This window comes from Cellulosimicrobium sp. BMG9.23 (assembly GCF_059159985.1).
Genome location: NZ_JBZGBZ010000008.1, coordinates 1 through 55,228, shown reverse-complemented (window position 1 = coordinate 55,228; position 55,228 = coordinate 1). Strand labels below are relative to the sequence as shown.

Annotated in this window: 56 protein-coding genes (1 of these 56 cut by a window edge); 31 read left to right on the top strand and 25 right to left on the bottom strand. The window is 72.0% G+C overall.

The window, feature by feature from the left end; translation table 11 throughout:
• Window positions 1-1,236, bottom strand: partial view of a pyridoxal phosphate-dependent decarboxylase family protein gene (locus tag AC4H2G_RS14925; RefSeq protein ID WP_494366523.1) — the 5' portion only. It extends 378 nt beyond the left edge of the window; the window shows 1,236 of its 1,614 coding nt (coding positions 1-1,236); the start codon lies at window positions 1,234-1,236; its stop codon lies off the left edge, out of view.
• Between the two features lie 437 nt (window positions 1,237-1,673).
• On the opposite strand from AC4H2G_RS14925, the gene AC4H2G_RS14920 reads away from it, so the two are divergent.
• A complete protein-coding gene (locus AC4H2G_RS14920; RefSeq protein ID WP_251151026.1) occupies window positions 1,674-2,147 on the top strand; it encodes an HNH endonuclease in 474 nt (157 codons plus the stop codon).
• Window positions 2,148-2,346: 199 nt separating this feature from the next.
• The gene (locus AC4H2G_RS14915) at window positions 2,347-3,486 is read left to right on the top strand and encodes an endonuclease/exonuclease/phosphatase family protein (protein WP_494366522.1); all 1,140 of its coding nucleotides are present in this window, start codon (window positions 2,347-2,349) and stop codon (window positions 3,484-3,486) included.
• 73 nt (window positions 3,487-3,559) lie between these two features.
• On the opposite strand, the gene AC4H2G_RS14910 is transcribed toward AC4H2G_RS14915, so the two are convergent.
• Together AC4H2G_RS14910 and AC4H2G_RS14905 are read right to left on the bottom strand one after the other, a co-directional pair.
• On the bottom strand, window positions 3,560-4,618 hold the full coding sequence (locus AC4H2G_RS14910; RefSeq protein WP_494366521.1) for a TIGR00341 family protein: 1,059 nt from the start codon (window positions 4,616-4,618) through the stop codon (window positions 3,560-3,562).
• Between the two features lie 92 nt (window positions 4,619-4,710).
• Entirely contained in the window at window positions 4,711-5,469 is a 759-nt protein-coding gene (locus AC4H2G_RS14905) for a helix-turn-helix domain-containing protein (RefSeq protein ID WP_494366520.1), read from the bottom strand.
• Window positions 5,470-5,675: 206 nt separating this feature from the next.
• Here AC4H2G_RS14905 and AC4H2G_RS14900 point away from each other — a divergent pair, with 206 nt between their 5' ends.
• From AC4H2G_RS14900 to AC4H2G_RS14890, 3 genes are read left to right on the top strand one after another with little or no spacing between them, the layout of a single operon-like run.
• Window positions 5,676-6,707, top strand: coding sequence for an ABC transporter substrate-binding protein (locus AC4H2G_RS14900; protein ID WP_494366519.1), 1,032 nt, complete (start codon window positions 5,676-5,678; stop codon window positions 6,705-6,707).
• Window positions 6,707-8,593 carry an SIP domain-containing protein gene (locus AC4H2G_RS14895; RefSeq protein ID WP_494366518.1) on the top strand — a complete coding sequence of 629 codons (1,887 nt, stop codon included), beginning with the start codon at window positions 6,707-6,709 and terminating at the stop codon, window positions 8,591-8,593. The genes AC4H2G_RS14900 and AC4H2G_RS14895 overlap by 1 nt, the downstream gene beginning before the upstream one ends.
• A 4-nt stretch (window positions 8,594-8,597) precedes the next feature.
• The gene (locus AC4H2G_RS14890) at window positions 8,598-8,927 is read left to right on the top strand and encodes a DUF6221 family protein (RefSeq protein ID WP_494366517.1); all 330 of its coding nucleotides are present in this window, start codon (window positions 8,598-8,600) and stop codon (window positions 8,925-8,927) included.
• 48 nt (window positions 8,928-8,975) lie between these two features.
• On the opposite strand, the gene AC4H2G_RS14885 is transcribed toward AC4H2G_RS14890, so the two are convergent.
• Window positions 8,976-10,085, bottom strand: a complete 1,110-nt coding sequence (locus tag AC4H2G_RS14885; RefSeq protein WP_494366516.1) for an alpha/beta hydrolase — start codon at window positions 10,083-10,085, stop codon at window positions 8,976-8,978.
• Window positions 10,086-10,247: 162 nt separating this feature from the next.
• Here AC4H2G_RS14885 and AC4H2G_RS14880 point away from each other — a divergent pair, with 162 nt between their 5' ends.
• The gene (locus AC4H2G_RS14880) at window positions 10,248-11,045 is read left to right on the top strand and encodes a hypothetical protein (protein WP_494366515.1); all 798 of its coding nucleotides are present in this window, start codon (window positions 10,248-10,250) and stop codon (window positions 11,043-11,045) included.
• A 27-nt stretch (window positions 11,046-11,072) separates the two neighbouring features.
• On the opposite strand, the gene AC4H2G_RS14875 is transcribed toward AC4H2G_RS14880, so the two are convergent.
• Both AC4H2G_RS14875 and AC4H2G_RS14870 read right to left on the bottom strand, forming a co-directional pair.
• Entirely contained in the window at window positions 11,073-11,444 is a 372-nt protein-coding gene (locus AC4H2G_RS14875) for a DUF5655 domain-containing protein (protein ID WP_494366514.1), read from the bottom strand.
• A 74-nt stretch (window positions 11,445-11,518) separates the two neighbouring features.
• Window positions 11,519-12,094, bottom strand: coding sequence for a cytochrome b (locus AC4H2G_RS14870; RefSeq protein WP_494366513.1), 576 nt, complete (start codon window positions 12,092-12,094; stop codon window positions 11,519-11,521).
• Window positions 12,095-12,244: 150 nt separating this feature from the next.
• Between AC4H2G_RS14870 and AC4H2G_RS14865 the strand changes: the two genes are divergently transcribed.
• From AC4H2G_RS14865 to AC4H2G_RS14825, 9 genes are all read left to right on the top strand, one after another.
• Window positions 12,245-12,535, top strand: a complete 291-nt coding sequence (locus AC4H2G_RS14865; protein ID WP_494366512.1) for a DUF1905 domain-containing protein — start codon at window positions 12,245-12,247, stop codon at window positions 12,533-12,535.
• A 115-nt stretch (window positions 12,536-12,650) separates the two neighbouring features.
• Window positions 12,651-13,079: a ScoMcrA-related endonuclease gene (locus tag AC4H2G_RS14860; protein ID WP_494366511.1), complete on the top strand. Its 429-nt coding sequence runs from the start codon at window positions 12,651-12,653 to the stop codon at window positions 13,077-13,079.
• A 548-nt stretch (window positions 13,080-13,627) separates the two neighbouring features.
• Window positions 13,628-13,831, top strand: coding sequence for a cold-shock protein (locus AC4H2G_RS14855; protein ID WP_251151039.1), 204 nt, complete (start codon window positions 13,628-13,630; stop codon window positions 13,829-13,831).
• 217 nt (window positions 13,832-14,048) lie between these two features.
• Window positions 14,049-15,404, top strand: coding sequence for a M12 family metallopeptidase (locus AC4H2G_RS14850; RefSeq protein ID WP_494366510.1), 1,356 nt, complete (start codon window positions 14,049-14,051; stop codon window positions 15,402-15,404).
• Between the two features lie 12 nt (window positions 15,405-15,416).
• A complete protein-coding gene (locus tag AC4H2G_RS14845) occupies window positions 15,417-16,391 on the top strand; it encodes an MvdC/MvdD family ATP grasp protein (protein WP_494366509.1) in 975 nt (324 codons plus the stop codon).
• Complete coding sequence (locus tag AC4H2G_RS14840) at window positions 16,388-16,726, top strand: hypothetical protein (protein WP_494366508.1); 339 nt, start codon at window positions 16,388-16,390, stop codon at window positions 16,724-16,726. Before AC4H2G_RS14845 ends, AC4H2G_RS14840 begins: the two co-directional genes overlap by 4 nt.
• 4 nt (window positions 16,727-16,730) lie before the next feature.
• The gene (locus AC4H2G_RS14835) at window positions 16,731-17,315 is read left to right on the top strand and encodes a DUF2238 domain-containing protein (protein ID WP_494366507.1); all 585 of its coding nucleotides are present in this window, start codon (window positions 16,731-16,733) and stop codon (window positions 17,313-17,315) included.
• Window positions 17,312-18,094 carry a glycosyltransferase family A protein gene (locus AC4H2G_RS14830; protein ID WP_494366506.1) on the top strand — a complete coding sequence of 261 codons (783 nt, stop codon included), beginning with the start codon at window positions 17,312-17,314 and terminating at the stop codon, window positions 18,092-18,094. Before AC4H2G_RS14835 ends, AC4H2G_RS14830 begins: the two co-directional genes overlap by 4 nt.
• A 39-nt stretch (window positions 18,095-18,133) precedes the next feature.
• Window positions 18,134-19,327: an NAD(P)/FAD-dependent oxidoreductase gene (locus AC4H2G_RS14825; RefSeq protein ID WP_494366505.1), complete on the top strand. Its 1,194-nt coding sequence runs from the start codon at window positions 18,134-18,136 to the stop codon at window positions 19,325-19,327.
• On the opposite strand, the gene AC4H2G_RS14820 is transcribed toward AC4H2G_RS14825, so the two are convergent.
• Window positions 19,291-20,001, bottom strand: coding sequence for a hypothetical protein (locus tag AC4H2G_RS14820; protein WP_494366504.1), 711 nt, complete (start codon window positions 19,999-20,001; stop codon window positions 19,291-19,293). The genes AC4H2G_RS14825 and AC4H2G_RS14820 overlap by 37 nt on opposite strands.
• Window positions 19,998-20,690 carry a DUF4334 domain-containing protein gene (locus AC4H2G_RS14815; protein WP_494366503.1) on the bottom strand — a complete coding sequence of 231 codons (693 nt, stop codon included), beginning with the start codon at window positions 20,688-20,690 and terminating at the stop codon, window positions 19,998-20,000. The genes AC4H2G_RS14820 and AC4H2G_RS14815 overlap by 4 nt, the downstream gene beginning before the upstream one ends.
• 115 nt (window positions 20,691-20,805) lie before the next feature.
• Between AC4H2G_RS14815 and AC4H2G_RS14810 the strand changes: the two genes are divergently transcribed.
• Both AC4H2G_RS14810 and AC4H2G_RS14805 read left to right on the top strand, forming a co-directional pair.
• On the top strand, window positions 20,806-21,315 hold the full coding sequence (locus tag AC4H2G_RS14810; protein WP_494366502.1) for an alpha/beta fold hydrolase: 510 nt from the start codon (window positions 20,806-20,808) through the stop codon (window positions 21,313-21,315).
• A gap of 45 nt (window positions 21,316-21,360) precedes the next feature.
• On the top strand, window positions 21,361-21,654 hold the full coding sequence (locus tag AC4H2G_RS14805) for an alpha/beta fold hydrolase (RefSeq protein ID WP_494366501.1): 294 nt from the start codon (window positions 21,361-21,363) through the stop codon (window positions 21,652-21,654).
• Here the strand turns inward: AC4H2G_RS14805 and AC4H2G_RS14800 are convergent.
• Window positions 21,621-23,102, bottom strand: coding sequence for an MFS transporter (locus AC4H2G_RS14800; protein ID WP_494366500.1), 1,482 nt, complete (start codon window positions 23,100-23,102; stop codon window positions 21,621-21,623). The genes AC4H2G_RS14805 and AC4H2G_RS14800 overlap by 34 nt on opposite strands.
• Before the next feature lie 82 nt (window positions 23,103-23,184).
• On the opposite strand from AC4H2G_RS14800, the gene AC4H2G_RS14795 reads away from it, so the two are divergent.
• The 5 genes from AC4H2G_RS14795 (at window position 23,185) to AC4H2G_RS14775 (ending at window position 28,041) form a co-directional block, all read left to right on the top strand.
• A complete protein-coding gene (locus tag AC4H2G_RS14795; RefSeq protein ID WP_435735975.1) occupies window positions 23,185-23,649 on the top strand; it encodes a winged helix-turn-helix transcriptional regulator in 465 nt (154 codons plus the stop codon).
• A 443-nt stretch (window positions 23,650-24,092) separates the two neighbouring features.
• A complete protein-coding gene (locus AC4H2G_RS14790; RefSeq protein ID WP_494366499.1) occupies window positions 24,093-24,362 on the top strand; it encodes a hypothetical protein in 270 nt (89 codons plus the stop codon).
• A 328-nt stretch (window positions 24,363-24,690) separates the two neighbouring features.
• The gene (locus AC4H2G_RS14785) at window positions 24,691-24,933 is read left to right on the top strand and encodes a hypothetical protein (protein WP_494366498.1); all 243 of its coding nucleotides are present in this window, start codon (window positions 24,691-24,693) and stop codon (window positions 24,931-24,933) included.
• A gap of 86 nt (window positions 24,934-25,019) precedes the next feature.
• Complete coding sequence (locus AC4H2G_RS14780) at window positions 25,020-26,108, top strand: tyrosine-type recombinase/integrase (RefSeq protein ID WP_494366497.1); 1,089 nt, start codon at window positions 25,020-25,022, stop codon at window positions 26,106-26,108.
• The gene (locus AC4H2G_RS14775) at window positions 26,071-28,041 is read left to right on the top strand and encodes a tyrosine-type recombinase/integrase (protein ID WP_494366496.1); all 1,971 of its coding nucleotides are present in this window, start codon (window positions 26,071-26,073) and stop codon (window positions 28,039-28,041) included. Before AC4H2G_RS14780 ends, AC4H2G_RS14775 begins: the two co-directional genes overlap by 38 nt.
• Before the next feature lie 130 nt (window positions 28,042-28,171).
• On the opposite strand, the gene AC4H2G_RS14770 is transcribed toward AC4H2G_RS14775, so the two are convergent.
• Genes AC4H2G_RS14770 through AC4H2G_RS14750 form a run of 5 tightly spaced genes read right to left on the bottom strand, consistent with a single transcriptional unit; the run spans window position 28,172 to window position 32,048 of the window.
• Window positions 28,172-29,266, bottom strand: a complete 1,095-nt coding sequence (locus AC4H2G_RS14770; protein ID WP_494366495.1) for an FtsX-like permease family protein — start codon at window positions 29,264-29,266, stop codon at window positions 28,172-28,174.
• Complete coding sequence (locus AC4H2G_RS14765) at window positions 29,263-29,952, bottom strand: ABC transporter ATP-binding protein (protein ID WP_494366763.1); 690 nt, start codon at window positions 29,950-29,952, stop codon at window positions 29,263-29,265. The genes AC4H2G_RS14770 and AC4H2G_RS14765 overlap by 4 nt, the downstream gene beginning before the upstream one ends.
• Window positions 29,945-31,030, bottom strand: a complete 1,086-nt coding sequence (locus AC4H2G_RS14760) for a peptidoglycan-binding protein (protein ID WP_494366494.1) — start codon at window positions 31,028-31,030, stop codon at window positions 29,945-29,947. The genes AC4H2G_RS14765 and AC4H2G_RS14760 overlap by 8 nt, the downstream gene beginning before the upstream one ends.
• Window positions 31,031-31,072: 42 nt before the next feature.
• Window positions 31,073-31,876, bottom strand: coding sequence for a hypothetical protein (locus AC4H2G_RS14755; protein ID WP_494366493.1), 804 nt, complete (start codon window positions 31,874-31,876; stop codon window positions 31,073-31,075).
• A 7-nt stretch (window positions 31,877-31,883) separates the two neighbouring features.
• Window positions 31,884-32,048 carry a hypothetical protein gene (locus AC4H2G_RS14750; protein ID WP_494366492.1) on the bottom strand — a complete coding sequence of 55 codons (165 nt, stop codon included), beginning with the start codon at window positions 32,046-32,048 and terminating at the stop codon, window positions 31,884-31,886.
• Between the two features lie 537 nt (window positions 32,049-32,585).
• Between AC4H2G_RS14750 and AC4H2G_RS14745 the strand changes: the two genes are divergently transcribed.
• The gene (locus tag AC4H2G_RS14745; protein ID WP_494366491.1) at window positions 32,586-34,034 is read left to right on the top strand and encodes a DUF1254 domain-containing protein; all 1,449 of its coding nucleotides are present in this window, start codon (window positions 32,586-32,588) and stop codon (window positions 34,032-34,034) included.
• 12 nt (window positions 34,035-34,046) lie between these two features.
• Here AC4H2G_RS14745 and AC4H2G_RS14740 read toward each other — a convergent pair whose 3' ends face one another.
• Window positions 34,047-35,264: an AI-2E family transporter gene (locus AC4H2G_RS14740; protein ID WP_494366490.1), complete on the bottom strand. Its 1,218-nt coding sequence runs from the start codon at window positions 35,262-35,264 to the stop codon at window positions 34,047-34,049.
• Window positions 35,265-35,319: 55 nt separating this feature from the next.
• Window positions 35,320-35,799 (bottom strand): NUDIX hydrolase, encoded by a 480-nt coding sequence (locus tag AC4H2G_RS14735; protein WP_494366489.1) that lies wholly within the window; start codon window positions 35,797-35,799, stop codon window positions 35,320-35,322.
• Window positions 35,800-35,870: 71 nt separating this feature from the next.
• Here AC4H2G_RS14735 and AC4H2G_RS14730 point away from each other — a divergent pair, with 71 nt between their 5' ends.
• On the top strand, window positions 35,871-36,248 hold the full coding sequence (locus tag AC4H2G_RS14730; RefSeq protein WP_494366488.1) for a VOC family protein: 378 nt from the start codon (window positions 35,871-35,873) through the stop codon (window positions 36,246-36,248).
• Between the two features lie 45 nt (window positions 36,249-36,293).
• Here AC4H2G_RS14730 and AC4H2G_RS14725 read toward each other — a convergent pair whose 3' ends face one another.
• The 3 genes from AC4H2G_RS14725 to AC4H2G_RS14715 all read right to left on the bottom strand — a co-directional run bounded on the left by AC4H2G_RS14725 (window position 36,294) and on the right by AC4H2G_RS14715 (window position 38,540).
• A complete protein-coding gene (locus AC4H2G_RS14725; RefSeq protein WP_494366487.1) occupies window positions 36,294-36,962 on the bottom strand; it encodes a hypothetical protein in 669 nt (222 codons plus the stop codon).
• A gap of 74 nt (window positions 36,963-37,036) precedes the next feature.
• Complete coding sequence (locus AC4H2G_RS14720; protein WP_494366486.1) at window positions 37,037-37,603, bottom strand: dihydrofolate reductase family protein; 567 nt, start codon at window positions 37,601-37,603, stop codon at window positions 37,037-37,039.
• A gap of 64 nt (window positions 37,604-37,667) precedes the next feature.
• Window positions 37,668-38,540, bottom strand: a complete 873-nt coding sequence (locus AC4H2G_RS14715; RefSeq protein ID WP_494366485.1) for a helix-turn-helix transcriptional regulator — start codon at window positions 38,538-38,540, stop codon at window positions 37,668-37,670.
• Window positions 38,541-38,641: 101 nt separating this feature from the next.
• On the opposite strand from AC4H2G_RS14715, the gene AC4H2G_RS14710 reads away from it, so the two are divergent.
• The 4 genes from AC4H2G_RS14710 to AC4H2G_RS14695 all read left to right on the top strand — a co-directional run bounded on the left by AC4H2G_RS14710 (window position 38,642) and on the right by AC4H2G_RS14695 (window position 42,006).
• Window positions 38,642-39,406 carry an SDR family oxidoreductase gene (locus AC4H2G_RS14710; protein WP_494366484.1) on the top strand — a complete coding sequence of 255 codons (765 nt, stop codon included), beginning with the start codon at window positions 38,642-38,644 and terminating at the stop codon, window positions 39,404-39,406.
• Window positions 39,407-39,491: 85 nt separating this feature from the next.
• Window positions 39,492-40,214 carry a DUF2306 domain-containing protein gene (locus AC4H2G_RS14705; protein ID WP_494366483.1) on the top strand — a complete coding sequence of 241 codons (723 nt, stop codon included), beginning with the start codon at window positions 39,492-39,494 and terminating at the stop codon, window positions 40,212-40,214.
• A gap of 23 nt (window positions 40,215-40,237) precedes the next feature.
• Window positions 40,238-41,359, top strand: a complete 1,122-nt coding sequence (locus tag AC4H2G_RS14700; RefSeq protein ID WP_494366482.1) for a sensor histidine kinase — start codon at window positions 40,238-40,240, stop codon at window positions 41,357-41,359.
• Window positions 41,356-42,006, top strand: a complete 651-nt coding sequence (locus AC4H2G_RS14695; protein ID WP_494366481.1) for a response regulator — start codon at window positions 41,356-41,358, stop codon at window positions 42,004-42,006. The genes AC4H2G_RS14700 and AC4H2G_RS14695 overlap by 4 nt, the downstream gene beginning before the upstream one ends.
• Window positions 42,007-42,081: 75 nt before the next feature.
• Here AC4H2G_RS14695 and AC4H2G_RS14690 read toward each other — a convergent pair whose 3' ends face one another.
• From AC4H2G_RS14690 to AC4H2G_RS14675, 4 genes are all read right to left on the bottom strand, one after another.
• Window positions 42,082-48,291 (bottom strand): GH92 family glycosyl hydrolase, encoded by a 6,210-nt coding sequence (locus AC4H2G_RS14690; protein WP_494366480.1) that lies wholly within the window; start codon window positions 48,289-48,291, stop codon window positions 42,082-42,084.
• Between the two features lie 138 nt (window positions 48,292-48,429).
• The gene (locus AC4H2G_RS14685; protein ID WP_494366479.1) at window positions 48,430-49,215 is read right to left on the bottom strand and encodes an SCO1664 family protein; all 786 of its coding nucleotides are present in this window, start codon (window positions 49,213-49,215) and stop codon (window positions 48,430-48,432) included.
• Window positions 49,212-49,757, bottom strand: a complete 546-nt coding sequence (locus AC4H2G_RS14680) for a DUF3090 domain-containing protein (protein WP_494366478.1) — start codon at window positions 49,755-49,757, stop codon at window positions 49,212-49,214. The genes AC4H2G_RS14685 and AC4H2G_RS14680 overlap by 4 nt, the downstream gene beginning before the upstream one ends.
• A 77-nt stretch (window positions 49,758-49,834) precedes the next feature.
• The gene (locus AC4H2G_RS14675; protein ID WP_494366477.1) at window positions 49,835-50,572 is read right to left on the bottom strand and encodes a histidine phosphatase family protein; all 738 of its coding nucleotides are present in this window, start codon (window positions 50,570-50,572) and stop codon (window positions 49,835-49,837) included.
• Between the two features lie 388 nt (window positions 50,573-50,960).
• Between AC4H2G_RS14675 and AC4H2G_RS14670 the strand changes: the two genes are divergently transcribed.
• Window positions 50,961-51,185: an IS3 family transposase gene (locus AC4H2G_RS14670; protein WP_494366476.1), complete on the top strand. Its 225-nt coding sequence runs from the start codon at window positions 50,961-50,963 to the stop codon at window positions 51,183-51,185.
• Window positions 51,186-51,274: 89 nt separating this feature from the next.
• Entirely contained in the window at window positions 51,275-52,285 is a 1,011-nt protein-coding gene (locus AC4H2G_RS14665; RefSeq protein WP_494366475.1) for a helix-hairpin-helix domain-containing protein, read from the top strand.
• Here AC4H2G_RS14665 and AC4H2G_RS14660 read toward each other — a convergent pair.
• Together AC4H2G_RS14660 and AC4H2G_RS14655 are read right to left on the bottom strand one after the other, a co-directional pair.
• Window positions 52,253-53,251, bottom strand: a complete 999-nt coding sequence (locus AC4H2G_RS14660; RefSeq protein ID WP_494366474.1) for a BsuBI/PstI family type II restriction endonuclease — start codon at window positions 53,249-53,251, stop codon at window positions 52,253-52,255. The genes AC4H2G_RS14665 and AC4H2G_RS14660 overlap by 33 nt on opposite strands.
• 12 nt (window positions 53,252-53,263) lie before the next feature.
• Entirely contained in the window at window positions 53,264-54,718 is a 1,455-nt protein-coding gene (locus AC4H2G_RS14655; protein WP_494366473.1) for an Eco57I restriction-modification methylase domain-containing protein, read from the bottom strand.
• Between the two features lie 127 nt (window positions 54,719-54,845).
• On the opposite strand from AC4H2G_RS14655, the gene AC4H2G_RS14650 reads away from it, so the two are divergent.
• A complete protein-coding gene (locus AC4H2G_RS14650; protein WP_494366472.1) occupies window positions 54,846-55,067 on the top strand; it encodes a hypothetical protein in 222 nt (73 codons plus the stop codon).
• The last annotated feature ends 161 nt before the right edge of the window (window positions 55,068-55,228 follow it).

Below are 55,228 nucleotides of genomic sequence, written 5' to 3'. Positions count from 1 at the left end.
CTCGGCGCCGAGCGCCCGCAGCGTGGCCCAGAGCTTGAGCGCGTCGAACCGCCGGGTCGTCTGCAGCGACTTGTCGACCTGGTTCGGCTCGGCGTTCTCGAGCGGGTTGAGGTAGTCGGCGTGGTGCGCGACGCGCGCGAGGTCGGCCGGGTCGCGGACGAGCAGCGCGCTCGCGGACACCGGCTGGAAGAACGCCTTGTGGTAGTCGACCGTCACCGACCGCGACCGCTCGATCCCGTCGAGGAGGTGGCGTCGCGTCGGGGAGACGAGCAGCCCGCACCCGTACGCGGCGTCGACGTGCAGCCACGCACCCGCGGCGTCGCACGCGTCGGCGACCGCGGCGAGCGGGTCGACGCAGCCGCGGTCGGTCGTGCCGGCCGTCGCGACGACGGCCATGACGACGTCGCCCGCGGCCAGCACCCGGGCGAGGGCGCCCGCGAGCGCCGCGGGGTCGAGGCGGCCGTGCGCGTCGGCGGCCACCGTGACGACGGCGTCCTCGGCGAGGCCCAGCAGGAACGCGGAGCGCACGACGCTGAAGTGGCTGGACGCGCTCGTGAGGACGCGCAGACGTCCGAGGACGTCGGAGCGGGTCGGGCGCCCGGGCGTGCGGCCGGGCCCGCGGCCGGACGCGCCACCGCGGGTCTCGCGCTCGACGGCGTGCTCGCGGGCGAGGAACAGCGCCTGCAGGTTGGACTGGGTGCCCCCGGAGGTGAAGACGCCGTCGCCCGCGACGTATCCGACGCGCTCGGCGGTCCAGGCGACGAGGCGGCGCTCCATGAGCGTCGCGACGGTCGACTGGTCGTAGGTGTCGACCGACGTGTTGATCGCGGCGAGCATCGCCTCCGCCCCGACGGCGGGCAGCGCGACCGGGCAGTTGAGGTGCGCGGCGTACGCGGGGTCGTGGAACCACACGGCGTGCGTCGCGTAGAGGTCGGCGGTCTCGCGCAGCGCGGCGTCGGTGCCGAGGCCCGGCGCGTCCAGGTCGACGGCGTCGACAAGGGCGGCGAGCTGCGAGCGAGACGCGCCGGACCACGGCTGGGTCACGGCGGCCACGCGGGCGGCGACGTCGTCGACGACGGCGTGCAGCGTGCTCGCGTAGGCGCCGGCGCTCGCCGAGGTGAGCAGCGCCGTGCCGGCGCGCTCCGGCGACGGCGCGGCGTCGGGAGCGCTCGCGGTCCGCGACGACGTCAGCGAGGCGGTCGCGACCGGCGCGACGAGAGGTCGTGCTGAGGGCATGACAAAGCTCCTCGAGGCGGGGAGGGAGGACCGGACGCACCACACACATCCATAGGTCCTGAGGTTTGGCTTGCCTAACTTAGCGCAGGACGTCACGCCGTGAAGTGTGGCGTGCGCCACTCTTGCTACGCGACGAGGAGGACGAGGCGGCGTCGCCCCACCATCACAGGACCGGGCGACGGGCCCGCGTAAACCGTGGACGTGAGGCCCCGACGGGCATAGCCTGCTTTTCGTCCGGTCGAACCCGCCCGGACGCTCGACCGTGACGACCGACGAGAGGCAGGTGGACCGCATGACGTACCCGTGGACCACCGGCCTGTCCCGAAGGGCGCTCCTCAGGTAGACGACGTCCGTCGTCCACCTGCTGAGCCGTCCCGGGGCACCGTTCTGGGGCGGCTCTCGTCGTCCCGGCAAGGATCGACGAAGGAGACGCGACCATGAGCGAGGTGGTCATCTACAACCTCGGCGGCAGCCAGGTGCTCGGCCGCGTCTCGCTGCGGCACGCGATCCGCATGCTGCACCGCCGCGTCGCCGAGGTCCTCGAGGTGGTCGAGGGCGAGACGTTCGGGCCGTACCAGCGGCCACGTTCGGTCGAGCTCGTCCGCTACGTCCACGCACGGTGGGTCTACGACCGCCAGGGGCGCGTCCCGTACTCGCGCGCGGCGCTGCTGCGGCGCGACCGGTACCGCTGCGCCTACTGCGGCGGGACGGCGACGACCATGGACCACGTCGTGCCCCGCTGCCAGGGCGGGACGACGACGTGGCTCAACGCGGTCGCGGCGTGCGAGCCGTGCAACGCCGTCAAGGGCGGGCGCACGCCCGACGAGGCGGGGATGAGACTCCTCAGACCCGCGTTCGAGCCCACGTTCCGCGACATCTACCCGACGGCACCGGCGCCGCGCCCGCGCTGACGGCGTCGTCGGGTCCCAGCGGCTCGGTCGGTGGCGGTGACACCGGCCGGGCCTTCGCCCTGCGCGCGGTCGCGGCCCTCGGGACCGGGCGTTGCGTCCCGACCGCGCCCGTGCGCCCTCTCCCCAGGTAGGGCGCCGACCGCACCGACGCCCGGACGGGTCCCCGACGTCACGTCGGGGCGACGTGAGGGAGGCCGCCATGCCGTTCCGGGTCGGGGCGTACAACGTGGAGAACCTGTTCGAGCGGCCGCGCGCGATGCACGGCCCGATGAGCGGGGGCGGGAACGAGGTCCTCGCGGCGCACGCCCGGGTCAACGCGCTGCTCGGCGAGGAGGTGTACACCGACGCCGTGCGCACCGAGGTCCTGGAGCACCTGGAGACGCTGGGCCTGCTCCGGTCCGACGGCGCGGAGCTCGCCGTCCTGCGCCAGGTCCGCGGACGCCTCCTGCGCCGCACCGGCTCGCTCGCCGCGGGCACGGCACGGACCGAGGTCGTCGCGACGGGCCGCGGCGACTGGATCGGGTGGGTCGACCTCGTCAAGGAACGGGTCGACGAGCTCGCCACGGCGCACGCGGCGCGCGTGATCGCCGACGTCGACGCGGACGTCCTCGCCGTCGTCGAGGCCGAGAGCCGCATCGCGCTCAAGCACTTCACGGACGCGGGCGTCGTCACCCGCACCGGCAAGCCGCTGTACCCGCACGTCATGCTCATCGACGGCAACGACGACCGCGGGATCGACGTCGGGCTCCTCACGACGCGCCGCCTGGGCATCGGTGGCATCCGGTCCCACGTCGACGACCGCGACTCGAGCGGGCGCGTCGTGTTCGGGCGCGACTGCCCCGAGTACCTCGTCCAGCTCCCGTCGGGCGCGACGATCACGGTCCTGGTCAACCACTTCAAGTCCAAGGGGTACGGCGTCCAGGCGGACAGCGACGCCACCCGGCGCCGGCAGGCCCGGCACGTGGCGGAGATCTACCGGCGGCTGCGCGCGAGCGGCCAGGAGAACGTCGTCGTGGCGGGCGACCTCAACGACACGCCCGACAGCGCCCCGCTGCGACCGCTGCTCGAGGGGACCGACCTGCGCGACGTCAGCGAGCACCCGACGTTCGCCGGGGACGACCGGCCCGGGACCTACGGCAACGGCACCGCGAGCCAGAAGATCGACTACGTGCTGCTCTCCCCCGCGCTGTTCGAGCGGACGGTCGGGGGGTCGGTGTTCCGCCAGGGCGTGTGGGGCGGGCGCAACGGCACCCTCTTCCCCCACTACGACACGATGACGTCGCCGGTGCACGCGGCGTCCGACCACGCCGCGCTCTACGCGGACCTCGACGTCGCCTGACCGCATCCCGTCGGCTGGCCCCGCTGCGACGGTGGCCGGGCCGGCAGGCTCGCGACCGCGGCGGACGGTGCCCTCAGCGGTCGTCCTCGACCCGCTCCCCGACGGTGTGGACGACGACCACCTCGGGCTGCCACGGCACCAGGGTGTCGACGTCGGCCTGGAGCGTGTCGACCGGCGGGAGGTCGTTCGGCGTCCGCACGGCCACGACGAGGTCCTGACCCTGCCACGAGACACCCTCCACGACCGCGGCGGGGTCGTCGGCGAGCCAGTCCTCCGCGGCAGCGCGGGTCTGACCCGCCCACAGCTCCGCGAGCGCCGCCTGCACGGTGTTCGCGACCATCGGCACGGCGACGACGACGAGCGCGACGCCCGCCACGACGTACGCGCGCCGCACACGCCGCGGGCCGTGGACCGCGGCCCGCGCGTCCGACGCCTCGGCCGCGTACCCGGCACCGGTGAAGACGACGGTCGCGGCGATGACGAGCGCGACCGCGTTCGACGTGAACAGCAGCAGCGCCCCCGCGGCGAGCGACGGCGCCCCGGCGCCGAGGCACACGCCGACGACGCCGAGCGGCGGGACGAGGGAGATGGCGATCGCGATGCCGGGCAGCACGTCGCCGAGGTCGCGGCGGGCCAGGGCGATGGCGCCCGCGAAGCCGGTCGCGAACGCCGCGACGAGCTCGGGGAGGCCGGGCGACGTCCGGCCGGTCACCTGGGAGTTCGCGAGGACGTGCGCGGTGTCCGGGAGCACGAGCGCCACGAGCCAGCCGAGCACGACCACGGTCGCGAGCCCGAGGACGACCGTGAGCGCGGACCGTGCGACGAGCCGGCCCTTCGCCGTGACGATCCCGAGGCCGACGCCGAGGATCGGGGTCGACAGCGGCGCGATGATCATCGCGCCGATGACCGTCGCGGTGGAGTCGGTGATGACGCCGGCGACCGCGATGACGCCGGACAGGACGAGCATCACCCAGAACGCCGACGTCTTGGCCCGCGAGTCGCCCGCGTCGAGGTCGAGCCGGTCGGCGAGCTCGTCGAGCGGGCGGCGCTGCGCGGGCGGCACGAGCGCGCCGAGGAACGACGCGCGCCGCGCGGGAGCGGGGGCCTGCTCGGGGGTGGCCTTCGACGTCATGCTGCCTCCGTGGTGCGGGCCCGTTCCGTCGGGCGCCCCGGCGGGCCTGTGCCCGTCGCGACGTCAGTATGGACCGGCCTCGACCGCGGAGCTCAGACCGGCACGCCCGACCCGGCCGCGAGCGCCGCGACGGGGTCGTGGGACAGCTCTGGCACGGCGATCCCCGTCTCACGGCTCAGCGCGCGCAGGAGCCCGGCACGCGTCGCGTAGCCGGCGGCGTGCGCGGCGGCGTCGAGCTGCGACCCGCCGCGCAGGCGCGCGATGGCGACGTTGAGGCGCGACCGCGTGCGCCAGCGCCCGAACGCGAGGCCCGTCTCCTCGACGAAGAGCCGCTGCACGTGGCGCGTGCTCGTGCGCCGACGACCGGCGAGCTCGTCGAGTGTCGCCCCGGTGCCGGCCGCCTCGGCCGCGACGGCGCGCGCCACGGGGTGCTGGGGCGGCGTGAGCGCGAAGTAGTCCGTGCCGAGCCCGCGCAGGACGTCCTCGAGGGCGGCGCGGAAGGGCGCGACCTGCTCGGGCGTGCTCGGGCCGGCGCACAGCGCGGCCGTCAGGAGGGACGTGACGGCGGGCACGACACCGAGCCGACGCACGCGCTGTGCGGGCTCGACGCCCGGCGACAGGAGCGGCCCGAGCGCCATCGCGCCGTCGGGCAGGCGCATCGAGTGCGGCACGCCCGGCGCGAGCCAGAGGCTCTCGTGGGTGTGCAGGGTGAGAGGGTCGCCGTCGACGACGAGCTCGGCCGTGCCGGTCACGACGTGGACGAGGTGCGGCTCGTCGTGCGTGTGGGTGCCGTGGCCGAGGAACCGGATCGCGTTCTCGGGCACGACGGCGCTCAGGGCGGTCGGTGTCATGGTGCTCCTCTCCCCCGGCGCTCCCGGGAGCTGCCCGGTGCCGCGTCTCGTCTCTCGGCGTGCGGTGTCGCATCCCGTGTCGTGTCCGGTACCGCCGATGTCGCCTCCGGGGACGGACCCGTCCCCAGGTGTGGTTAGCCTAACCTCGTGAGGCGTGCCGTCGGACGCGGCCCTCGCACCCCGACTCCTGACTGTGAGGTCTCTCCATGCTGCCCCTGCGTCGTGCCACCCTCCGCGCCGCCGCGCTGACCACCGCCGCCGTGCTCGCGCTCGGCGCGTGCTCCGCGAGCACCGACCCCGGCGACGCCGACGCCACGGCGACCGACGACGCGGCCGACACCTCGACCTCCGAGCCCGCGGACCGCGTCGTGGTGACCGACCAGGGCGAGGTGACCGTCCCCGCGGACCCGCAGCGCGTCGTCGTGCTCAACCACGCCCTCGCCGGGTACCTGTACGCCCTCGACGTCCCCGTGCTCGCGACCGTCCCCGAGGTCACGGACGACCCCGACCCGGCGTTCTCCCCTTTCTGGGCCGAGGAGGCCGAGGCGGACGGCACCGAGCTCATGGACTGGAGCGCGGACGGGTACAACCTCGAGGCGATCCTCGCGCTCGAGCCCGACCTCATCGTGGGCGGTGGGTGGGGCTTCCCCCTCAAGCAGGCGACCGACGTGTACGACGGCCTGAGCCAGATCGCTCCGACCGTCCTCGTCTCGGGGTCCTTCACGACGTGGCAGGAACAGCTCGAGTTCCTGGCCGACGACGTGTTCGACCAGGCCGCGACGGCCGACGAGCTCGTGACCGGGTACGACGAGCGCCTCGCCGAGGTGCGCGACGCGATCACCGTGCCCGACGGCGCGACGGCGTTCCTCGCCGGCACGTCGGACGGCAAGACCTTCGCCCTCATCGAGGGCGAGGCGCTCCCGAGCACGTTCGAGGAGCTCGGCTTCGAGATCGACACGGTCCAGGAGCGCACGGACGCCGAGCCGTACACGGCGGGCGGCGACATGTTCGAGGTCTCCGCGGAGCAGGTCGGCTCGGTGTTCACCGCCCCGACGGTCTTCGTCATCGGGTTCAACGGCGCGACGACCGACGTCGCGACGCTCGCCGAGGACCCGGTCTACGCCGGGCTGCCGTCGTTCGAGGCCGGGCAGGCGTACGACCTGCCGACGTGGACGATCCGCGGCGACTACCACGAGGCGATGGGCCTCCTCGACGTCGTCGAGGAGCAGCTCTCCTGATGGCCCAGCACCGCCTGCGCACCCACCCGCTCGTCCTGCGGCACGTCGAGGTCGCGCGCGTCGTCGACGTGACGCCCCGCATGCGACGCCTCACCCTCGTCGGCCCCGAGCTCGGCGCGTTCGAGCGAGACGGCCTGCCGATGCCCGCGTTCGCCGCGCCCGGGTTCGACGACCACGTGAAGCTGATCTTCGCCGCGGACGGCGACGTCGAGGCCGCGCTGCCCGTCCAGCGCGCGCACGGCATCGACTGGCTGCCCTCGTCGCAGCGCCAGGGGCGCGACTACACGCCTCGCCGGGTGGACCCGGTCGCGGGCGAGCTCGACCTCGACGTCGTGCTGCACGGCGACGGCCCGGCGGCTGCGTGGGCCGCCGCGGCCGTGCCGGGCTCGGACGTGTGGTTCGTGGGACCCAAGGCGTCGACGGTCTGGCCCGACGACGTCGCGTGGGCCCTGCTCGTGGGTGACGAGACGGCGCTGCCGGCGATCGGTCGCTTCCTCGACGAGCGTCCCGTCGACGTGCCCGTGCAGGTCGTGGTCCACGTCGCGGACGAGAGCGCCCGCCAGGACCTCGCGCTGAGCTCCGGCGACACGGTCCGCTGGGTCGTCGCACCCGAGGGCGACCGGGCGGTGCTCGACGACGCCGTGCGCGCGCTCGACTGGTGGCCCGGGCAGGCGTACGCATGGGCCGCGGCGGAGAGCCGTGCGCTGCTGCCCGTGCGCCGGTACCTCGTGCGCGAGCGCGGGCTCGAACGCTCGCACGTCGACGTCACCGGGTACTGGCACCTCGAGCCGGTCGCCGCCGACGGCTCGGCCACCGCGACGGCCGGTGCGGCGGCCGGTGCGGCAGCGGATGCGGCGGCCACGGTGGTCACCGCGTCGGCCGCCCCGTCGGATGCCGCCGCACGCTCCGGCGGCGCGCCTCCGGCCGCGCCGGCCGGCGTCCCCTCGCCCGTGCCGTGGCTCGCGACGCGCGCGGCCCTGCAGCTCGGGCTGCTCGACGCGCTCGGCACGGGCCCCCGCGACGTCGACGACCTCGCCGGCGCACTCTCCGTGCCGCCGGGCACGGTCGCGGCGCTCGCGGGCGTCCTGGCCGGCGTCGGGATCGTCGAGGTCGACGGGGCAACACTGCGGCTCGGCGACGCCGGCGAGGAGATCCTCGACGACGAGCACGAGCGCGAGGAGTACGAGGGCCACGAGGCCGACCTCGTGCTCGCGCTCGCGGTGCTCGCCACGGCGCAGCGTTCCGGGGCGCCCGCGTGGCAGCACGCGCGCGGACGCACCCTGCGGGCCGAGGTGGAGCACGACGCCGAGCGGGCCGCCGAGCTCGTCGAGCACGCCGACGTCCTCGCGTACGTCCTCACCGGCCTCGCGTCGTGGCCCGCGTGGGAGGGTGCGACGAAGGTCGCCGTCGGCGGCCCGGGCGCGCTGGTCGTCTCCGAGCGGCTCGGCGACGTCGCGGGTGTCGAGTCGGTGACCGTCGTCGAGGAGACCGTCCCGCTCGCCGTCCTACGCGGCGCCGCGGGCGACGACCTGGACGCGTCGTCCTCGTGGGACTTCGCCACGTCGTGGCCGGCCTCCGACGTGGCCGTCAGCGCGCTCGGCGCGGCGCACCGCACCGACGCCGAGCTGGTCGAGCTGCTGACCACGCTGCGGGCCGCCGCTCCCCGGGTCCTCCTCGTCGAGAACTTCGCACCCGATGGCCTCAGCCCGCACGCCGCCGAGCACGCGCTGCTCGCGCTCGCCGCCACCGGCGCGCCGCCGCGCACCCCGGCCGACGTCGCCCGCATCGCCGGGCTCGCGGGGTGGCACGTCGCGCGCCACGAGCCGCTCGGGTGGGGCGTGGAGCTGGTCGAGCTCGTCACCATCGGAGCGCACGCGGGACACTAGGCGGATGACGCCGACCGAGTTCTTGCTCTCCAGGATCGCCGAGGACGAGGCTGCGGCCCGCGCCGTCGGCCAGGAGCACGACGGGCACGGCGAGGCGGCCGACCGCCGCGGCGCGCGATGGACCCTGGCCCGGGTGCTGGCCGAGTGCGGCGCGAAGCAGCGCATCGTCGAGCTCGCGCACGAGGCCACCGGGTACGACATGACCGTCGACCTGGAACGTGCCAGCAGTGCCCGCGCCCAGAGCGGGGTCTCGTTCGTCGGCGACCGCATCCTCAAGGAGCTTGCCACCGTCTACGCCGACCACCCGGACTACGACGAGGCCTGGCGGCCCTGACCCGCAGGACCGACCCGGGGCCGCCACCTCGTCCCGGGAGCGCCCGGCCTACGGCGCCGTCGCGACCGCGTCGAGGGCCGCGATGCTCGCCGCGACGATCTGCGCCTGGGCGTCCGCACGACTCGTCCCCGGGACGCCGTCGCCCGGCTGTTCCCCGTAGTCGCCGAAGAACGCGTGCACGCCGCCGGGCACCTCGACGAAGCGCGTGCTGGGCGGCAGGTCGGCGCGCGACGCCTCGATCTTGTCCGGTGTGGAGAGCCCGTCCCGGGATCCCCACACCGAGGTGACGAGCAGGTCCGCCGCGCTGATGTCCGTGCTCGGGTACGAGCCGTGCAGCAGCAGCCCGTCGACCTCGGCGTCGCGGTCCGCCGCGAACGACGACGCCACCACGCCACCGAGCGAGTGCCCGCCGACGGCCCACCGGTCGACGTCGCCGAACGCGTCCATCGCCGCGGCGGACTGCGCGGGCGACGTGAACGCGATGCCGAGAGGCTCCTTGAGCGAGACCACCAGGTACCCGGCCTCGGCGAGCGGCCGCAGGACCGCCGCGGTGGCACGCGCGTCGACGCGAGCGCCGGGCGAGTAGACGATGCCCGTCGTCGGGGCGCCGTCGCGCGGGACGAACGCGTACCAGCCCGCCTCCTCCCGGACCTCGACGGCGTCGTCGCTCTCGAGCGCCGCGAGTGCCGGATCCGTCGCGACGAAGGGCCGCAGCCACACCAAGGCTGCCGCGAGGACGACCAGGACCGCGAAGCCGAGGCCGGCGGCGGTCGCGAGCAAGGCTCGGCCCCACCGCCCGTCGTCGCGGTGCCGGTCGTCGCGGTGCCGTTCGCTCGTGCGCCCGTCGCCCGTGCGACGCCGCACGGCCAGGACCGTCGTCACGCCGAGCGTCAGGCCGGCGACCGCGCTCAACGCGAGCAGCGCGGCGAGCGACCAGTGCTGGTGCGGGACGGCGTCGCCGGTCGTCGCCAGGACCCAGGCGGGTGCTGCAAGCAGAGCGATCGCGAGCACGAGTCGCAGTGCCGTGCGCACCCACGCGGCGCCACGAGAGCGCGGGTCCCTCGCCGGGCCGGCGGGCCCGGACGGGCATGCGGTCGCGGCAGGGCCGGCCGGGCCGGCAGGGCCGTCGCCGTCGTCGCGCTGCCGTGCCAGGTCCATCTCGCTCCTCCGGTCGAGCCCGACGACGGCTGACCGAGGGGCCTGGTCACGCTAGCAGCCGCCCGGCGCGCCGTCGCCGAGCCCTGCCGCGGCACCGGTCGGCGACGATGCGGTCGCCGTGCCCCGCAGCACGCCCGACGATGGTGTCGGAGCGGGAGGGACATGGGCTGGTACACCGAACACGTGGTCGACGCCGGGCGCGCGCCCGCGCTGTTCGCGCTCGTCGGGTTCGTCGTGACCTTCGTCGTCGTCCGGTCCGTCACGCGGCGGATCCGGGCGCAGAGGAGCGACGGCGACCGTCCGAGGGGCCGAGGTCGGGTGATTGGTGACGTCTCGATCGGCGGCGTGCACGTGCACCACCAGGTCTGGGGCATCCTGCTCGTCCTGCTCACGGGGATGCTCGAGTTCCGCTACTCCCCCGGCCACCCATGGTCCGAGGTCCTCGCGCTGCTCTTCGGAGCCGGCGCGGCGCTCGCTCTCGACGAGTTCGCGCTCTGGCTGTACCTCGACGACGTGTACTGGGCCGAGCAGGGTCAGCGGTCGATCGAGGCGATCCTCGTCGGTGGCGCGATCGGTGGCGCCCTGCTGTTCTCCGCGTCCCCGATCGGGGTCACGTCGGACGGCTCGGGGAGCGGCCGGGTCGTGTACGTCGTCACGGTCGTCGTGCACCTGTGCCTCGCGCTCGTGTGCATCCTCAAGGGCAAGCTCGCGACGGGCCTGATCGGGATCGTCGTGCCGCTCGTCGCGTTCGTCGGGGCCGTCCGGCTCGCCAAGCCGTCGTCGTACTGGGCCCGACGCCGGTACGCCGGCCGGCCACGGCGGCTCGCCCGCTCTGAAGCCCGGTTCGGGACCGCGTACCGGGCGCGCCAGGAGCGCCTGCGGTCGGTTCTCGGCGGCGCACCGACCGCTCCGTCGACCGCGCGCGGCGACGTCGACGACGAATCACCGCCGGACCGCTGACACCGGAGGGCGCGCGGCGCCCGTCGGTCAGCCAGCGTGGGCGTAGGCCTCCGCGAGCCAGCCGCGCACCTCGTCGTCCACGTCCGCCGCGTCGCGCAGCTCGAGGTGGTGCATCCACACCGTCGGCGACGGGTGCGCCACCTCCTTGAGCCGGTCGGAGTCGATCCGCCGCGGCAGCGGGATGGACAGCACCGCCGCGACGTCCGACCTCAGGTACCGGCCCGGGCGCCACACGTAGGCGAAGCCGCGACGGCGGCGGAACGCCACCTGGCTCGTCGAGACCTGCACCCCGGACGGCCCGATCTCGTCGACGGCGTCCGCGACGACCTCGAACAGGGCGAACCCGTCGGGCGCACCGTCGAAGAAGGTGCCGACCTCGTGCGCGCCCCCGTGCCCCATGCCTCCACGCTAGGTCGGCGCCCGGGCCCCTGCCGCTCGGGATCACCGGCGTCGCGCGCGGGTCCCGCAGACGGTCAGAGCATCCGGCGCAGCAGCCGGTCGCGATCGACGAGCTGGTGCTTCAGCACGAGGCCCACGTGCAGGGCGAGCGCGACGAAGAACACGACGTGGCTCGCGACGTGCAGCCACAGCAGGTCGTCGTCGACGAGCAGCAGCGTGATCCCCGTGACGGGCATGACGAGCAGCGTCGCGTACAGCGCCACCTCGGTACCGTGCGCGAGCCGGCGCTCCGCCGCGCTCAGGCCCGCCGCCCACGGCGGCAGCGGCGTCAGACGCCGCCACACCAGGCGGACCACGGTGACGCCGAGGATCGTCAGACCGAGCGCGACGTGCACGGCGAGCAGCCCGTCGAGGTCGCCCTGGAGCAGCTCCGCGAGCCCGTCGCCGCCGTCGTCACGGTCCTCGTCGCCACCGCGACCACGACCGCGGCCCGGCTCCTCGCCGCGGCCACGCCCGCGACCCTGTCCCCCGTCGCCCTCGTCGTCGAGCCGGTACCCGACGACGAGCTGCGCGGCGAGCGCCGCGACGGTGACCCAGTGCAGGGTCTTCGTCACGGTGCCGTAGCCGTCCGCGTCGTTGCGCAGCCTCACCACGGCATCATCGCGCGTCGGGAGGACAGGTGCGGGCACGACGCGTCGCGGCGCGATGCCGATGCGTTCCACGCGCTGCCGATGAGTTCCGACGCCGGACCGGGTCGTGAGGTCGACAGATCCCTGCCACCACCGTCTCCGGAGGCCTTCATGCCGTTCGATCCCGTCGCCCTCGACCACACGTTCACCGCGCCGATCGGCGTGGACGTCAAGGGCGACACCTGGCCCTGCGTGGAGGTGCCGGGCGCGCGCGAGCTGCTGGGCACCGGACGGTCCGTGCGCGTCGACGCGACCGTCGACGGCGTCGCGCTGCCGAACGTCGGTCTCATGCCGACGGGCAGCGGCGGTCTCATGCTGTCGCTGAGCGCGAAGGTCCGCACCAAGCTCGGCAAGGACGTCGGGGACACGGTCACCGTGCACCTCGAGCGTCGGCTCAGCTGACCATGCTCGCCCGCAGCCGCCGCGGCGTGTCGGGGACCACACGGGGGACCGCACCTCCCCGGTCCGGGGCGACCGGACGGCGGACTAGGCTCGTCGAGTGGCTACCTTCTCCGCCGTGACCCGCCAGCACATCCTCTCCGCGATCGCCGAGTACGACGACCGCGGAGCCGAGAACTTCCTCGGTGTCTACGGGTTCACGCCGTCGGTGCGCGAGACCTTCGACCACGAGGACCGGACGTACGACTCGAAGGCGATCCTCGGCGTCGCGCACAAGAACGCGACCGGCCGGGCGGCCACGGCGGAGGAGCTCGACGGCGGCAGGATCGACGCGACGACGATCCTGCGCAAGCACGGGTTCGAGGCCTACGGCCCCGCTGCCCCGACCCCGCCTCCCGTGCAGCGGGCCCGCCGCACGCCGTCGACCACCCCGCGGGCCCGCACGACGACGCCCCGGCGCAGCGCGGAGCCCGAGAGGCCCGCCCCCATCTGCCCCACCTGCTTCGTGACGCTCCCGGCGACGGGCATCTGCGACAGCTGCGGCTGAGCCGTCACCGCGCACGACTGCGCGTGCTGCCGGGTGTGGTGTAGCCTGAAGCTCGCGCTCGGGTCGCGGGTCCGCCATGGAGACATGGATGCCCGCGACGTCCTTCGATCCTCAGCTCCGACGCGAGGACGTGCGCGCAGGGCAGCAGAGGCTGCCTCCGACGATCTCCGCCCACCACTGCGCGCGGAGCGAGAGCAGAGAACATCACCACCTCCACCCTTGAACATCCCGCGACCGCCGCTGCGGCCGTGGGGTCCTCCCGACCGCCCGTGCTGCGCCGCGTCGACGACGACCTGTGGGTCGCGACGTCCGACGGCGAGTACGCCGGCATGGTCACGCGGCTCGCCCGCGGGTTCCAGGTCCACGACCGCTACACGCGGCCGACGACCGTGGTCACCGCGCTCGAGCAGGCCACCACACATCTCGCGGCGCCGCCCGCGAGACCGGCCGGATCGCCCCGATCCCGCCTCCACACCCGTCTGCGCCCCGCCGGGCGTGACAAGCGGACCCACGTTCGTGGGACGCACGTTTCAACGAGAGAAGACATCATGGCTACTGGCACCGTGAAGTGGTTCAACGCCGAGAAGGGCTTCGGCTTCATCGCCCCCTCGGACGGCACCGCCGACGTGTTCGCCCACTACAGCGAGATCGCGGCCACCGGCTTCCGCTCGCTCGAGGAGAACCAGAGCGTCTCCTTCGACGTCACCCAGGGCCCCAAGGGCCCCCAGGCGACGAACATCCAGCCTCTCTGACGTCAGAGCCCTCGTCGCGCACCGCGGCGAACGTCTGACCGGGAAGGGCCGCGCAGCTGCGCGGCCCTTTCTGCGTTCCCCCGGACCCGTCGGTACGGCGGCTCCCGGGTCCGGCGTGCGCATCAGCGGTACGCCCCAGGCACTCCCTCCTGCCAGGAGCACACAGCCCCGCCCGCGCCGAGGACGACCTCCCCGCGGTTCTCCGGAGGGAGATGTCATGGCCGAGAAGAAGACTTCGGCAGGCGGAGGGTCGGGGGCCGCGAAGACGCGGCGCACGACGCCACGCACGACAGGACCGGGCGAGCACCTGTCCTGCGAGCAGGCCGCCGGTCCCGTCGGCGGCACGGCACTGATCGACGGCTACGGCTTCGCGTCGATGCCCGTCGTGTGGGCGGAGGTCGACGGTCTCGCGATCGTCGAGGGCGACATCGTCATCGGCACGGTCGAGGAGGCACAGGCGCACGACGTCTCGACGCTCACCTCCGACGAGGACACCGACGTCGCGCACGCCGTCGGGATCAGCGGGGCGCAGTTCCGCTGGCAGAACGGCGTCGTCCCGTTCGAGATCGACCCCGGTCTCACCAACCCGTCGCGAGTGCACAACGCGATCGCGCACTGGCACGCCAAGACCCCGCTGCGCCTCGTGCCGCGCAACGGCGAGGACGCCTTCGTCCGGTTCGTCGGCGGCGGCGGGTGCAGCTCGGCGGTCGGGCGCCGCGGCGTGCGCCAGGACATCACGCTCGGCCCGGGCTGCACGGTCGGCAACACGATCCACGAGATCGGGCATGCCGTGGGCCTGTGGCACGAGCAGTCCCGCGAAGACCGCGACGCGTTCGTGCAGATCAACTTCGCGAACATCGAGGACGGCAAGGCGCACAACTTCAACCAGCACATCAGCGACGGCGACGACCTCGGCGGCTACGACTTCGGCTCGATCATGCACTACCCGACGACGGCCTTCTCCAAGAACGGCCAGCCGACCATCGTGCCCCTCGTCCCCGTCCCGGCGGGAACCGTCATCGGGCAGCGCGACGGCCTCTCCGCGGGCGACCTCGCCGGGCTCAAGATCATGTATCCGGGACTCTCCTGGCCCAAGCCCGTCTTCAAGGACGTCATCAAGGAGCCGGTGGGCGACGTCGGCGAGATCGCGACGATCAAGGAGCCGTTCAGGGACGTCAAGCAGGCGTTCAAGGACGTCAAGGAGCCGTTCAAGGAGATCATCAAGGAACCCCGCGACGACCTGGTCAAGCCGGTGCGCGACGTCGGCAAGCCCGTGCGCGACCCCGGACCGACGATCCGCGAGGTCGTCGAGCCGATCCGCCCGGAGCTCCCGGTGGTCAACCCGGCGATCGGTCGGTCCCTCCCGTTCGTGCTCGGCCGTGACAGCGACTTCGTGAGCCGCTACCAGGCGGCGGTCGCGCAGCAGTCGGGCGTGGCGCAGGACAGGGATGCGGGCACGACGTCGGCCGCCGACCTCGCGGTCGTGCTCGCCGAGGTCGCCACGGCCCTCGACGCCGTCCGCGCCTCGGTCGCGGCCCTGGCCGAGCAGGCCGCGGCCGAGGCCGGGCTCTGAGGGGCCCGGACGATGATCCTCGTCGTCAGCTTCCCGGACGACGACCACACGGCCGTCGTGGTCGAGCGCCTGCGCGCGCTCGGCCACGAGGTCGTCGTGCTCGACACGTCGACCCTGGGAACCACGGACTCGCTCGAGCTCGCGTACGAGACCGGCACACCCGCCGCGATGCGGCTCGTCGCCGGGGACGGCGAGGGCGACCGGCCCGAGCACGACCTGCGGGACGCGACCACGGGATGGTGGCGGCGCCTGCGCGGGACACCGCCCGACCCGTCCATCACGGACCCCGCCGCGGTGGGCTTCGCGAGCAGCGAGCTCGCCGAGGTCTTCGAGGGCGTCGTCGCGTCGCTGCCGCTGCGCTGGGTCAACGACCCCCGTTCCGACGCCGACGCGCACCACAAGCCGTGGCAGTGGGCCGTCGCCGCCGACCTCGGGATCGCGCTCCCGCGCACGGTCGTCACGCGCGACCCCGCGCGGGCGCACGAGTTCGTGGCGGCCATGAGACCGGGTCGCGTCGTGACCAAGGCGTTCATCGCGCGGCTCGACGCGTGGCGCGAGACGCACGTGCTCGACGCCGAGGACGTCGAGCGACTCGACCAGGTGCGGTTCGCCCCGACGATCCTCCAGGAGTACGTCCCCGGCGTGGACCTGCGCGTGACCATGGTCGACGGCGTCGCGTTCACCACCGAGATCGACGCGACGGCGACGAGCCTGCCGAGCGACATGCGGATGGTCCTCGACGAGGCGACGGTCCGGGCGGTCACGCTGCCCGACCCGGTGCTCGCGCAGGTCCGGTCGCTCATGGACCGGCTCGGCCTCGTCTACGGGGCGGTCGACCTGCGTCGGACGCCCGCCGGCGAGCACGTGTTCTTCGAGGTCAACCCTGCCGGGCTCTGGTTGTTCTGCGAGCACCTGACCGGACTGCCGATCACGGACGCCGTCGTGGAGGCGCTCGCGTCCCGAGACCGTGTCAGAGTGGTCGCATGACCACGCTGTACGGCACCGTCACGCTGCCCGACGACGTACCCGCCTCCGCCGCGACCGTGCGCGTCTCCGTCGAGGACACGACGCTGCAGGACGTCGCGTCGGTGCGCCTCGCCGAGACGGTGCTGCCCGGCGTCGAGCTCTCGCCGGGCGGCCGGGTGCCGTTCGCGATCGACGTCGACGACGCGCCGCCCGACGCGACGGTCCGCGTGCACGTCGACCTCGCCGGCGACGGCGACGTCGCGAGCGGCGACCTGCTCACCGTCCAGGCGGTCTCCACGGACGCGCTGGGAGCCTCGCCGGACTCGGCGGGCGAGGTCCCGGTCCGCAGGATCTAGCCGCATGTCCAGCACCGCCACCGCCCGCCGGGTCTTCGCCCCGGCGGACGTCGTGCGTGTCGCGGCCCTCGTCAGCCTCGTCGTGGCCACCGTCACGCTCGGCGGGATCGCGGGCGCGCTGTTCCTCCTCGTGCTCGGCGGCGTCTCGGTGCCGCGCGCGCTCGCCCTCCCCGCACCCCTCGACGTCGCGTACGGGACGTCGTTGATCTTCGCGGCCTGGGCGTCCCAGCTGAAGTGGTACGACGCCGTGGACTGGCTAGACCTGGCAGTGCACCTGGTCTGCACGGGACTCATCGCTGCCGTCGCGTACCTCGCGCTGGTGCGCTGGGAGCTGCTGCCGGGCAACGCGGCGACGGACCCGGCCCCCGCGCGCGCCTCGGCGGGCGTCGTCGTGGTGACGGCAGGGCTCGGGGCGATCGCGGCGATCCTGTGGGAGGTCGGCGAGTGGGCCGGGCACACCTACCTCGACGAGGGGATCGGCGTCGGGTACGACGACACGGTGACCGACCTCGCGGCCGGGCTCGTCGGCGCGCTGGTCGCCGGGGCGGTGCTGGCCCGTCGGCGAACGGACGAGGAGGCGCGGTCGTGACCGGCGCCGCCGGAACGCCCGGCGTGCCGACGGTGTCCGTGGTGGTCCCGGTGCGCGACGACGCCGCCGCGCTCGACCACCTGCTGTCCCTCCTCGCGCGCCAGACGGTCCCGCCGCTCGAGGTCGTGGTCGTCGACAACGCGTCGTCGGACGACTCGGCGGCCGTCGCGCTCCGGTGGGGTGCCGTCGTCGTGCACGAGCCGCGCGTCGGCATCCCTGCCGCCGCAGCAGCCGGCTACGACACCGCCAAGGGCGACGTCATCGGCCGTCTCGACGCGGACTCCCGCCCCGACGCGCGCTGGGTGCAGACCGTCGTCGAGCGCATGGCGGCCGACCCGACGCTCGACGCGATGACCGGGACGGGTCGCTTCCACGACCTTCCCTTCGGCGTGCGGACCGTCGCGTCGGTCGGTTATCTCGGCGCCTACTACGCGTTCACGCACCTCGCGCTCGGCCACACCACGCTCTGGGGCTCCTGCATGGCCGTGCGCACCGGCACGTGGGAGGAGGTCCGCGAACGCGTCGTGCGGGACGACGCCGAGGTCCACGACGACCTCGACCTCGCGTTCCGGCTCGGCCCCCGGCGCCGGACGCGCCTCGTGCGGTCGTGGCGGGTCGGGGTCTCGGCCCGGTCGCTGCGCGGCAGGAGCCAACGCCGCCGCCGGATGGACCGGGCGTGGAGAACGCTGCGCGTCAACTGGGACGTCTCCCCGCCGTGGGAGCGCTGGCGCGACCGGTGGGCACCGCGCCCAGCGGCGAGCGGGCGCGACCGCTCCTAGCGTGGATCCTCCTGCCCGACCCACCGGAACGGTCCCACCATGAGCTCACCCAGGGCGCACGACGTGCTGATCCTCGGCGGCGGCAACGCCGGCCTGTCCCTCGCCGGGCGCGTGCGGCGCGACGGCTGCCGCGACGTCGCGGTCGTCGAGCCGAAGGACGTGCACCAGTACCGTCCCCTGCTCTCGTACGTCGCGTCCGGCATGGCGACGCTCGACGACCTCAGCCGGCCGCAGGACGAGGTCGTGCCCGACGGTGTGCGGCGCTACCCGAGCCCGGTCGTGTCCGTGGATGCCGGGCGCTCGGTCGTGCGTCTCGCCGACGGCACCGAGCTCGGCTACGGCGACCTCGCGGTCTGCCCGGGGTCCGAGGTCGACTGGGACGCCATCCCCGGTGCCGAGGAAGCGGTCGGGACCGCGTCGGCGTCGACGAGCTACCTGCCGGAGCTCGCGGCGAAGACGTGGGACATGCTCTCCGCGCTCACGTCCGGGCGCGCGGTCTTCGCGATCGCGTCGCGACACGTGCCGTGCTTCCCGGTGGGGCTCAAGCCGCTCTTCGTCGCCACCGACTACTGGCGTCGTACCGGAGTGCTCGGCGCGATCGACGTCGAGCTCGTCGTCGAGTCGCCGCGCCTCGTGGACGACCCGCGGGCCGAGCGGGAGCTGCTCGCCGCCGCCCAGGAGTACGGCGTGCGGGTCCGGACGAGCACGACCGTCGAGTCCGTCGACGCGACCGACCGCACGGCGCGCCTGCGAACGCCCCACGGCGTGGACACGACCCACTACGACGCCCTGTACCTCGCGCCGCCGCACCGCGCGCCGGGGTGGATCGCGCAGAGCGGGCTCGCGACCGCGGAGAGCGACGGCTTCGTCGCCGTCGACCCCCGCACGCTGCAGCACCGCACGTTCCCGCGCGTCTGGGGGCTCGGCGACGCGGCCGCCGTCGACGCGATGCCGTCGGGCGGCGCGTTGCGCCGTCAGGTCCCGGTCGTGGCGCGCAACATCCAGGCCCGCCGCAAGGACACGGCCATGCAGGAGTACGACGGCTACTCCGTCGCGCCCGTGACGACCTCGCGCAGCGAGCTGTTGCTGGCCGAGTTCGACCGCGATCGCCGCCCGACGCCGACGACCCGGCTCGTCGACCTCGCCCGGCCGCGCCGCAGCCTCCTGCTCTTCGACCGGTACCTGCAGCCGCCGATCTACTGGCGCCGGCTGCTCCAGGGCAAGGTGTCCTGAGCCGCCGACTGCGCGGAGCTCCGAGGCTCGGCGAGATGACGCACCGTGGCCACGACCGACACCAGGAGCACGAGCTCGAAGAGGTTGGTCACGGCTCCGCTGTCGACGGCGATCGGCACGGCGCTGCCGACCAGCATGAGGGCCGAGCCGACGAGGAGCCACACCCAGCCGTCACCTCGCCACACCCCGAACCCCGCGACCACGAGCGCGAGGCCGACGACGATCACCATCACCGGCGGTCCGGTCTCGGTCACGTTCTCGTACGCGAGCACGCCGTACTCGCTGCGCGGCTCGAGACGCAGGTCGGAGAGCACCGTGACGACCTCGAGCACGACGAGCCCGCCGGCCAGCGCGGCCGCGCCGACCGCGGCAGCGGTCGTCCTCGCCCATCCCGCGCCCGCTCGGGCGAGGAACCAGCGTGCGCTGACCACGAGCAGCGGGGTGGCGAAGGCGTGGATCCAGTACCGGGCGGCGTTGAGCGTCTCGAGCGTCGGCCCCTCGCCGACGAAGCGGCCGAGCCCGAGCACGGCGTTGTCGTAAACGAGGCCCAGCACGACGAGAAGAGGCAGCACGCCGGGAACACCTGCGCGGCGACCCCGGACGACGTGGATCCCCCACACCAGCAGGACCGCGTACGCGAGGGCGAAACCGAGGAAGAGCACGGTGTCCGTCATGACGCGCCACGCTCCGGGGTCGCGTCGGCCACGGTGACGGGAGGGCTCGGCAGCGGGTCCATCTGCACGAGTGTCGGACCTGCGCCGGGACGTCGCAATCCGGGCTCGACCGCGCGGCGCAGGACGAAGAAGAACGGACGCGCCATCCCGCGCGCGTCCATGAGACCGACGATGGTGTCGCGGTCGACGGCGCGCAGGACGTCGTGGACCGGCAGGGCGTCGTAGACCATCGTCGCGGTGACGACGCCGCGGTGCTCCGCGCGCCGCACGCGCGCCCGGGGCCGACGGGTCCGCACCAGCGGCAACGCCGTCCGTGCGGCACGCGCGACGGCCGGGCGACGCAGCAGGCCGGCGCACCGCAGGACGAGCGGGAGCGGCGCGAACGCGGGGTCGACGTCGACCACTCCCCCGTGGCGGTGCTCGAACAGCAGCGGGTGCGCGGCGTCCGGGCCGTCGAACCGCTTGCCGTACCACCCGAGCGCCTCCAGGAGGCCGTCGAGCGGGTGGCCGGTGGGCAGGCCGGAGCCGCGCCACGTGCCGAGCACGTCGTCGACGTCGACCGCGGGCAGCGTGTCGTGGAACGTGAGCGCCGCGGCGGTCGTCGTTCCGCGCTCGAGTCCCGCGAGCGCCGCCCGGCGCTCCGCCGGCCCCGGCGTGCCCGTGGTCCCTTCCCGCGCGGATACACCCACCTGTCCATCCTCACCGACGGCCGCCCGCCCAGCGCGGCGGCGATCCCGGACGCCCCGCCCGGGCGCGCCGTCGGGAGCGATTGCCGGTGACCCCGGCCGGACGCACGCTGGAGCGATGGCCTCGCCCCGACTCACCGCGCTGCGCCGCGGACGGCTCACGTTCCACGTCCACGACACGGGCCCGGAGGACGGTGAGTGCATCGTCCTCCTGCACGGGTTCCCGGAGGACTCGTCGAGCTGGGACCGCGCCGTGCCGCTCCTGCACGACACCGGCCTGCGGACCGTGGCGCTCGACCAGCGCGGCTACTCCCCCGGCGCGCGACCGCGCGAGCGCGCGGCCTACCGCCTGGACTTCCTCGTCGCCGACGTGCTCGCGGTGCTCGACGCGACGGGCCCGGCCCACGTCGTCGGGCACGACTGGGGCGGGAACGTGGCCTGGGCGCTCGCGGCGTGGGCGTCGGAGCGGGTACGCAGCCTGACGGTCCTGTCCACGCCGCACCCGGCCGCCCTGTCGCGCTCGCTCGTCCGCTCCGACCAGGCGCTGCGCTCGCTGTACGTCGGCTTCTTCCAGCTGCCGGGCCTGCCGGAGGCGGCCCTGACCCGCCCCATGCCGTCACTCCTGTAGCGGTCCGGCCTGTCGGCCGAGGACGCCGCCCGGTACGCGGAGCGGATGCGTGAGCCGGGTGCGCTGCGGGCGGCGCTGAACTGGTACCGGGCGCTGCCGCTCGGGCGCCGGAGCGTCGGAGCGGTACGCGTCCCGACGACGTACGTGTGGGGCACGCGGGACGTCGCACTCGGCCGGTGGGCCGCCGAGGACACCGAGCGCCACGTGCACGCGCCGTACCGCTTCGTCGAGCTCGACGCCGGCCACTGGCTGCCCGAGACCGCGCCGGCCGAGGTCGCGGACGCGGTGACGGGACCCGCGGGCGCTCACCGCGCGACGGGCTCTGGCTCCGGGAGGTGACCCGCGTCGTCAGGCACGGCGACCGCTCCGCGGCGCCCCCGACGTGGTGCCCCCATGACGACCGCGGCGAGGGTGAACGCCGCGACGGAGACCCACAGGGCGGCGTGGAAGGCGTCGAGACCCGCCTGTGCGCCGGTGCGGTCGCCGAGCGCGAGGACGCTCACCGCCGTCGCCGCGGAGATCCCGACGGCCGCGCCGAGCTGGTACCCCGTGTTGAGCACGCCGCCCGCGACGCCCTGCTCCCCGTCGCCGACCCCCGTCGTCGCCGCGATCGCGAGCGGGCCGTAGACGAGGGCGAACGCGATGCCCAGGAGGACCATCGACGGCACCATGACGGCGTACGTCCAGTCGAGGCCGGACCCGAGGAACCACGCCGCGGCGGCGGCCCCGGCGACGAGGCCCACGACGATCACGCGCGGCACGCCGAACCGGGCGACGAGTCGCGGCGTGAGCGCGGGCGCCAGCACCACGTCGAGCGCCATGAGGAGCATCGCGAGACCCGTCTGCAGCGGCGTCCAGCCGCGCAGCTCCTGCAGGTAGAGCGTGAGGAGCACCTGGAAGCCGTAGAACCCGCTCGCGAAGAGCACGGCCGCGATGTTCGCCCGGACGAGCTCGGTCGAGCGGAAGAGCCGCAGCGGCAGGAGCGGGTGCTCGACCCGGCGCTGGCGCGCGACGAACGCGACGAGCAGACCGGCACCCCCGGCGAGGGCGGCCACCGTCCACGGCACGCCCTCGCCCGGGTGCTCGAGGCGCACGATGCCGACGGCGAGCAGCACCATCGCCCCCGTCGCGAGGAACGCCCCGAGGACGTCGAGGGTGCCGCGCCCCGGCGTCGCGGAGTCCCGGCGGATGGTGACCACCGCCAGCGCGAGCAGCACGACGGCGAGGGTCACCGGGGCGAAGAAGACCCAGCGCCAGTGGATCGCCGCGAGCAGCCCGCCCAGGACGAGGCCGAGCGAGAACCCGGCCGCACCGGCGGCCCCGTAGATCACCAGCGCGCGGTTGCGGCGTGGGCCCTCGGCGAACGACGTCGTGATGAGCGACATGCCGGCGGGCGTGAGGAACCCGGCCGCGATGCCCGTGACGAAGCGGGAGACGAGAAGCATCCAGCCGTCGGTCGCGAGACCGCCCAGCCCGGAGAAGAGCAGGAACACGACGAGCCACAGGACGAACATCCGACGACGGCCGAAGAGGTCCGCCGCGCGCCCGCCGAGCAGCATGAAGCCCCCGTACCCGACGACGTAGGCGGTGACGACGCCGCCGAGCTCTCCCGTGGCCAGGCCCAGGTCGGCGCGGATGCCGGGCAGCGCGACGGAGAGCATCGCGATGTCGCTGCCCTCGAGGAAGATCGCGCCGCACAGCACGAGGAGCAGCCCCCAGTCGCGCAGCGTGAACCGCGCCTCGGTTCGCGTGTCCTCGTGGGCTCGGTCGGTCCGCGGGTCGGTCATGGCGTCCCCTCTCTGATGGAGTACCGATCAGTACTCGGTTACCTCTTGATACCGACTTCATCGTCGGGCAGGATCGGGAGGCATGGAAGACGGCACATCCGCCACACCTGGTATCACCGCGGATACCGCGGCCGCGCGACGCACGGCGTCCAAGTGGGAGTCCGACGTCGAGGTCTGGCAGTGGGACGCCCGGGAGGACTGCGAGGTCCGCCAGATCCTCGACCGCATCGCCGACAAGTGGTCCCTGCTCGCCATCGCGATGCTCGACCGCCGGGTCATGCGCTTCACCGAGCTCAAGCGCGAGATCGACGGCATCAGCCAGCGCATGCTGTCCCGCACGCTGCGCCAGCTCGAGCGCGACGGCATCGTCGAGCGCACGGTGTACCCGACCGTCCCGCCGCGCGTCGACTACGCGCTCACCGAGATGGGCCGCTCGCTCCACGCGACGACCAAGGCCCTCGTGGTGTGGACCGAGGCGCACCAGGAGCGCATCGCCGCGGCGCGCAGCTCCTACGACGAGCGGGAGGCGGAGCTCCGCGACCTGTGACCGCGACCCCGGAAGACGTGCTCGAACGTGCGCTCGGCGTTCGTCCGGTACGCCGCCCGGGCCCGCGGGTCCTCGAGCGCGTACTACGACCGGACGACGTCGGACGACGTCGGACGACGTCGGACGACCGGACGGCGTCACGGTGCCACTCCTCGGCCGGCTGATGGTCGACGGGCAGCTCCAGGCGTGGTGCGACGCGCCGCAGCGCCGACAGCACCTCGACCAGCGCGGCCTCGACGGCACCGGTCTGCCGGAGCGGCCGCAGCAGGAGGGGCTCCCCGGGCAGCCGCCGGTACCGGCCGGTCGCGGCGAGCACGCTGAACCCCGTGCAGGACCGCCAGCGCCACATCTCGAACTCGCGGTCGACCTGGGCGAGGTACTCGGGCGGGTGCACCGCGAGTCCCTCGACGAACATGATCCCGTTGCGCGCCAGAAGGTAGAGGATGGACGCGACGCCCTCGCCGACGGCCATCGCGAGGCTCAGCAGCAGCCACCACCGCGCGTCCCGCTGGCGCCAGCACAGCAGCAGCGCCGCGACGACCAGGGCCCACGAGAGGAACCCCAGCGGCGGGAAGACGTCGGACGGGCCGCTCACCGCGAGGAACTCCATCGCCCGCTCGAACGACTCGGGCGGGTTGCTGAAGATGTTCGGATGGATCATGAACGTCTCGAGCACGACGGCGCCCAGCAGGATCATGGCGACCCAGGCGTAGGCCAGCGTGACGACAGGGCGGCCGTCCCCCAGCGGCCGTGGAGCCACCCGGTTCGCGTCGGTCCGCCAGCCGGAGCCGTCGTCGGCGCGGGCAGGTCCTCCGTCGTGGTGTGCCGCCCCTCCGTCCTTCGGCTCTCGGTCCGTCGGTTCTCCGTCTGTCGGCTCTCTGTGCGTCGGTTCTCTGTCATGGCAGCGACGTGAGGAAGCCGCCCTCACCGCCGCGTCGGAGCTCGCGCAGGCGATCGCGCCGCTCGGCGAGCGCTACGCTCGCGCCGCGGCGGCGCCGTAGCCGCGCATCGGTTCGAACGCCTGTTCGATACGATGGGTCGATGGGAACCCGCCGACGTCCGCCCGGCGGCAGGCCGTCGGGCTTCGAGTCGGTGCCGATGCGCGACAGCGCCGACGAGGCACCCGCGCTCGCGCGCCGCGACACCGTGATCGTCCGGCCGGACGAAGCCATCCCGGTCCGCGCCTGGATCACGCAGCGCCAGTCGGGCGAGGCGCACGTCGACGGCGAGGCGATCGCGTGGGCGGGGCGCCAGGTGAACGTCCGGTACCTGTTACCCGGCTAATGATCGCGTTCTCCCAGGTCAAGGGGACAAGCCTGCTGCTCGAACCTCTATCGCGGTAGGCGTGGGTTGTGCTAAACCTGTGGCGCATGGACGCCAGGACCGCGTTGCGGCTTGAGAGGCGCGATGGATCCTGGGGCCTCGCGGGCGAGAGCGCGGCTCGGTTCAGGCTCGTCGACGAGTACCTGAGCCATCTGCTAGATCGGAACTACTCGCCCGCCACGCTGCGGTCCTACGGATATGACCTGCTGGCGTTCTGCCGATGGCTCACTGACCGGGATCTCGATCTGGCCGCGGTGACGACGGCCGACATGCTGGACTTCCTAAGGGCATGTCGAGAGGCGACCCTCCCCGGTCGGCCCAGACCGAACACCGGCACGATGATCGGACAACGCCCGGACCGGTACGCCGCGACAACGATCAACCGTCGGCTCGCCGCGATCTCCAGCCTGTTCGCCTTCGCCTGCCTGCGCTCGCCTGGAGCGACGAATCCTGTCCCCCGCGGTCGCGCCGCCCGCTGGACGGCACCAGGCGAACGTACGGGGATGCTGGCACACACCAGACGTCGCAGGGCCCCTCGCTCGGTGCTGCGCCTGCGTGAGCCGAACCGGCTCCCCGTCGCGCTGTCACAGCAGGACGCGAAGATGCTGATCGAAAGTCTGCGCACCTGGCGCGACCGAGCAATCGCTGGCCTGATGCTCTGGTGCGGACTGCGGTCGGGCGAGGTCCTTGCCTTGAACGTCAAGGACGTCGACATCGGCGGCCGCTGGGTCACCGTCACCGGGAAGGGCTCACGCCAGCGTCGCGTCCCGCTGGACGGCGACGTCGCATCGGTGATCGACGTCTACCTCCTCGCGGAGCGCCCCGAATCCGACAGCGACCCCCTCTTCCTCGTCGCCAAGGGAGCAAACCGCGGCCAGGGACTGACACCGGCCGGGTTGCGAACGATCTTCCGCTACCACCGACAGCTCACGGGCGTGGCCGGTGGGCACCCGCACGCCCTACGGCACACCTTCGGCACAACCATGGCCGAGGCCGGTGTCGACCTCGCCATCATCCAAGCGCTGCTCGGCCACGCGCACGTCGAGACCACCGCACGCTACGTCCACCTCGCCCCGGCCCACGTGAAAGCAGAGTTCGATGCCGCCCACGAACGCCTCCACGCCTCCGACCCATGACCGCACGATCAGGGAGCTGTGCGGCGATGACCTCCTGGACGCCTACCTCGCCCATCTTGAGGTGACGGGACGCACGAGCGCGCACTTCAAGTCCGCGGCGCGCAAGTTCTTCCGCACCTGGCCCGAGCCGCAAGCGTGGTCCCGCCTGCCGCTGACCGACCGCCTCGCCGCCGACAAGGACACCCGCCCGGCCTTGACCTTCCTCATGTTGCACAACCGGCTCCACCCGGGTTACGACTACCTCCTGGAACGCACTCTCACCCCCTTCTGGCGTGAGATCAACACGAGCCCGCTGCGCGTCGAGATCGACCGCTTCCTCGACGCCGCCGGAACGCTCGGGTTCGCGGTCCGCACCCGGATTGCCACCGGGTCCCAGGTTCCAGCCCGGCTCCTGATCCAAACCGGCCGCCGACTCGAGCAACTGACCACCGACGACCTCGACGAGTTCACCGCCGCCTGCTACGAACGCCGCCGCCGCACCGGCATCGTGCACGAGCACTACCTGTCCGCGATCAGCAACACCCACCGCGTCCTTTACCACCTCGGCGTCATCGACTCCCTCCCGACACGCCCCGGGCGACCCGCCCAGGCCCTCGACGACCGGCTCGCCGGCGTCGCCGAGCCCATCCGCATCGAGATGATCGCCTACCTCGAACGCAAACGGGCCACCTGCAGCCCGCACACCGTCACCTCGATCGCCACGAAGCTCAACCAGTTCGGCACCTTCCTGACCGAACACGACCCGAATCTCGCGACCATCAGAGACCTGGAACGGCGCGGACACATCGAACCGTGGCTGAACTCACTGAAGGAAACAGCCCGGATGCGTGACGGCGCACCTATCACCGTTGGTGATCGCAACCGGCGCGGAGTCGTCGTGGCAGCGTTCCTGACCGACATCTCCGCATGGGATTGGGACGCGGCACCCGCCCGCAAGGTCTTATTCCGCGACGACATCCCGCGACTCCCCAACGTGCTGCCGCGCTACCTGCCCGTCGACATCGACCGTCGCCTAACTGCCGCACTGACCGAGCACCCAGAGAACGAGCTCGCTGCCCTCGCAATCCGGCTCCAGCGCTCGTGCGGCCTTCGGATCGGCGAGCTCCTCGATCTCGAGCTCGACTGCGTCCACGAGATCGACGGCAACGGAGCCTGGCTAAAAGTTCCGCTCGGCAAGCTCGACACCGAACGCATGGTCCCGCTCGACCCCGAGACCCTGGACCTCGTCGATCAGATCGTCCAGGTCCGCTCGCACGGTCGCCCGATGCGCCACCCGCGTTACCGCCGCCCAGCGCATTTCCTCTTCACCCACCACGGCCGCCGCCTCAGCACCCAGGGCATCCGCAACGAGCTCAACCGGGCCACCGAGTCCGTGGGTTTGAACCACATCACCCCTCACCAGCTGCGGCACACCTACGCCACTGCCCTCGTCAACGCCGGAGTCTCCCTGCAGTCACTCATGGCCCTGCTCGGACACGCCAGCGCCGCGATGAGCCTGCGCTACGGCCGGCTCTTCGACACCACCGTCCGCAAGGAGTACGACCGCGCGCTCGAACTCGCCAAGACACAGGTCTCCGGGACCGGCGGTCCGGCGTCGACGGGCGGACGGCGAACACAGCTGCCGCTGGCCGACATCACCGGTGGCAAGGACTGGCGCACCACGCCACTCCTCAAGTCCCGCATGGCCGGCGGCTTCTGCCTCAGGGCACCCGCCCAAGGCGCTTGTAGCTACGCCAACATCTGCGAGCACTGCCCCAGCTACCGAACCGAACCCTCATCGCTACCCATCCTCGCCGCGCAACGCATCGACGCCCAAGCCCTCGCCCACGACGCCGAACAACGAGGCTGGATCAACGAAGCCCAACGCCACCACCAGCTCATTGAACGTCTCGACGCTCTCCTCCTCGACGCCCAATCGGCCGGTCGACAATAGTCGACCCGCCCACGCCGACACGGGAGACCGACACCGGCACCGCACCGGCATCGGAACGAATATCCGTCGCCGGTGCGCACGTTTGGAACCCGTCTTCTCCCGGTGATCGCCCTGATCGTCCTCGCCACTCTCAGGCAGTGCGCATGACGGCGACCGGGTCGCGCGTCGCGGCGTAGATCGCGGGCGGCAGGCACGCGACACCTGCGGTCATCGCCGCGAGGCAGCCGACAGCGATCGTGAAGTCGAGCGGCACGGAACTGCCCTGGCTTGCCGCTACGGCGTATCCGGCCGCCGAGCCCACCACCGCGCCGATGGCGGCGGCGGCACCGGTGCGGCCGCCGACGAGCAGCACGAGGTCGGCGCGTGTGATGCCGAGGGTGCGACGTCGGCCGAGGTCACGGCGGCGGACGAGTACATCGGCGAGCACGACGACCGCCACGAAGAATGCTCCGACGCCGAGGATCAGCACGAGCATGGATCTCCCGAGTCCGGCGAGCTGTCCGGCGACGGTCTGGTTGCTCGACGCAAGGACGGTGGGGAGGTCGACCCGCACCTCGTCTGCCGCTGGGTCGATGACCGCCAGCGCGGCATCGCGCATCGACGCAGTGTGCGACGCGCTGTCGGCGACGACCACCACCTGCTGCAGCGCCGTCGTCGGCCCGGTCGCGGGCCTCGTCACCGCGGTGGTCGCGAGGTCCTCGAAGGGCTCTCGCGCCACGAACTGACCGACGATCGCCCACGACGTACCGTCGGGTGCCTCGAGGTAGCCCGACGCATCGACCAAGCGGAGCGTCTCCAGCATCTCGCTGGGGACGACGACCTCTCCCGGTCCGGGGAGCCGACCTTGCGTGATCGAGATCGCGGCATCGATGGTGCCGTGCAGCCCGACCACGGCGACCCGCTGGGAACCCGCACCGAGCACCCCGTTGAACGCGTCGACCGGGATCTCTCGACCAATGACGGCCTGGGTGCCGCTCAGCCCGGTCAGCACGTTCAGCGTGGCACCGTCGAGCTGGGCACTACCGCTGGTGTCCGTCACGACGAGCGTCCGTGCTTGCGGTCCAGCCAGCTCGTCGGCGACGACGCTCTCCACTGCTGCCTGCCGCCCGACGGTCGCGACGGCAGCGAAACACATGGCCGCGACGACAAGGAGGACCAGTGCCGAGGGCACGGGCGAGCTCCGTGCCGCGGCGAACGACTCGCGCACGAGCGATTTCAGCCTCATAGCCGCACGACCTCGTCCGTACGGGCGACCACCTCGGGGTCGTGGGTTGCCACGACAACGGTCCGTCCGTCGGTGGCGGCTTCAATCAGCGCGTCGATGACAAGGGCGGAGTTGTCCGGATCGAGGTTCCCCGTGGGTTCGTCAGCAAGGATGACGTCGGGTGTGTTGACCAGCGCCCGGCAGACCGCGACGCGCTGCGCTTGCCCTCCGGAGACCTGGCCCGGGCGGTGGTCGGCGCGGCCGCCGAGACCGAACCTCTCCAGGAGTTCACGGGCACGCACCAGCAGCTCCTCCCGATCCGCACCCGCGTAGAGCCCGGGCTCGACGACGGAGTCGATGACGGGTCGTGTGGGATCGAGCTCGGAGTCCTGGAAGACGAAGCCGAGCCGGGTGGCACGCAACTCAGACCGCCGACGGTCCGACAGCCGAGACGCCTCCACGTCACCGAGGTACACGCCCCCGGCCGTCGGAGTGAGCATCATGCCCAGGACATACAACAACGTGGACTTCCCTCGACCGGACGGACCGGTCAGCGCCGTGACCGCGCCGGGTGTGAACACGTGCGACAAGCCGTCGAACAGCTCTTGGTCACCGCGCCGGTACCGGAACCGCAGATCACGCACGGACAGCACCCCCGAGCTAGCTTGCTCCGTGCCGACCGCGGGCAACGTCTGTGGCTCAGCCATCAGCACCGGCTGGGTCAGGCGTCGTCGTCGGGTCGTCACCGTCGGGAGGTCCGCTCGTCGTATCCGTCCCGAAGACCCTGACGCGCTCACCGACCTCCACGCCGTCGACGACGGCAAGCCCTTCGGCGAGGGTCACGATCTCGACCTCACGCACCTCGAGCACACCCCCCTCGACGACGTTCACCGTGACCTTTCCTCCCGGATCGGTGACGAGCGCCGAGACAGGAACCACCGGTCCGGACTCCGGTGGCACCAGGGCAACCTCGGTGAGCAGGGTGGTCGAGTCGGGCGGCAGCGACGCGCACTCCGTCACGCAGACCGGACCGCCGCCCGGCGCGGCAAGGCTGAGCGAGATGAGCCCGTCTTCCGACACCTTGGAATCGGTCACGACCCCCGGCCAACCAGCCCCACCCTGAACCGTCACCGCCGTTCCTGTGGGTAGCAGCTCCGCTTGCGCCTGCGTGACCTCCATCGCGAAGGAAGGTTCGCCGTCGGGCACCGAGACCACGTCCTCTCCCCCGGAAAGGACCGCACCGAGGCGCACCGCCTCGTCGTCGATCGCCACCACGGTCGGAAGCCCCGGTGCAGCGACGAGCGACCCGAGCTCGAACGAACCCGTCACAGCGACCTCGTTGTCTGCCTGCCACTCGCGGACGGCCCGCGTCGTCGAAGCGCCCCAGATCCCGTCGACCTGCACGTCCGCACCCGCGTCCGCGAGCATCTGCTGCAACTGTCGGACATCCTCGCCCCGACTCTGCGCCGAGAGCGAGCGCCAGAACGGAGCCTTGCCCTCCACCAGGACAACGGGCGTTTCCCCCACCACGTATAGGATCGCCCCCTGGTCGTGCTCGCCACTCTCCGACGCACGGGTGACGACACCGGCCAGCGTGTTCCTCGCCAGCGGTGCACTGGGACGGGTCACCGTGCTCGTCAAGGTGATCACTCGACCGACCTCTTGCTCGACCACGTCGACCTCCGCAGTCTCAGGTGCCGCCTGCGCCATAACCTCTGGTGGCCGGAGCGTCACCCGGCCGGCCCAGAACCCGACGCCCAGCACGACGACGGCAAGCACCACCATGACGATCCATCGACGACCATGCCGTTGCCCAGCGGCCATCCCTCAGCGCCCGTACATCGCAGAAGCGGGCGGAAGAGACGGGCAGACGTCTTCGAGCTCCGCCCGCTGATCGTCGGGCAGGCTCTCCGAGACGCTGTTCGGCGACCAGCTGATCCGATCCGGGGTGTGGAAGGCGGAGACCCACGCCTCGCGACTCGGCTGGTCGGCGGTGCTGACAGGGTGGCCGTGCGCGTTCATGCACGGAATGTAGTACTCCACCCAGTAGTCGTATACCAGACCGGTCTGTTCTTCCGTCCAGTCCGTGGAGAGCCACGGTTCGACGGGGTACTTCGCTTCGCACACGTAGAACGCCAGGTCCAAAGCCTCAGACTGAGACTCCGGCACGCCCTGGTCGTACGAGATGCCACCGGTCACGTGAGGCGTGGCCGGAAACCCTGCCTCGGTCATGCAGCTCGCCAGAGCCTCGCTGTTCTCTCTCGCGCTCTTGCTCCACGCCACGACCGATACCTCCGGTGCGTCCGTCAGGCCGAGTGCTTCAGCGTGACTCTCCAGCAGGTCCGCGAGGTGTTGGTCACGCTCAGCGGCGCTGTACTGCACCGGCTCGATCTCGACCGTCGGCTCCCACAGCGATGGATCCCAGACCTCGTCCGTCCCGTCCGACGTCCCCGTACCCGCACTCGGAGCCCCGACCTCTGCATCCTCCGACGGTGTGCACGCACCCACCAGAAGGACAACCGCGACCAGACTTCCCACAAGTCCGCCGTGCCGCATCAACACTCCCCTTATCCCGGGCGCAGGGGCTCCGCGGCCGAAGACCGAGGAGCCCCTGCGCTGACCTTCTGCCACGTCCGAACTACAGGCCGACGCAGTACCCGTAGGTGCCGGACAGGAGGAGAGACGTGGACGCACCGCTCCACGACTTCGTGCCGGGCAGGCCGGAGTTGACAGCCTTCGAGTAGACATTGGCGCCGCTGAACTTGGTGACGCCCCCGACCTTGAGCGTCAAGACGTCAGCCAACCGCTGCTGCTCACCGCGAACCCCCACCGTTGCACCTCCCGCCGAGCAGTTCTGCGTCCCGGATTCGGTCAACGCCGACGCCGGTGACGCCAACCCGATCACGAGTGCCACTGACGCGGCGAGCCCGATCACAATCTTCCGTCTCACATCAATCTCCTTTGACTAGATGCGACGTTGCCCACTGGTATCCCTGGGCACCCGAAACGTACATGCCCCGCGGAGCGGTGTCGACTGATGCAAACCCAGCCCAGCAGGCGCCGTCACGTGTACTCGGATCAGAATGCGCTAGGCCGTGGAGCCTGGACCAGCACCGTCGCAGATTAGCCGGAGAATACGTCGACCGGCACGGACGCGAGGGCTGGGTGTGGCTCTGGGCCGATGCCGTCGAGCGACGGTGAGCACGTCACCGGCGCCGAGCGGGTCCAGGCACGGGTGAAGTGCTCCGGCCCGGTCGCCCTGGGCGCCCGCCGGCCCTACGGTCGCGATAACCGTGCGTCGACGGGGCGCCGGCCGCACTCCCGGAGGAAGGGCACTGCGATGACCGAGAACTCCCAGCACGTGCAGGAGGACTCGCTCGCCGCAGTCCTCGCCGCCGTGAGCACGCCGTCACCCCTGGACACCCCGCTCGGACGGTTCGAGCTCGTTGACGGCGTGCCCACCCCCGAGTCGGTCGACCGCCTGTACGCGTCGCTCGACCTGGTGCGCGGAATCGAGGCGTATCTCAGCACGATCCCGGGTGCTTCGCTCGTCGCGATGCGGAACGGCTTCCGCAGCCTCGGCCTCGTGCGGTCGCAGCAGATCGGGTACACCGAGCCCCGGGCCGACTCTCACGGCATCTTCCTCACCGCCAACACCGAGACGACGTACGGGACGTTCTTCTTCGACCTGCGCGAGACGGGGCCGTTCGTCATCGAGCCGCCGGAGCAGTCCCTGTGCGTCGTGGACGACTTCTGGTTCCGGTACGTCGCCGACATGGGCATCGCCGGGCCGGACCGCGGCGAGGGCGGGCGGTACCTGTTCCTCCCGCCCGACCACGACGGCGCCGTCCCGGACGGCTACTTCGTCTACCGGACGCCGACGTTCACCAACTGGGTCGTGCTGCGCGCGCTGGGCGGCGTGCCGGCGATGAAGGAGACACGCGTCTACCCGCTCACGGACGCGGCGGACCCCCCGGCGACGGAGTTCGTGAACATCGCTGGCGCCCGCGTCAACACGGTGCACGCCAACGACGCGTCCTTCTTCGACGAGGTCGCCGAGATCGTCGCCGAGGAGCCGCCGGGCTCGCTCGACCCGGAACGCGCGGGGCTGCTCCGCGCCGTCGGCATCCAGCACGGCCGGCCGTTCGCACCGAGCGCCGAGCTCCGCGCGACGCTCGAGACCGCGGCGCGCACCGCCGCGGCGATGAGCCGTGCGCTGATGTACTCGCCTCGTGACCCCGAGGCGTCGATCGCGCCCGGATCGAGCTGGCTCAACGGGTTCCTCGGCGGCTCGTACGAGTTCCTCGCCGACGGCGCGCGCCTGCTCGACGCCCGGACGCAGTTCCACTTCCTCGCGACGGTCGTCACGCCGGCGATGGCGCATGCCCAGGTGGGCGCTGGCTCCGCGTACGCGTACACCGCTCACGACGCGGACGGCGCGATCCTCGACGGCGCGCGCACGTACCGGCTCCTGCTGCCGCCCAACCCGCCGGCGAAGAACTTCTGGGCCGTCGACGTCTACGACACCCAGACCCGGTCGCTCCTGCAGACCACCGATCCCTACCCGAGCGTCATGAGCCTCACCGGGACGGTCGCGACGGAGGACGACGGGAGCATAGTCCTGCGGTTCGGACCGGAGCCGCCCGAGGGGCGCGAGCAGAACTGGGTCCAGACCGTGCCCGGCAAGTCCTGGTTCCCCATGCTGCGCCTGTACGGGCCGCTCGAGCCGTGGTTCGACAGGACGTGGCTGCCCGGTGACCTGGAGCCGGTCGACGACCTCGCCGTCTGAGTCGTCGCTCGATCAGCCGGTCTCCACCGCCTCCCGCCGCTTCTGCCGCGCGAAGCGAGCGGGCAGGTCCGGGCCGTCCCACACCTGGATCGCGCGCCAGATCGACGCGGCGATGGGCACCGCCAGGACCGCGCCCGTGAGACCGGCGAGCACCGTCCCCGCGGTCAGGGCGATGAGGATGACCAGCGGGTGCAGGCGCAGCGTCCTGCCCATGACGACCGGCTGCAGCAGGTCGCCCTCGAGCTGGTTGACCGCGATGACGATCGCCACCACGATGAGCGCCTCGACCGGCCCGACGGCCACGAGCGCGACCAGCGCGCACAGGATGCCGGCGAGCGTCGCGCCGACGAGGGGGATGAACGCCAGCAGGAACACGAGGACCGAGAGCGGAAGGACGAGCGGGACGCCGACGATCGCCAGGCCGACCCCGATCGCGACGGCGTCGACGAGCGCGACGATCGCCGTGCCGCGCACGTACCCGCCGAGCGTGCGGACGGTCGTGTCGCCGATCCGCTGGCCGCGCTCGTACCGCTCGCCCTGGAACGGCCGCAGGAGGAACTCCCAGATCTGGGGCCCGTCCTTGAGGAAGAAGAACAGCACGACGATCATCACGAAGAACCCGGCGACGAAGTCGACCGTCTGGGAGACACCGGCCAGTGCACCCGCACCCACGGCGTCGGACTGCAGGAGGCCGACGACGGAGTCGCGCACCGATTGGAGCTGCTCCTCGGTGATGTCGAACGGCAGGTTCTGGACATACACCTGCAGCTCGTCGAAGCCATCGATCGCCTGGTCGCGCAGCTCGGGCCACTGGTCCACGACGGCGACGACGATCAGCCAGAGGACGCCGGCGAGGACGGCGACGAGGGCGATCAGCGCGATGACCGTCGCGAGGGACGACGGCACGCCCTTGCGCCGCAGCAGGACGACGAGCGGCGAGATCGCCGCGGCGAGCACCAGCGCGATGAGCACCGGGATGACGATGAGCGTCAGACGCGTCAGCGCGAAGACGGCGACGGCGACGAGCGCGATGATCGCGAGCACCTGCAGTGACCGCGTCCCCGCGCGGCCGACCCCGTCGGCCCACAGCTGTGACGCGCCGCGTGCTGCCGGTCTGGCGTCCGATCGCGCGTCGGCCGGCCTCTCGTCGACATTCCGCTCGACGTCGAGCGCCCTGTCGTCGGCTCGCTGGCCCGCCGGCTCCCGCGATCGACGTGTGCCCCAGGCCATCCTTGCTCCCTCTCGCCGCGCGTCTCGTGTGCGGCCACAGTGCCACGACCCTGACTCACCCGCCGCCTGCGAGCGGATCGCCGACGAGCGGCCACCAGTGGCGCTCGCCGAGGTGCTCGCGCGCCGCCGCGGTGGCGAGCCAGGTGCCGCCGACCTGCGGGCGCGCGTGGCCGAGCACGCGGTGCACGACGAAGTGCGCGACCGGCGTCGGCCACGCGTAGATGGTGCCCTCGGGCACCGTGTTGCGCACGAAGCCGAGTGGCCTCGTCTCGTGCGGCCGCCCGAGCACCGTCCGGGCGAGGCCACCGAGCGTCTCCTCGACGCCCAGGGCGTCCACAGTCGCGGTGGGCAGGTCCCAGCCGGGACGGCCCCCGGTGCGCGGGACGCAGAAGATGCGGCGCGCGTCGTCACGGATCAGGAGACGGACGAGAGCCGTCGGCTCGGGCATCTCGTCGTCCTCCCCCAGCAGCACGACGTCGGCGCACCCGCCCGGCGGCAACCACCTCGCTCCGGGCCACGAGCACAGCGTCAGCACGATCGCCACGGTACCGCGCGGATGTCCGAGACCGGGTGCGTCGCACCGTCCGTCTCCGTAGGGTGCGACGTATGGCTTCCCGCATCAGCGAACTGGTCCTCGACTGCGCCGACCCCGAGCTGCTCGCGCGGTTCTGGTGCGACGTCCTCGGCTTTGTCGAGCTCGACCGGGACGACGACGGGATCGAGATCGGCCCGGCCGACGCCGGGTTCGGTGGGCTGCAACCCACCCTCATCCTCAGCCGGAGCAGCGACCCCCGGCGCGGGAAGCTTCCCCTGCACATCGACGTCAACCCCGTCGACCGGGACCAGGACACCGAGCTCGAGCGGCTGCTCGCCCTGGGCGCCCGCCGCGCCGACGTCGGGCAGACCGGCGACGAGCCGTGGCACGTCCTGGCGGACCCGGAGGGCAACGAGTTCTGCCTCCTGCGCAAGCGGCTCGAGCCGTGATCGGCACGTCGGGCGACGCAGCCTTGCGACGCCGTCCCTGAACGGTCAGTCGCCACCGTCGAACAGGCCGCCGTCGAGCAGCCAGTGGTAGCGCAGACGCAGCGCGCGCTCCGTGCTCGCGAGCAGGGTGGAGACCACGAGCCCGACGTTGACCGCCCCCGAGAGGTGGACCGGGGACGTGAACGTGCCGACGTTCTCCGCCACGGGAGGGATCTGCGAGATCTGCTCGACGATCTGCGGGACGCCGAGCACCAGGGCGACCACGAGGACCACCCAGGAGACGACCCCGATCATCCGGCTCACCCCGGGGTGCCGGTGGTCGAGACGGGCACGGCGGCCTTCGCCGGAGGCCGGGTCGGGGGCGAGCTGGCGTTCGGGGCCGCCGTCGTCCGGGACGTAGTGGCACCGCCTCAGCCCGTACCCGCTGGTGACCACCTCGATGGTGCCGCCGGTGACCGGGAACTCGGCCGGGAGCTTGGAGGTCGCCTGGTGCGTGCCGTCCCGGTAGAGCCGGGCCCGCACCTCGCCGTCGTCCGAGTCGCCCCAGAGCCGGACGTCGACGGACCACGTCTCGGGTCGACCGTCCTCGGCGGTGAGCCGGAGGTGGAAGAGGGTGCGCGACAGGGGCTGCCACCAGCGGAAGCGCGGCAGCGAGTGCCCGTCCCCGGGCTTGAGGCGCCGTGCGGCGCGCTGCCGCTTCCAGTTCGAGAACATCCACGGCACCGTAGCAAGCCGTGCCGAGACGTGCCGTTCGTCCCCGCCTCGTGCGGCACGTTCGTGCCGACCGGCTACCTCGCGACCCGGTAGCGGTGGAGGACGACCTTCGAGGCGAACGTCCGCGTCTCGACGAGGCGAAGATCGACGCGACGCTCGTCCCGCGGGAAGTAGGGGATGCCGCCGCCGACCAGCACCGGCTGCACCATCGCGCGGTACTCGTCGATCAGGTCGAGAGCAGCCGCCTCCGCAGCGAGGGCCGCACCGCCGATCGCGATCTCACCCTCCCCCGGTTCCGCCCGAAGGCGTGCCACCTCCTCGGCCAGGCCGCCGGTGGCCAACCGGGTGTTGCTGCCCTCCACCACCGACAGCGTGGTGGAGAAGACGACCTTCGGGAGCGCCTTCCAGAGCGCGGCCCACGTGCGCTCCGCCTCGCCGAGCGACGGGTCCTCCTCGGCGGTCTCCCAGTACAGCATCGCCTCGTACAGCCGACGCCCGAGCAGGTGCGCACCGACTCCGCGGAGCTCGTCCGTGAAGTGCTGGAACACCTCGGCGTCGGGATCGGACCAGTCGAACCGTCCGTCGGGGCCGGCGATGTAGCCGTCCACCGAGACGCCCATCGAGTAGGTCACGTCGCGCATCACTCGTCTCCTTCGATCGCGGGTACGACGGCCAGACTCGCGGCACCGGCAGAACTCGTCGGTCTCACCGACCCGCGTGACGTGCGGCCGGCGGCTCGACGGCGAGGTCCTGTGTCCCGAGCACACCGAGCAGCCGGATCTTCTCGGCCGACTCGCTGCCGGGCGCCGCGGTGAGGACGAGCAGCGCCTGGAGCTGGTCCTCGGTGAGCAGCACCTGGCAGTCGACCTCGATCTCCCCCACCTCGGGGTGCAGGAGCACCTTGTGGTCGGTGAAGCGCCGTGCGACCTCCTGCCGCGCCCACAGCTCGACGAACTCCGGGCTCGTCCGCTCCAGCGCCGTGACGAGGTCGCCCGCGCCCGACGACGGCCCGAGCGTCCCGAGCGCGGCCCGCAGGCTCGCGACGAGCGCCCTGCCCTGCCGCGCCCGGTCGTCCTCCGGGTAGACGGCGCGCGCCGCCTCCGGGTGGGCGAACCAGCGGTAGATCTCGCTGCGTTCCCACCCGGTGCGCGCGCTGGCGTCGCCGTAGAGGGCGCGCGCGAGGTCGTTCTGCGCGAGCGTCCGCCCGAGCGGGTCGATGATCAGCGCCGGGGTGTCGGTGAGGCGGTCGAGCACGCGCTGGAGCGCGGGGGCGACGTGCCCGGTGTCGACCGTGCGGTCCGGGACGCCGTGGCCGGCGACGCGGTAGAGGTAGTCGCGCTCGTCGTCGGTCAGGCGCAGCGCACGGGCGATCGACGCGAGGATCTGCGTGCTCGGCTGCGGACCGCGCTGCTGCTCCAGGCGCGTGTAGTAGTCGGTGGACATGAGCGCGAGCTGCGCCACCTCCTCGCGGCGCAGTCCCGGTGCCCGACGCCGCAGCCCGGGTCCCAGCCCCACGTCGCCCGGCCGCAGGGCCTCGCGGTGACGGCGGAGGAAGTCGGCGAGCGCGGCACGGTCCATGCGTCCCATCGTCCGGGGTGGGCGCGGCCCGTGCCAGGGATCGCCGGTCCCCCGTTCGACCGTCTCTGCCGCAGCCGGCGGAACGTGCCGAGGATCGGGGCATGGACATCACGAACAGCACCGTCTTCATCCCCGGCGCGACGAGCGGCATCGGCCTCGCGCTCGCCGTCGCGCTCCACGAGCAGGGCAGCACGGTCGTGGTCGGCGGGCGGCGTACCGCGCTGCTCGAGCAGATCGCCACCGAGCACCCCGGCATCGACACCGTCCGCATCGACTCCGCCGAGCCGGAGAGCATCGAGTCCGCCGCCAAGGAGGTGCTCGAGCGCCACCCGGAGCTCGACACGCTCGTGACCATGGCCGGCATCATGCGCGTCGAGGACTGGCACCACCCCGAGGGGTTCCTCGCGACCGCCGAGGAGACCTTCACGACGAACGTCCTCGGCCCGATCCGCCTCATCGGCGCGTTCGTCGAGCACCTGCAGACCCGTCCGCACGCCACGATCGTCACCGTGTCCTCCGGCCTCGCGTTCGCCCCGCTCAAGGCGACGCCGAGCTACGACGCCTCCAAGGCCGCGATCCACATGCTCAGCGAGGCGCTGCGCCTCCAGCTCGCCGACACCAGCGTTCGCGTGACCGAGCTCGTGCCGCCGTCGGTCGCGACGGAGATCGTGCCGGGCCACCTGGAGGATCCTTCCGCCATGCCGCTCGACGAGTTCGTCAGCGAGGTCGTCGAGCTCCTCCGCACGCAGCCGGACGCCCGCGAGGTCCTCGTCGAGCGCGTGAAGTTCCTGCGCTACGGCGAGGCGCGCGGCGACTACGCCGACGTCGTGCGCACGCTCAACGCGGCCGACCCGCACGGACGCTGAGCCCCGGCGACAAGACGCCGAGCCGGCGCACAGTTCGGCCACATGGCCGAAGCGCCGGCGTACAGGGTCGCTCCACGATCGACCCATGGACACCGCACACGACGTCGCCCGCACCGTTCCGAGCGCCCCCCGCCGCACCCGGCGCGGGTCGTCCCGCAAGGAATGGCTCGTCGCGGCCGGGCTCATCACCCTCGCCCTCGTCCCGTCGCTCGCCGGCGGCGTGCGGCTCGGCGAGATCGCCTCGGGCGCACCCGAGACACCTGCCAACGCGCGCTTCCTCCAGGTGCCGCTCCCCGTCGTCCTGCACATCGCCGCCGCGGTGGTCTATGCCGTCGTCGGGGCGTTCCAGCTCCTGCCGGGCCTGCGCCGACGCCACCTCGCGTGGCACCGCGCCGCCGGGCGCTACGTCCTCGTGCCGGCCGGGCTGGTCGTCGCGGCGTCGGGACTGTGGATGACGGCCTTCTACGACGTTCCCCCGGTCGACGACGGGCCGCTCACCGTGTCGCGCTACGTCGTCGGGATCGCGATGCTCGCCTTCCTCGTGCTCGGGGTGCGTGCGATCGTGCGACGCGACGTCCTCGCGCACGGCGCCTGGATGATCCGCGCGTACGCCCTGGCGCTGGGCGCGGGCACCCAGGTGCTCACGTCCGCGCCGTTCGTGGTGCTGTTCGGCGAGCCCGACGCCTTCTGGCGCACCGTGCAGATGGACGCCGGGTGGCTGATCAACGTCGTGGTCGCCGAGTGGGTGATCGCGCGCCGCCGGGCCACCGCCCGTCGTCGGCCGCGTCGCGCCGTGCCCGCCGCCTGACCGCGGGGGCTAGCATGCCGAGCGTGCGACGCCGGCTGCGGGACCTCCTCGGACGTCCGGCGGCGCCCGGTGACCGCGGACCGAGGGCACGGGACGCCGTGCTCGTCGTCGTCCTGGTGGGCGCGGCGGTCCTGGAGGGCACCCTGCGTCCCGACCTCGCGTGGCCGGTGGTGTCGACGCTCGTCGCGGTCGCCCTCGTGGCGACCCTGCCGTGGCGACGCAGCCGCCCGCTGCTCGTCGTGGCGCTGACGACGCTCGTGAGCGCCGGGTTCCAGGTCGCCCAGGCCGTCGCGGGCACCGGGCCCGACGGGCTCGTGACGATGCTCGCCGTGCTCCTCGCGCCGTACGCCCTCTTCCGCTGGGGCTCGGGCCGCGACCGGCTGCTCGGCGGGACGATCCTCGCGGGCAGTCTCGTCCTCTCGGTCACGCTCGGTGGCGAGGGCCTCACGGGAGCGATCGCCGGGTTCGCCTTCCTCGGTGGCGCGTGCCTCGTGGGGGCGTTCCGGCGCGAGCGGGTCGCGGCGCGCACGAGCCAGCTCGACGCGGTCCGTGCCGCGGAGCGGGAGTCGCTCGCCCGCGACCTGCACGACACGGTCGCGCACCACGTCTCGGCCATCGCGATCCGCGCGCAGGTGGCGGCGACACATCCCGACGACGCGCCCCGGGTCACCGAGTCGCTGGACGTCATCGAAAGAGAGGCGCAGGCCGTGCTCACCGACATGCGCTCTCTCGTCCGCCAGCTCCGCACGCCCGCCGACCTCGAGCCGTCGCCCGGCCTGGCAGACCTGGCGTCCCTCGCCGATCCGGGCCCTCCCACCGTGACCGTGCGCCTCGACGACGCCGCGAGCCCGCCCGACATCGTCGCGTCGAGCCTCTTCCGCATCGCGCAGGAGGCCGTCACCAACGCGCGCCGTCACGCCCGCGGTGCCACCACGATCGACGTGAGGGTCACCGCCGACACCGCGGCGGTGGAGCTCGTCGTCCGCGACGACGGTGCCGGCTCCCGCGCACCGCTCGGGCAGGGGCACGGGCTGCAGGGGATCTCCGAGCGTGCCGCGCTCCTCGGCGGGGAGGTCGTGGCGGGCCCCGATCCCGACGGCGGGTGGACGGTCCGCGCCCTGCTCCCCCAGCGGCACGGCGCATGATCCGCGTCCTCGTCGCGGACGACCAGGAACCGGTGCGCACCGGTCTGCGGATGCTGCTCGACGCGCAGCCCGGGATCGAGGTGGTCGGCGAGGCCTCCGACGGCGCGGAGGCGGTGAAGCTCGCGCGGGAGGTGCGGCCCGACGTCGCGCTGCTCGACATCCGGATGCCTCGCCTCGACGGCATCGAGGCGACCGCGCTGCTCGCCGGCCCGGACGTCGCCGACCCGCTCGCCGTCGTCGTCATCACCACGTTCGACCTCGACGAGTACGTCTACGGAGCGCTGCGCGCCGGCGCGAAGGGGTTCCTGCTCAAGGGCGCGAGCCCGCACCTGCTCGTCGAGGCGCTGCACGCCGCCGCGAGCGGCGACGCGCTGATCTCCCCGCGCGTCACGACGCGGCTGCTGGCCGAGTTCGCGCGGCCGTCGCGGCGGCCTCGTCAGCCCGTGGCACCGCTGAGCGAGCGCGAGGAGCAGGTGCTCGCGCTGCTCGCGTCGGGCCTGACCAACGACGAGATCGGCGCCCGCCTCTACCTCTCGCGCGGCACGATCAAGACCCACATCGGCGGCATCCTCACCAAGCTCGGGGTGCGCAACCGCGTCGAGGCGGCGGTGTGGGCCTACGAGTCGGGCCGTCACCCGCGCGGGTAGTCGCGCTCCGGATCACCGCGCACGGTCGGGGCGACGGGTCCTGGACCCGTCACCCCGACCGCCGCGTGCTCGATGTCAGCAGGTCTGCGCGGGGTGCGCCACCTCCTGCGTCGTGCGCTGCCCACCGCCGGCCGGCACGGCCGTGACGGTGACGCTGCCCGCCTCGACGGTCTTCGCGCGGGCGGAGAACGACTGGTAGCCGTTCTTGCCGTCGGTGACCCCGGAGAAGGTCTTCGTGCCGAACGGTGTCGTGACGCCGACGTCGAGCGGCCCGGTCCCGACGTTCGTCGCACGCACCGCGACGTAGGCCGTCCCGGCGACGCACCGGGTCTGGACGTCCACGCGGACCTCCGGAGCCTGGGGCGTGGCCGCGATCAGAGCGCTCAGGGCGCTGGCCTGGGCGCGCCAGTCGAAGACGTTCGGGTGCTCGGCGGACTCGCCGCCGGCCCAGCGCACGCCGAGCCGGTCGCCCGCCGCCCGGTCCTGCGACCAGATGGTCGCCGCCTGCCGGTCCACGAACGCCTGGTGCTCCTCGGAGCCCGTCGTGTCGTTCAGGTCCATGAAGTACCGCATGAACACGCCCTTGAACTGCTTGCCGTTGTCGTCGCACGTGCGGTCGAGCGCGTCGCAGCTCTCGGTCAGCACGCCGTCGACGACGAGCGCGTCCGAGGCCAGGGCCGCGTCCGCGAGCCGCTCGGCGGTCTCCAGGGGCTCCGCGTCACCGGTGGCACGGTGGAGCTCCAGGCCGGCGCCGATGGCGAGGCCCTGGTTGTAGCTCCACACGGTGCCGCCGTTGTTGCGGCAGTCGCCCGTGAGGCCGTCGTTGACCAGACCCTCGGCGTTGATCATCCCGCTCGCGGTGAGCCAGTCCCACCCGGTCTGCGAGCGCTCGAGCCACGTCGTGTCCCCGTCGATGCGGTTGTGCAGCTCGGCGGCGAGCCGGACGTACAGTCCGTTCGTCACGGCGTTCTTGTAGGTCCGCTCCGCGTCCCACCACACGCCGCCGCCGCACGTGCTCTCGTCCCAGTACCCGTGGACGTAGTCGGCGATCGTGACCCCCATGTCGAGGTACTTCTGGTCCCCGGTCAGGTCGTACGCCGCGACCCAGGTGAGGCCCCACCAGGCGGCGTCGTCGATCGCGCGGCTCGTGAAGTTGCCCAGCAGCTCGTCGCCCGACATCTCGCCTGCCGGGAACGGCGCCTTGTTCCGCTCGAACGTCCGGTCCACCTGCTGCAGGTAGCTCCGGTCGCCCGTGCGGCTCATGTAGTCGATGACGGTGTTCGTCGCGACGGCGGAGTTCCACCAGCTCGACGGCCACCACGCCTTCTCGGGGTCGTAGTCGCTCATGAGGGTGCTCACCGCGCTCGCGGCCCGCTGCGCCGCGGGCGGGTTCTCGACGAGCGCGACGACGAGCGGCAGCAGCACCTCACGGGCGTGGTCGCTCACCTCGGCCGGCGCGGCGTCGGCGATGGTGCCGCGCAGGGTCGCGAGCGTCCCGGCCAGCGCGTCGGCGTGCGCGCCGTCGAGCTGCTCCTGGGCGGTGTCGACCAGTTCGACGAGCGTCTGCGCGGTCGCGTCGGCGACGTCACCGCTGCGCTGCAGGGCCCCGACCTGGGCACGGATCTCGTCCAGGCCCGTGCCCGCGGAGAGCCACTGCGACAGGAGCAGCGTGAGCTCGGCCCGCGTCTCGTCGTCGAGCTCCGAGGCGACCGTGGTGTCGACCGCCGCACGCAGCGCGCGAAGCTGCGCCACCACGCTTGCGGCGTCGTGCGCGTCCTGCGCCTCCTGCGCCGCGTCGACGATCGCCCCGAGCCGCTCCGCGGTGCCCGCCGGGATGCGGCCGGCTCCGAGAGCGGCGTCGATCGCGTCGGCGAGCTCGCTCACCTTCGGGGTGTGCGCGAGAAGCTCGACCTCCGAGATCGTCGCCGCACCGCCCGTCGATGCGGTGACCTGCAGCCGGTAGTGCCGGTACACCTGCGGGTCGGCGATCGAGAACGCGCGCGTCTCGCGACGGTTCGCGAACGACTGGTCCGTGCGCTCGTCGAGCGTCGTCCAGGTCTCGCCGTCCGTCGAGCCCTCGAGCGTCCACGCCGTGGGGTCCGCGCCGTCGGCCGCGGCCGACGTGAGCGTGTACATCCGCGCCCGCGCCGTGGTGCCGGTGAGCTCGTACGTGACCGGCGCCGAGCCGATCGCGAGCTCGGTCGAGGACGTGTCGTCGAACAGCGCCGCGCCGTCCGCGCCCTCGTCGCCCGTCGTGGCCTTGCCCGACCGCGCGACGTCCGCGAGCGGGTCGGGCAGGTCGTCGCCCTGCGTGATGGACGGCGGGGCGTCGTCCGCGCCGGTGCCCCATGCGGACGGCGTCGGGCCCATGTCGAAGACGATCGTGCCGCCGTCGGCGAGCTGCTCGTGCGTGAGGTGGGTGGCCGACTGCTCGACGCCGTTCACCGTCACGCCCTGGACGTAGATGTTCTCCGCGCTGTTCTGGGGCGCGTCGATCACCAGGTCCTTGCCGTTCTCGAGGTGGATCGTCGCCTGCGTGAACAGCGGCGAGCCGATGACGTACGACGGGCTGCCCATCTGCAGCGGGTAGAAGCCCAGCGCGCTGAACAGCCACCACGCCGACATCTCGCCGTTGTCCTCGTCGCCCGGGTAGCCCTGGCCGATGTCGTTGCCCGTGAACGAGCGGGCCATCGCGGTGCGCACGGTCTCGGCCGTCTTCGAGGGCTCGCCCGCGAAGGCGTACATGTACGGGATGTGGTGCGCGACCTGGTTGCTCAGGCCCCACTGGCCCTGGCGGACCGCCTTGGCCTCGCGCATCTCGTGGATCACGCCGCCGTACGAGCCCGGCTTGGACGCCGTCTCCGGCGTGGCGAAGAACTCGTCGAGCTTCGCGCCGAGGGCGTCCGTGCCGCCGAGCAGGTTCGCGAGGCCCCGACCGTCCTGGACCGCGTGGAACGCGAAGTTCCAGCCGTCGGTCTCGGTGAACTCGTTGCCCCAGACCTCGGGGTCGAAGTCCGCCGCGGACTGGGCCCACGAGCCGTCCTCCTCGCGGCCCCGCAGGAAGCCCGTGGCCGGGTCGAACAGCGTCGCGTAGTTCAGCGCCCGGTTCAGGTAGTACTCGTAGTTGTCCGCGTACTCCTGATGGCGCGGGTCGTCGTCGCCGCTCGTGTCGAGCAGCTTCTTCGACATCGTCGCGATGCCGTAGTCGTTGAGGTAGTCCTCGAGCGACCACGACGCGCTCTCGTGCGTCGACGTCGGCGTGTAGCCGAGGAACGTGGCGGGGTCGAGGCCCTTGCGACCCACGCTCGCGCTCGGGGGCGCGGTCGAGGCGTTCTTCAGCGCGGCGTCGTACGCGCCCTGAACGTCGATGCCCGGGACGTCCTTGAGGTAGGCATCGGCGAACGCGACGTCCGAGCTCGTGCCCGTCATGCTGTCCGCGTAGCCGGGCGCGGACCAGCGCGAGACCCAGCCGCCGTCCTCGTACTGCTGGACGAACCCGTTGACCATCTCCCCCGCCTCGCTCGGGTAGAGCAGCGAGTAGGCCGGCCAGGCGGTGCGGTAGGTGTCCCAGAAGCCGTTGTTGACGAAGACCTTGCCGTCCTCGATGCGCGCGCCGGTCGTCGTCGCCGTCGTCCCTTCGGGCGCGGGATTGTTCGACGCGGAGGACTGCACGACGTGCCGGTAGACCGGGTCCGCCGCCGTGCCCGTGTTCTCGTGGCCCGAGTTCGGGTAGAGGTTCAGGCGGTACAGGTTGGAGTAGAGCGAGGTGAGCGTGTCGTGGTCCGCGCCCTCGACCTCGATGACGTCGAGCGCGTCGTCCCACAGGTCCTGCGCGCGGTCCTTCACCGTGTCGAAGGTGTCGTCCACGGCGATCTCCAGGTCGAGGTTGTGCTGCGCCTGCTCGACGCTCATGAGCGACGTCGCGAGGCGCAGCGTCACGACCTTGTCGTCGGACGTGTCGAACTTGAGGTAGCCCGTGACGTCGCCGCCACCGCCGCCCGTGAGCTTCCCGCTGCCGGTGACCGGCCGGTCGACCTCGCCGTAGACGAACATGCGCGTCATGCCGGCCGAGCTGCCCGGCGTGCTGACGTCGGTGTAGCCGGAGACCACGCCGTCCTCGGCGTCGAGGGTGAGCCCGCCGTCGTCCTTCACGTTGTCGAAGACGAGGTTCGACGCGTCACCGGTGAACGTGAACCGCAGCATCGCCGCGTGGTCGGTCGGCGCGATCTCGGTGCGCATGCCGTTGTCGAAGGTCACGCCGTAGTAGTGGGCCTGGGCGACCTCGGCGTCGTGGCTGAAGGTCAGCGCGCGCCGCGACCGGTTCGCGTCCGGGGTCCCGGTCGCCGCGGACGGCATCACCTGGAACGTCTGCCGGTCGCCCATCCACGGGCTCGGCTCGTGGCTGAGCGAGAACGCCTGGATCGACGGGCGGTTCTGCTCGTCGTTGCCCTTCTGGTACTGGTACAGCCAGCGGTTCGTGCCCGCGTCCGTCGCGGGGGTCCAGAAGTTGAAGCCGTGCGGCACGGCGGTCGCGGGGATGTTGTTGCCCCGCGAGAAGTCGCCGCTGGAGTTCGTGCCGCGCGTGGTGACGACGTAGTCGGACGGGCGCTGCGCCGTCGGCTCCTCCGGGTCGGCCGTGACCTCGACGTCGTCGATCCAGCCGCTGAAGTCCGCCGGTCCGGCCGGGTTGTCGTAGCCGACGAGGATCCGGTCGATCGTCCGGCCCGCCGCGACGTCGCCGATGCGGGACGTCACGGAGTTCCACTCGTTGACGTAGAGCGCCTTGCCGTCGCCCTGGCCCTGCGGGCTCAGGGCCACGCCGCGGGAGTCGACGGCGGCGAGCTCGCTCAGGTACGTGCCGTCCGTGAACGCGAGGTCGACGGCGGCGTAGGTGCTCGCGTAGGCGAGGTCGTTCTCCGACGCCTCGGGGAAGATCATGTACGACAGCTCGGTGTCCTCGCCGACGGGGACGTCAACGTCCAGCACCTTGTCGTAGGCGAAGCCGCGTCCGTCCGCCGTCTGGCTGCCGGCGTAGTGCAGCGCGCCCGTGCCCGTCCAGCCGACCTCCGACCGCGAGTTGTACGCCGCGCTCGGGCCGGACCCGACCTCGGCGGTCATGTTCGTGTCCGCGAGAGCCTCGGTTGCGAGCTGCAACTCGGCGAGCTGGGTGCCGTCGCTCCCGCTGTTGGACGTGATGTCGAGCCGGTAGAAGCGGTACGCACCCGGCGTCGCGACGGTGTACCCGCGCGTCTGGAAGCGCTCCGAGAAGGTCTGGTTGCCGCGCGTGTCCAGCGTCGTCCAGGACGTCCCGTCCACGGAGCCCTCGAGCTTCCAGGCGCGCGGGTCGCGGCCCGGGGCGTCGTTCGCGGAGGACAGCGCGTACGCCTTGACGGTCGTCGCCGCGTCGAGCTCGTAGGTGATCCGCGCGGTGCGCGCGCCCGCGAGCCACTTGGTCGCGACGTCGCCGTCGGCGAGCTTGTCCGCCGACTCGTTCGGCGGGTTCTCGTTGTTGGCCGTGACGTTCACGACCTGGTCGGTCACGTCGCCCGGGAAGTCGACCGTCCCGGGGGTCAGGCGGCGGACCGACGTGCCGGAGATGACGGCGTCCACGGCCGCGGCGTCGTGCGTGCGGATCTGGAACTGCGGGGTGCCGCCGCCCGTGGCGGGGCGCGCGAAGTCGACGGTGACGGTCCGCGGCTCGTCCGTCAGCGTCACGTACTCGCCGCCGACGTCGGAGCCGCCGCTGTAGACGTTGAGGAACACCTTGCCCGACCCCGTCAGGGTCGCCTGGGCGCGCATCGTGACGCCGCGCTCGAGCGTCGGCATGGGCACCTGCACCCACGTCTCGCCCTCCGCCTCCATCGCCCAGTGCTGGGCGGGGTCGCCGTCGGCGGTCGTCGCGTCCTCGAGCGTCCCGGGCACCGAGCCCACGCCGTTCTGGAACGGGCCCTCCCACGCGAGCTCGTCCGTCGCGCCGCCGAGCGCGTCGTCACCGCTGGGCGTGCTCGGGCTGCGCTCGAGCACGGAGGTGCCCACGACGCCGTCGACCCGCGGGCCACCGGGGCCGGCCTCCGGCGTGCTCGTCCAGTCGAGCGGCTGGTCGCCGGACTCGAAGGACGTCGAGAAGTCGCCCGGCTCGGCCGGGTCGGCGGGCGCCGCGTGCGCGGCGACCGATCCGGCGACGAGCGTCGTGCCGCTGAGCAGCAGGCTGAGGGCGACGGTCGCGGCGGTCGCCCGGCCGGCGTTCTCCCGGAGCAGACGTGGGTGCGTTCTGTGAAGTGACATCGATGTCCTTCGGTGGAGGGCGGGCGGCGGTGCTCGCAGATATGACAGCGCTGACACACGAGACGGTGCCAGACGATCGGGAGGGCGTCAAGAGATGCGGGCTGCGCCACGCCGGACGGGCGCGACGGCGGGACCAACCTAGAAGAGCGGCCACGGGACGGGTGGCATGCCCGCTTCCGGGTGGGGGAAGCGCGCCGCTGCGAGCAGCCGGTCGCAGCGGGCGGCGAGCGCGAACATCTCGTCGTGCGATAGCAGCCCGTCCAGCCGACGACCGAGGTCGCCGTCGAGGTCTGTGCCGAGGTCCGCCCGGAGCCGCGTGACGCCGTCCAGCTCGTCGGCGTCGAGGCTCGCCCCGACCCAGCCCCACAGCACGGTCCGCAGCTTCGGCTCGACGTGGAACGTCACACCGTGGTCGACGCCGAGGCGTCGCCCGTCCGCGAGCGGCAGGACGTGGCCGCCCTTGCGGTCGGCGTTGTTCGCCACGGCGTCGAACACGGCCATGCGGCGCAGCGCCGCGGAGTCCTCGTGCACCAGGGCCACCGGCCGGTCGTCCTCGTCGACGCCCTCCAGCACCGTCCGCACGCCGTCCTTCGGCACCTCGTCGGTCGGCACGACGTCGACCGGAGACTGCGTCCCGTCGATCTCCTGCCAGAGCTGCACCATGCCCGGACCCATCGGCCCGTCGCGCAGCCACGTGCGCGGCACGATCCCCCAGCCGAGCGCCTCCGAGACGAGGTACGCGGCGACCTCCCGGCCGGCCAGGGTGCCGTCCGGGAAGTCCCACAACGGGTTCTCCCCCGCGATCGGCTTGTAGACCACGTCGACGTCCCCGATCCGGGCGCGGAACGTGGCGTTCGAGGCGACGCGGATGCGTCCGACGATCTCGAGCGACGCCTCGCTGAGATCGACGTGCGGCGACGTCACGCCTCGTCGGGCAGCGCGCACTCGTGCCCGTCGGCGTCCATCGGCTGACCGCACCGGGGGCAGAGCGGGCGGCCGGAGCCCACGACGACGCGGGTGCGCTGGGCGAACGCGCGCGCCGTTCCGACGGGCATCTTGAGCAGAAGCACCTCGGCGGGCTCGGGCTCGTCGTCCTCCTGGTCGGGGTCGCCCTCCACGAGCGGGTACGCCTCGACGACGACCTGCGCCGTGCGGGGGTCCCAGCTGAGCCGCATCGAGCCGGCGCGGAACTCCTCCTCGACGGGTTGGTCGAGGGGGTCGTTGTCGATCAGCTCCGCGGGCACGTCGGCGGGGATGGTGTACCGGTTGTCGGGGTCCGCCATCAGCTCGTCGAGCAGGCGCTGGATGGTCTCGGCGAGGACGGCGGACTGCTCCTTCTCGAGAGCGACGCTGGCCGTGCGGGTGCCCGAGCGGGCCTGGAGGTAGAAGGTGCGGGACCCGGGCATACCGACGGTCCCGACGACGACGCGGTCGGGCCAGTCGAACTCGTGGACGAGAGTGGGCATGCGACCACTCTACGAGCGCTCGCGCCCTCCGTCAGGACGGCTTCCGGTCGTTGGTCACGACGGCTGGAGGTAGCTCGTCAGGATGCCGACGGGTCGCTTGAGTCGGTTGCCTCGCTCGGGTCGTCGGGCTGTCCCGGACCTGCGCCTCCCCCGACCGGCGCGTCGCCGGCCGGAGCGACCGTGCGCAGCCACGCAAGGTCCCCGGCGTCGGTGTTGGTGGCCACCACCTCCGGCCGGTGCTTCCCGTACCGCACGATCGAGATCGACGCCGGGCCGACGACGATCCGCTGGAACAGGTCCAGGTGCATCCCCAATGCGTCCGCGAGCACGGACTTGATGACGTCACCGTGCGAGACGGCCGCCCAGACCGCATCGGCCCCATGCTGCGCCTCGACTTCCGCGTCGTGCCGTCTGATGGCGGCGACGCCCCGGGCCTGCATCTCCGCGAGCGACTCGCCGCCCGGGAACGCGGCGGCCGACGGCTGCGTCTGCACCACCTTCCACAGCGGCTCACCGGCGAGGTCCTTGAGCGCGCGCCCCTGCCACTGGCCGTAGTCGCACTCGGTGATGCCGTGCTCGACGACCGACTCAGGCGCCGCCGACTGGTGCTCGACGAGCGCTCGCGCGGTCTGGCGGCAGCGTCCCAGTGGGCTGGTCACCACGCGGGCCAGCGGTACACCGGCCATGCGCTCGGCCGCTCGGACTGCCTGGTCACCCCCGACGACGTCCAACCGGACTCCGCCCGCGCGACCGGCGAGGACGCCACCTGCGTTCGCGGTCGTGCGGCCATGGCGGACAAGGAGGAGCGTGGGCATGCCGTGAGCCTAGGTTGCTTCCGCGCCACTAGCGCATGACTGAGTCGCCCCCGCGTGTCCGGGGACCTGATCCTTGGAAGGGTGATGGTCATGGCACGTCCCTCGAAGTACCCTCCGGAATTGCGGAGCGTGCAGTGCGGATGGTCGGCGAGGTGCGACCGAACTACGGCACGGAGTACGAGGCGACCCGGGAGGTCGCCCACAAGTTCGGGATCGGTTCGATCGAGACGCTGCGGCAGTGGGTCCGGCGCGCGCAGGTCGACGCGGGCAAGCCGGGGGTCACGTCGGAGGAGACTACTGCCCCCGCTCAGAAACCTCGGCGACTCCTACGACAACGCCCTGATCGAGACGTTCTAGGACCGCATGCCGACTGGGCTCCCAACCGCCCATGCTGGACACCCGAGTCGAGCTCGCCAACGCGATCTTCGACTACATCGAGGGCTTCCACAACCGCTGCCGGCGCAACTCCGCGCTCCGCTGGGCCACACCCGAAGATTTCGAGAACACCACCCGCCAGCAGCCCGGTTCCTCAACGCTGAGCCCGTCGAACCGGGTCAGGATCGACCAGTTCGGGACGGCCGGTCAGGCTCCATCGCAGACCGTCAACGAGTAGACGTAGGCGGAGCACGACACAGCGCCAGCCGTACGACACACGTTCGGCTGCCACGAGTGCCCGCAGACCTTCAGGTAACGTCCATGCCCGTGAGCAACATCTATGACCACTTGCGAGGGCTCGGTGAAAGGCTCGTCAAGCTGGGGATCGAGAACGTCGAGGAACTCGTCAGCCTGAACGAGAGACAGTTGCTCGCGCTGCCAGGTATCGGAGAGAAGGCCCTTGCCAAGATCGTGGACGCGCTCGCTGCCGAGAACCGGAAGTTAGCACTCGACCCGTACGCCGCGTACGAGTGCGCCCGGCACTTCGCGCCGGCCAGGGACGCCGAATTGCGGTTGTACTTTCTGTGCGGTGAGTGCAGGAACAACTTTGCGTTCAGCGCTTTCGGCGGCCGAGAACCTGAGTGGGTGTCGACCGAGAGGCTCGAAGGATTCTGCGGGAACTGCAACGAGCTCAAGCCCGTGCGGCTGGCACAGTGGTTCCTCTGTGGGACGTGCGATCGGGTCATGCGCTCTATTGGCAGGGGACTCGCGGCGGTCAGGTACGTTGAGATGTCGTGGACGAGTGCGTTCGGCTCAGGCGGAGCACGCCTCATCGAGACTGACCCCATCATGCTTCAGCAGCGTGGCAGACGATCTGACCCCGACCGAGTCGCGGCGGCGGACTTCGTGGTCCCCATGGAGGACGGAACGTCAATGCTTGGAATCGAATTGAAGAGTGGCCGGGGTGCCCTTCCGCGCGGCGGAGTGGGCGCCGCAATGTCCCAGTTCCAGCTCGACACGACCGATTGTGACGACATCGCCGCCGCCGCCACCGCTATTGGTGCTCCTGTTTATCTTGTGCACGCGCAGGTTATCGGTCGAGCGTCCGCGCCGACCGAACGCTACATCGGAGTCGGCCTTTGGTTCGCACGACCCTGGGACATGCTGCTCAACCTTGAGAGCGTGCGTCAGCGACCTCGCGAGACTAGGGATGCTGCCTACTTCAAGCCGCGGATGTTCAGCCCGTTCTCCGAGTTCGCGACGTATCTCGCGAACGACTTCGATGACGATGTCGCTCGGATGGCATCACAGGGCTTCCCAGCCCTTTACGAGCGATGAGTTTCCGGCGCCGCCCGGCTCATCATACGGTCCCAGGAATCGGGTGCCGTTGAAATGTACCATGTGATCGGGCGCGTCGGCGCACCAGGCGTCCGTCTCCCAGGCGAGGTCTGCAAGGTATCCGCGCATCGTCGCACGGTCGGGAAAGCATGAGATGTAGACGAGCCCAACATTCGCACTGCCAAAAAGTTCGGCGAGCTCAGCGTGACGCTTCGAGTCCACTGGGCCGTGTGACGACGCGGCCTCTGCAAGCACAAGCCAGCCGAGGTCTGGCATATGAACGATCATGTCCGGGAACTTCCCATGCTGATCGAGAATCACGCCAAGCGCTGCCAAGCCCGAAACGTCATAGATGGCGTCCTTATCCGCGTCGCCAAGGTAGAGGACCGTGCCGCCAGGTGTGAATCGTGGACAGAACTCCTCAACCATCGCTTTTAGAAGCACGTTCTGGCCACCCGGTGAGAGCGTGACGGCGTCTCCGTTTGGCAACACGACGGGTACACGGTGGAGCTCCCGCGCCGCTGCGTACGCGGCTACCTGCCCTGGCAGCTCTTCAAGATAGGCCGCGAGTGCAGGCAAGGCGGTCGACCTACCCCACTGTCTGATCACCTGGAGCGCCGCTGGAGCGATGCGGTAGTTCGCCTTCGGAGAGTTCACAGCGCGCGACGGGTCGTCCGCGTTGTACTCCACGAGGCCTGCCGCGACGAACTGGTGCAGCGTGAACCGTCGTACCGTCTCGCGGGTATTCGGCTTCCAGACCGTCCCCCAGTCGTTCGCGACGGCAGACATGATCTCGACGGTTCGAAACGACTCGTTCGTGGCTGCGCCCCACTGACTCGCTCTCGTGAGCCCAAGCAGCGCAAGGAGGATCAGCGCGGAGCGTTCATTCGAGCGTTCGTTGTCGAACCCGAATGCCGCGAGTAGCGCTCGCGCGCCGGCAACGGTCGCCTCTGTGGTCAGAGTCACGAATATGCCAGCTCAATCACCGAGGACATCCTGGACGAGCTTGTCAACGAGTTGTTGGTCGAGGAGGTCACCGCTGGGGAGTGCACGGCCCAACTCAACCAGATGATCTCTGCTTGGGAAAGGTAGGGCGCGCAGATCACCCGCATTGACCTGAGTGTGGCCGGAAAACGTGCGAAAGACCTGGTCCAGCTGGGTCGAGTTAAGCCAGACCATTAGTCCCCGCGCCAGATCGGAGTCAATCCCACGCTTCCGCTCATGCAAGTAGTTCGTCTTATTGTCGAACGCAACTGGCCCGGGCGCGTCCCACACGCCGGCAACGACACGCCGCGGTTCCTCCTTGGCGGAAAACCGCCGGATCAGGACGTATGCGCCCTCTGGAACAAGCCATTTTGCCGCCACCGGATCTGAAGCCCGGTAATACTGAGGCTTGCTGACCTCGGCCCGAGGGTGCTCGACCGAGCCCCCACGGATGTTCCCCTGGTAGACCATCGGTGCTGCTCCAGGCTCTCGGTCGTGCGTGAGCCACGACCGTGCGCGGAAGTCGACGACGCGGCCGGTGCTCGCTGTGATGCCGAGGTCCGCGAGTGTGTAGGTGGCCGCGGCCGGAATCGTGATCGCACCGTCGGTGAAACGAATGAACCGGTGAGGATCACTGGGTTCAACCACGACGTCGAACGGTACGATCTGCGACACCACGTCGTCCGCGTGACCTACGGAAACCGACAGGTTGACGCTTACTGACTCTCGCCCGCGTGTGCCGCTGACGATGACGTTCTCCTGGAGCACGCCTGCGTCAGAGAACACTGTTGACCGACTCTCAAACACGTGAAGCCTATCAATGCCCAGGTGCAACAGCAGCCACACACGGAAAGGCTCGAAGTAGGTTCCGTTCGCCCATGAACGCGGCACGATCGCGACGCACTGACCGCCTGGTCGAAGCGCGCGCACGCCAAGGGCCCAGAACGCGGCGTAGAGGTTCGGCACGTCGACGATCGAGCGCGCGACCGCACGACGGTTAGGATCAGACGCCGCGAGTTTGCCGTACGGGGGATTCTGGATCACCAGATCGAATGGCTCGGCTAAGCGAGGATCACCACTTGTTGCGAGTGTAATGAAATCGCCCACCACCAGTTCGACGGTGACTCCGTCCTGCTCGCAGAGCTCCGTCAGGGTCTCAGTGAGCATCGGGATCACGGAAGCGTCGATCTCAACAGCGACCACGTGGATCACAACGTCGGGTCGCTCGCGCCGGAGTCGCTCAACTGCGGCCACCGTGAGGCTACCAACTCCGGCGCCCGGGTCGAGCAACCGCACGACGGCCGGTAGCACGCCGAGATTCGCGAGCGACGCGACCAGGTCCGAGGCGGCCGACGGAGTAAAGAACTGTCCGAGCCGCGCCTGCTCCTGCGCGTCGAGCGAGAGCAGCGCATCTCGTCGCCGCATCTCTGTGCGTTCAGTCAAGGTCACGCCTGAAGGTTACGCGGCGCCGGTGACATCCCGGGGGAACCTGCCGGGAACGCACCCGCGGCCAACGCATCCGTAACACCCACGACCGCGTGTGCACCGACCGCATCGTCCCGTCGGCACCGTATCGTTGCGCCACGCCAGCCACCTGCACCACATCGGAGTCGGCAGAACCTACGCCGGAACCTACGTCCTGCTGCTCGTCCAGGACCTCGACATCCGCATCATCGACGCCACCACCGGCGAACTCCTGCGCGAGCTCGTCCTCGACCCCACCAAGGACTACCAAGGCACCGGACGCCCACCCGGACCCGCACCCGGAAAGCAGAAAGCCGGACCTACAAAAACGTAGGTCCGGCTATCCGGGATGTCCTGCGACATCACACGGTCGGGCTGACAGTGTCCTGGCTCAGGACATCGGAATGGGGTGTCTCACGACATCGGAATACCGATGTCTCGGGACATCGGCATGGCTGAGCGCGGCCTGACGCCGACTGGCAGGACGCTGCGTCA

Coding starts and splice junctions, on each gene's coding strand:
- AC4H2G_RS14875 (WP_494366514.1), bottom strand. CDS start 11,444: ATGGGGCACGGGGGCGCGCACGAGGTCGGCACCTTCTTCGACGGTGCG.
- AC4H2G_RS14840 (WP_494366508.1), top strand. CDS start 16,388: ATGACCACGCTGTACGGCACCGTCACGCTGCCCGACGACGTACCCGCC.
- AC4H2G_RS14795 (WP_435735975.1), top strand. CDS start 23,185: ATGGAAGACGGCACATCCGCCACACCTGGTATCACCGCGGATACCGCG.
- AC4H2G_RS14780 (WP_494366497.1), top strand. CDS start 25,020: ATGGACGCCAGGACCGCGTTGCGGCTTGAGAGGCGCGATGGATCCTGG.
- AC4H2G_RS14850 (WP_494366510.1), top strand. CDS start 14,049: ATGGCCGAGAAGAAGACTTCGGCAGGCGGAGGGTCGGGGGCCGCGAAG.
- AC4H2G_RS14900 (WP_494366519.1), top strand. CDS start 5,676: ATGCTGCCCCTGCGTCGTGCCACCCTCCGCGCCGCCGCGCTGACCACC.
- AC4H2G_RS14810 (WP_494366502.1), top strand. CDS start 20,806: ATGGCCTCGCCCCGACTCACCGCGCTGCGCCGCGGACGGCTCACGTTC.
- AC4H2G_RS14715 (WP_494366485.1), bottom strand. CDS start 38,540: ATGGACCGTGCCGCGCTCGCCGACTTCCTCCGCCGTCACCGCGAGGCC.
- AC4H2G_RS14820 (WP_494366504.1), bottom strand. CDS start 20,001: ATGACGGACACCGTGCTCTTCCTCGGTTTCGCCCTCGCGTACGCGGTC.
- AC4H2G_RS14710 (WP_494366484.1), top strand. CDS start 38,642: ATGGACATCACGAACAGCACCGTCTTCATCCCCGGCGCGACGAGCGGC.
- AC4H2G_RS14695 (WP_494366481.1), top strand. CDS start 41,356: ATGATCCGCGTCCTCGTCGCGGACGACCAGGAACCGGTGCGCACCGGT.
- AC4H2G_RS14745 (WP_494366491.1), top strand. CDS start 32,586: ATGACCGAGAACTCCCAGCACGTGCAGGAGGACTCGCTCGCCGCAGTC.
- AC4H2G_RS14885 (WP_494366516.1), bottom strand. CDS start 10,085: ATGGACCTGGCACGGCAGCGCGACGACGGCGACGGCCCTGCCGGCCCG.
- AC4H2G_RS14910 (WP_494366521.1), bottom strand. CDS start 4,618: ATGACGTCGAAGGCCACCCCCGAGCAGGCCCCCGCTCCCGCGCGGCGC.
- AC4H2G_RS14705 (WP_494366483.1), top strand. CDS start 39,492: ATGGACACCGCACACGACGTCGCCCGCACCGTTCCGAGCGCCCCCCGC.
- AC4H2G_RS14825 (WP_494366505.1), top strand. CDS start 18,134: ATGAGCTCACCCAGGGCGCACGACGTGCTGATCCTCGGCGGCGGCAAC.
- AC4H2G_RS14680 (WP_494366478.1), bottom strand. CDS start 49,757: ATGCCCACTCTCGTCCACGAGTTCGACTGGCCCGACCGCGTCGTCGTC.
- AC4H2G_RS14775 (WP_494366496.1), top strand. CDS start 26,071: ATGCCGCCCACGAACGCCTCCACGCCTCCGACCCATGACCGCACGATC.
- AC4H2G_RS14920 (WP_251151026.1), top strand. CDS start 1,674: ATGAGCGAGGTGGTCATCTACAACCTCGGCGGCAGCCAGGTGCTCGGC.
- AC4H2G_RS14720 (WP_494366486.1), bottom strand. CDS start 37,603: ATGCGCGACGTGACCTACTCGATGGGCGTCTCGGTGGACGGCTACATC.
- AC4H2G_RS14765 (WP_494366763.1), bottom strand. CDS start 29,952: ATGGCTGAGCCACAGACGTTGCCCGCGGTCGGCACGGAGCAAGCTAGC.
- AC4H2G_RS14740 (WP_494366490.1), bottom strand. CDS start 35,264: ATGGCCTGGGGCACACGTCGATCGCGGGAGCCGGCGGGCCAGCGAGCC.
- AC4H2G_RS14915 (WP_494366522.1), top strand. CDS start 2,347: ATGCCGTTCCGGGTCGGGGCGTACAACGTGGAGAACCTGTTCGAGCGG.
- AC4H2G_RS14865 (WP_494366512.1), top strand. CDS start 12,245: ATGCCGTTCGATCCCGTCGCCCTCGACCACACGTTCACCGCGCCGATC.
- AC4H2G_RS14800 (WP_494366500.1), bottom strand. CDS start 23,102: ATGACCGACCCGCGGACCGACCGAGCCCACGAGGACACGCGAACCGAG.
- AC4H2G_RS14760 (WP_494366494.1), bottom strand. CDS start 31,030: ATGGTGGTGCTTGCCGTCGTCGTGCTGGGCGTCGGGTTCTGGGCCGGC.
- AC4H2G_RS14845 (WP_494366509.1), top strand. CDS start 15,417: ATGATCCTCGTCGTCAGCTTCCCGGACGACGACCACACGGCCGTCGTG.
- AC4H2G_RS14890 (WP_494366517.1), top strand. CDS start 8,598: ATGACGCCGACCGAGTTCTTGCTCTCCAGGATCGCCGAGGACGAGGCT.
- AC4H2G_RS14730 (WP_494366488.1), top strand. CDS start 35,871: ATGGCTTCCCGCATCAGCGAACTGGTCCTCGACTGCGCCGACCCCGAG.
- AC4H2G_RS14855 (WP_251151039.1), top strand. CDS start 13,628: ATGGCTACTGGCACCGTGAAGTGGTTCAACGCCGAGAAGGGCTTCGGC.
- AC4H2G_RS14895 (WP_494366518.1), top strand. CDS start 6,707: ATGGCCCAGCACCGCCTGCGCACCCACCCGCTCGTCCTGCGGCACGTC.
- AC4H2G_RS14670 (WP_494366476.1), top strand. CDS start 50,961: ATGCTGGACACCCGAGTCGAGCTCGCCAACGCGATCTTCGACTACATC.
- AC4H2G_RS14785 (WP_494366498.1), top strand. CDS start 24,691: ATGGGAACCCGCCGACGTCCGCCCGGCGGCAGGCCGTCGGGCTTCGAG.
- AC4H2G_RS14770 (WP_494366495.1), bottom strand. CDS start 29,266: ATGAGGCTGAAATCGCTCGTGCGCGAGTCGTTCGCCGCGGCACGGAGC.
- AC4H2G_RS14835 (WP_494366507.1), top strand. CDS start 16,731: ATGTCCAGCACCGCCACCGCCCGCCGGGTCTTCGCCCCGGCGGACGTC.
- AC4H2G_RS14880 (WP_494366515.1), top strand. CDS start 10,248: ATGGGCTGGTACACCGAACACGTGGTCGACGCCGGGCGCGCGCCCGCG.
- AC4H2G_RS14805 (WP_494366501.1), top strand. CDS start 21,361: ATGCGTGAGCCGGGTGCGCTGCGGGCGGCGCTGAACTGGTACCGGGCG.
- AC4H2G_RS14725 (WP_494366487.1), bottom strand. CDS start 36,962: ATGTTCTCGAACTGGAAGCGGCAGCGCGCCGCACGGCGCCTCAAGCCC.
- AC4H2G_RS14905 (WP_494366520.1), bottom strand. CDS start 5,469: ATGACACCGACCGCCCTGAGCGCCGTCGTGCCCGAGAACGCGATCCGG.
- AC4H2G_RS14690 (WP_494366480.1), bottom strand. CDS start 48,291: ATGTCACTTCACAGAACGCACCCACGTCTGCTCCGGGAGAACGCCGGC.
- AC4H2G_RS14675 (WP_494366477.1), bottom strand. CDS start 50,572: ATGCCCACGCTCCTCCTTGTCCGCCATGGCCGCACGACCGCGAACGCA.
- AC4H2G_RS14790 (WP_494366499.1), top strand. CDS start 24,093: ATGGACGCGACGCCCTCGCCGACGGCCATCGCGAGGCTCAGCAGCAGC.